This window comes from Gemmobacter lanyuensis (assembly GCF_014652355.1).
GTDB lineage: Bacteria > Pseudomonadota > Alphaproteobacteria > Rhodobacterales > Rhodobacteraceae > Gemmobacter > Gemmobacter lanyuensis.
In genome coordinates this window covers 75,264-120,663 of sequence record NZ_BMYQ01000012.1, presented here as the reverse complement: position 1 = coordinate 120,663, position 45,400 = coordinate 75,264, and the positions used below count along the sequence as shown (strand labels likewise).

The following is a 45,400-nucleotide window of genomic DNA, read 5'->3' as shown; positions in this document are numbered from 1 at the left end:
GAACAGAGGGCCGCCTAACATGAGCACCTGACCGGAACAGAACCGGTGCAGGTCCAGTGTCAAACAACAATCGGGGCATACAGCCCTAACCGGCGCCGACCTGCAATCATACGGCCCGTCTTGGAAGGAAGATCCGGCGGGCCGCGGGGGCCGTGGCTGCGGATTTTCGGGCGGGCGGGAAGATTTGCCTCGGGCCGGGTGCTGTTTTACAAAACTGTCACACGAATCTTACATATGGGTCACACGAGACGGATACCCCCTCGGCCAAGGACGCCGGATGCGTCTGGATACAGGACCAAGCAGGAGCAATTCCATGTCTGCCATGAAGATCACCGCCTCTGCGATCGCGATCGCAGCCGTCTCGGCCACCGCAGCGATGGCGCGCGACAACGTTCAGGTTGCCGGTTCGTCGACCGTGCTGCCCTACGCCATGATCGTGGCCGAAGCCTTCGGTGAAAACTTCGATTTCCCGACGCCGGTCGTTGAAGGCGGCGGTTCGGGTGCGGGCCGCAAGAAGCTCTGCGAAGGCGTGGGCGAAAACACCATCGACATCGCCAATTCCTCGTCGCGCATCAAGCAGTCGGACATCGACCTCTGCAAGACCAATGGCGTCGAAGAGATCATGGAAGTCCGCATCGGCTATGACGGGATCGTCTTCGCGAGCGATCTGAACGGCGCCGATTTCGCCCTGACCCCGGCTGATGTCTATGGCGCGCTGGCCGCCAATGTTGCCAAGGACGGCGCCATCGCCCCGAACAGCGCCAAGACCTGGGCCGATGTGAACGCAGCCCTTCCGGCGCAGGACATCCTGGCGTTCATCCCCGGCACCAAGCACGGCACGCGCGAAGTGTTCGACGTGAAGCTGCTGGAGGAAGGCTGCAAGGCCACCGGCGCCTATGACCTGTTCCTCGCCGCCTCGACCGGCGCGGATGACGACGCCAAGAAGGAAGAGGCCGTGGACAACTGCCTCAAGGTCCGCACCGATGGCGCTTCTGTCGATATCGACGGCGACTATACCGAAACCCTGTCGCGCATCGACGCGAACAAGAACGCGGTTGGCGTGTTCGGTCTGTCGTTCTACCAGAACAACACCGACAAGCTGAAAGTGGCGACGATCGACGGCGTGGTGCCTTCGGTGGAAACCATCTCGTCGGGCGACTATCCGGTGTCGCGTCCGCTCTACTTCTACGTCAAGAAAGCCCACCTGGGCGTGATCCCCGGCCTGAAGGAATACATCGAATTCTTCGTGTCGGATGACATGGCTGGCCCCGATGGCCCGCTGGCGGCTTACGGCCTCGTTTCGGATCCGGAACTGGCCAAGACGCAGGAAGCCGTGGCGGCCGAAACCCCGATGGGCCCGCTGGAATAAGACAAGAACACAGGGGGGCGCGATCATCGCGCCCCTTTTCCCTCTCAAGCGGACGCAGTCATGAGCGTTGGTCTCCTTACCCTGATCATTCTGGGCCTTGCTGCGGCGGGCTTCCTTCTCGGGCGCCAAAGGGCGCTCTCGGCTGTGAAGGGCGACGCACGCGCCTTGCATTCGCTGCCCTCTTTCTATGGTTGGTCCGTCTTTCTGTTCACGGCCGTGCCGGCACTGCTGGTGATGGTGGCCTGGCTGTTCCTGCAGCCGACCCTGCTGGAAACCCGGATCACGAACACCCTGCCCGCCGCCGAAACGGCCACGAGCAGCACCGATCTCGTGATGGCCGATGTGCGCCGTCTGGCGGATGGGCTGGATGTGCTGGTCGCGCGTGAGGGGCTGGATACCGCCGCCGTGGCCGCGCTGGCCGCCGACCTGCCTGCCCTCTCCGACCGCATGGCGGGTGTGGGCGTGGCCTTCGGCGCCGATCTTGACCCGGCTATTTTCAATGCAGCCATCGCCTACCGCGATCTGGGGGCGAGCTTGACGGGCATGATGACCATCGCCGCGCTGATCGTGGCGGCGGGTGGCTTCCTGTTCGCGCTGATGCGGGTTCATCCCGAACAGCGCGCGCGCAATCTGGTGGAACAGTTCATCGTCGTCCTGCTGATCGCAAGCTCGCTGATCGCGGTGGCCACGACCTTCGGCATCATCGCCTCGCTGGTGGTGGAAAGCTGGCATTTCTTCCGCATCTACCCGGCGTCCGAATTCTTTTTCTCGACCACCTGGAACCCGCAGTTCCGCGGCGGGTCGGACCTTGGCCTTTGGCCGCTGGTCTGGGGTACGATCTATGTGAGCTTCATTGCCCTTGTCGTCGCCGCCCCCATCGGTCTGATGGCCGCGATCTACCTGTCGGAATATGCCTCGCCCAAGGTGCGGGCGACCGCGAAGCCGCTGCTGGAAATCCTCGCGGGCATCCCCTCGATCGTCTACGGGCTTTTCGCGCTGGTCACCGTCGGCCCGATCCTGCGCGACTGGCTGGCGATGCCGCTGGGCCTTGGCAATTCCTCGTCCTCGGTGATGACGGCAGGCCTTGTCATGGGGATCATGCTGATCCCCTATGTCTCGTCGCTGTCAGATGACATCATCAACGCGGTGCCGCAGGCGATGCGGGACGGGTCTTTCGGGCTTGGCGCCACCCAGTCGGAAACCGTGAAGCGCGTGGTGCTGCCCGCCGCCTTGCCGGGCATCGTGGGGGCGGTCCTGCTGGCCGCCAGCCGCGCCATTGGCGAAACCATGATCGTGGTCATGGGCGCCGGGGCGGCCGCAAAGCTGAGCGTCAACCCCTTTGAGGCGATGACCACCGTCACCGTGAAAATCGTGAGCCAGCTGACCGGCGACACCGAATTCGCCAGCCCCGAAACGCTGGTGGCCTTCGCGCTTGGCCTCACCCTCTTCTGCTTTACCCTTGGCCTCAACGTCCTCGCGCTTGTGATCGTGCGGAAGTATCGGGAGCAATACGAATGACCGACGCGAGCCAACACGCCGCCGCGCCGAAATCCCTTCTGGTCGCAGACAGCCGCACGCGCAGCCGCAAGGCCGCCGAGATGCGCTTCCGCCTTTACGGCATGATGGCCGTGGGGGTTGGTCTTCTGGCGCTGGTCTTCCTGCTGACTTCGGTTCTGGGGAATGGCCTTGGCGCCTTCCGCCAAACCTTTGTGCAGATCCCGATCACGCTGGATGAAAAGGTGCTGGACAAATCCGGCACCCGCGACCCGGCAGTGATGAAGAAGGTCACCACCATTGGTTATGGCAAGCTGGTGCAGAAGGCGATCGAGGACGAGTTGGCCGCCAAGGGCATCGACACCCAGGGCCTGAAATCCAAAGAGATCATGGGCCTTCTGTCCAAGGAAGCGCCGGCCGACCTGCGCGACCGTGTGCTGGCAGACCCCGGCCTGATCGGCCAGACCATCGCATTCGACGCTTATGCCACCAGCCGGGTGGATGGCTATTTCAAGGGCCGCGTCACGCTGGAAACCGCCGAACGCGACAGCAACATCAGCCCCGAACAGCTGAAGGTGGCCCAGGCGATGGCCGATGCCGGCATGATCGAGACGCGGCTGAACCTCGCCTTCCTGACCGCATCGGATGCCTCGGAACTGCGTCCCGAGGCGGCGGGTCTGGGCGTGGCCATCCTCGGCTCGGCCTATATGATGCTGATCGTGCTGGTCCTGTCGCTGCCCATCGGGGTGGCCACCTCGATCTATCTTGAGGAACTGGCCCCCAAGAACAAATGGACCGACATGATCGAGGTGAATATCGCGAACCTCGCGGCGGTGCCGTCGATCGTTTATGGTATCCTTGCGCTGGCGCTGTTCATCAACTTCATGGGGCTGCCGCAATCGGCCCCGGTGGTGGGGGGGCTGGTGCTGACGCTGATGACGCTGCCCACGATCATCATCGCCACCCGCGCCGCGCTGAAGGCGGTTCCGCCCTCGATCCGCGATGCGGCGCTGGGGGTCGGGGCCTCCAAGATGCAGTCGATCTTCCACCATGTGCTGCCGCTGGCCATGCCGGGCATCCTGACGGGAACCATCCTGGGCCTTGCCCGTGCCCTGGGCGAGAGCGCGCCGCTTCTGCTGATCGGGATGGTTGCCTTCGTAAAGGACTTCCCAGCGGCGCCGCCGGAAGGGCTGATGCAGCCCGCCACCGCCCTGCCCGTGCAGGTCTATCAATGGACGCAGCGCGCCGACCCGGCCTTCGTGGAACGCGCCTCGGGGGCGATCATTGTCCTGCTGCTGTTCCTGCTCACCATGAATGCGGTCGCCATCGTGCTGCGCCGCCGTTTTGAACGCCGTTGGTAAGAGGCCCACGATGAACGACATGCGAATTGCGGAGAGAACCGTGTCCACCAACACCGCCAAGATCACCGCCCGCGGCGTGCAGGTCTATTACGGCGAAAACCACGCGCTGAAAGATGTCGATATCGACATCCTTTCGGGCACTGTCACCGCCTTCATCGGCCCGTCGGGCTGCGGCAAATCCACCTTCCTGCGTTGCCTGAACCGGATGAACGACACCGTCGCCTCGGCGCGGGTGCTGGGCGAGATCAAGCTGGATGGCGAAGACATCTACGACAAGCGCGTCGACCCGGTCACGCTGCGCGCCCGGGTGGGAATGGTGTTCCAGAAGCCCAACCCCTTCCCCAAGTCGATCTATGACAATGTGGCCTATGGCCCCAAGATCCACGGCCTGACCCGCAACAAGACCGAGCTGGATGAGGTGGTCGAAACCTCGCTGCGCAAGGCCGCGCTCTGGAATGAGGTGAAAGACCGTCTCACGGCGCCCGGCACCGGCCTTTCGGGCGGCCAGCAGCAGCGCCTGTGCATCGCCCGCGCCATCGCCACCTCGCCCGAGGTGCTTTTGATGGACGAGCCCTGCTCGGCGCTGGACCCGATTGCCACGGCCCAGGTCGAAGAGCTGATCGACGAGCTGCGCTCGCAGTTCTCGGTGGTGATTGTGACCCATTCGATGCAGCAGGCCGCCCGTGTCAGCCAGCGCACCGCGTTCTTCCACCTCGGCAATCTGGTCGAATACGGCGAGACCGGCCAGATCTTCACCAATCCGCGCGACCCGCGGACTGAATCCTACATCACCGGCCGGATCGGCTGAGGAGTCTGCGATGAATTCCGAAAAGCATATCGTTTCCGCCTTCGACCGTGATCTTGAAGCGGTGCAGGCCCTTGTGATGAAGATGGGCGGTCTGGTCGAGGCCGCGATGCTGGATGCGGCGCAGGCGCTCGATACCCGCGACGAAGAGCTGGCCGCCCGCGTCCGTCAGGATGACAAGGCCATCGACGCGCTGGAGGAACAGATCCAGCAGGAATGCGCCCGGCTGATCGCGCTGCGCGGCCCCACCGCATCGGACCTGCGGACGGTGCTGTCGGTCATGCGGATTGCGGCCAATCTGGAACGCTGCGGCGACTATGCCAAGAACCTCGCCAAGCGCAGCGTGGTGCTGTCGCAGATGTCGCCCATCGACGGCGCGGCCGGGTCGATCCGCCGCATGGCGCGGTCGGTGGTGATCCTGCTCAAGGATGCGCTGGATGCCTATATCGCGCGGGATGCGCGGATGGCGGCGGATGTGCGGCTGCGCGACCATGAGGTCGATCAGATGTACAATGCGCTGTTCCGCGAATTCCTGACCCATATGCTGGAAGACGCGCGCAATATCACCGCCTGCATGCATCTGCATTTCATCGCCAAGAACATCGAGCGCGTGGGCGACCACGCCACCGCCATCGCCGAACAGGTGATCTATCTGGTCGAAGGGCGGATGCCCGAGGATGAGCGGCCCAAGGAATCCGGGATTTCGGCGCTATCTGCGGCCTCGATCCGGCAGGAGTGAGCCATGTCGAGCCATAACCAGCCGACGGTTCTGCTGGTCGAGGATGAGCCCGCGCAGCGGGAAGTCCTGGCCTACAACCTTGAAGCCGAAGGCTTTGCCGTTGCCCAAGCGGGTGACGGCGAAGAGGCGATGATGCTGGTGGACGAGGCCGCGCCCGATATCATCATCCTGGACTGGATGATGCCCAATCTGTCGGGGATCGAGGTCTGCCGCCGCCTGAAAATGCGGCCCGAGACGCGCAATATTCCGATCATCCTGCTGTCGGCCCGCGCCGAAGAGGTGGACCGGGTGCGCGGGCTGGAAACCGGGGCCGATGATTATGTGATCAAGCCCTATTCGGTGCTGGAGCTGATGGCCCGCGCGCGGGCACAGCTGCGGCGGGTACGGCCCTCGACCGCGGGGGTGGTGCTGGAATTCGGGGATATCCGCCTCGACCCCGAGACCCACCGCGTCTACCGCGCCGACAAGGTGCTGAAGCTGGGTCCGACCGAGTTCCGCCTGCTGACCACCTTCATGGAGAAACCCGGCCGGGTCTGGAGCCGTGAGGCCTTGCTGGACCGGGTCTGGGGGCGCGACATCTATGTCGATACCCGGACGGTGGATGTGCATATCGGGCGGTTGCGCAAGGCGCTGTGCCAGCATGGCGGGGAAGATCCGCTGCGGACGGTCAGGGGCGCGGGATACGCGCTTGGCTGAGGGGCGGCGGGCGGCGCCGGGGGGCTGTCTGCCCCCCGCCCCCCCGAGGATATTTTCAGACAGAAAATGAGGACTGGGGTTTTGCGCCCCGGTCCTTTGCTTTGGGGCCGCGTTCATTGGTGACGCAGGGCCTCGATCGGGTCGAGGCGGGCGGCGCGGCGGGCGGGGAAGTAGCCGAAGATCACGCCCACGACGGCCGAGAAGGCGAAGGCCAGGGCGATGACGGGGAGGGAGGGCAGGAAGGGGATGCCCATGATCCCTGCGGCAAGGGCGGCAAGGCCAAGGCCCAGAAGGATGCCGAGGAGGCCACCGGCGAGAGAGAGGACCACCGCCTCGACCAGGAACTGCAGCAGGACCTGGGCGGCAGTGGCGCCGACCGAAAGGCGGATGCCGATTTCGCGGGTGCGTTCGGTGACCGAGACCAGCATGATATTCATGATGCCGATGCCGCCAACCAGCAGGCTGACCGCTGCCACCGCGCTGAGAAGGCCGGTAAGGACAGCGCTGACGCCGGAAAGGGCGGTGGCGATCTGTTTGAGGTCGAAGACGCTGAAGTCATCCTCTTGGCCCAGGGCGATGCGGCGGCGTTCGCTCATGAGGGCGGTGATGTCGCGGATGCCGCGGGTGGTGCTGACGCCGGACTTGAGCCCGATGGAGACGGAGGCGACCTCGGCCGAGCCGGCAAGGCGGCGTTGCACGGCGCGCACGGGCATCAGCACCGTATCATCCTGATCCTGCCCCATGGTCGAGGCGCCCTTGGGGGCCAAGGTGCCGATCACCGTGCAGGAGAGCGATTTGACGCGGATGGTATCGCCCGTGGGATCGGATTGGCCGAAGAGCGCGGCGCGCACCGTCTCTCCCAGGAGGCAGGCGGGCGTGCCGGCGCGGTCTTCGCTGTCGGTGAAGGCGCGGCCGTGCTGCAGGGTCCAGCCGCCGAGCGCGAGGTAATCGACCGAAGTGCCGGTGATGGTGGTCGTTACATTGGCATTGCCGAAGATCACTGTCTGGGTGCTGCTGACGATGGGCACGGCATAGGCCACCGAGGAGAGGCCTTGCAGCGCCGCCACATCGGCCAGGCGGAAGGCCGGCGCGCTGTCGCGGGCGCTTGGGGGGCCCATCGACTGTTTGCCGGGGCGCAGGATCACGAGGTTGGAGCCAAGGCTTTCGACCTCGGCCGTGACCTGAGCGGAGGACCCCTGCCCCACCGTGACCATGGCGATGACCGCGGCCACGCCGATCACCACGCCCAGCACCGTCAGCAGAGAGCGCATCAGATTGCGCCGGATCGCCTGCACGGCAAGGCGGAGGGTCTCTGTCAGCATGGGGTGGCCTCCTGGGCCTGATCGCGGGCCAGATGGCCATCGACGAAGACGATCAGGCGGCGGGCATGGCGGGCCATGTCTTCTTCATGGGTGACCATGACGATGGTGATGCCTTCGCGGTTCAGATCGGTCAGCAGGGCCATGATCTCGCGCGAGCGTTGGGTATCAAGGTTGCCGGTCGGTTCATCGGCGAGGATGACCTTGGGGTTCCCGGCCAGCGCGCGGGCAATGGCGACGCGCTGCTGCTGCCCGCCCGAGAGCTGTGATGGGTCATGCCCTTCGCGCCCGGCGAGCCCCACGCGGGCCAGCGCCTGCCGCGCGCGGGCGATGCGCTCGGGGCGGGGGATGCCCTTGTAGATCATCGGCAGTTCCACGTTTTCAAGCGCGGTGGTGCGGGGCAGCAGGTTGAAGCCCTGAAAGACGAAGCCCAGAAATTCGCGCCGGAGCAGCGCGCGCGCATCCTGCGACCAGCGGCCGACCTCGGTGCCCTGAAAGAGATAGTCGCCCGCGCTGGGGCGGTCGAGGCAGCCGATGATGTTCATCGCGGTGGATTTGCCCGACCCGGACGGCCCCATGATCGCCACGAATTCCCCCGCGCGGATCGTCAGATCCACCTGGTCGAGAGCGCGGACCTCGGCCTCGCCCTGCCCGTAGCGGCGCGAGACGCCGCGAAACTCCATCAGCGGGGCGGACATGCTATTCCCCCGTGCGCTGATCGATGATGACGGCATCGCCCGCGGCAAGCGTGCTGTCGCGGATTTCGGTGCGGGTGCCATCGCTGGCGCCGACCGTCACGGCCACCTCGACCGGGGCGCCATCGCGCAGCACCCAGACCGACCGGCCGGTGGCAAGGCCGCTGTCGCTGTTGGGGCGGTCGGGGATCAGAAGGCCGATCAGCCCGCCGCCCGAGGATTCGGTCGGGGTTGCAACCGGCGGCGGGGCGTAGCGCAGGGCGGCATTGGGCACGGTCAGCGCATCGGTCACGGTTTCCACGGTGATTTCTGCGGTGGCGGTCATGCCGGGGCGCAGTTTGCCGTTGCTGTTGTCAACCGAGAGGACCGCCTTGTAGGTGACGACGCCGTCGGTTTCCTCGGGGGCGTAGCGCAGCTGGATGATGCGGGCGGGGAAGCTCTGACCGCGCCAGGCCTCGACCGTGAACAGGGCGGGATCACCGACCGAAACCTGGCCGATGTCCGCCTCATCAATATCCACCTGCAATTCCATCCGGGACAGATCCTCGGCCAACGTAAAAAGGACCGGCGCATTCAGCGAAGAGGCCACGATCTGCCCCGGTTCCGCCGTGCGCTCCAGCACGATCCCCCGGATGGGCGACCGGATCTGCGCCTTGTCGAGATCGGCCTCTTCCAGCGCGAGGTTGGCCATGGCCAGCGTCAGATCGGCGCGGGCGCTTTCCAATGCGGCACGGGCGCGGTCATCCTCGGCCTCGGCGGTTTCCAGATTGCTCTGGCTGGTGATGCCGCGCCGGTCGAGCGCGCGGGCGCGGGTCAGTTCGGCGTCGGCCTGCCGCACCGTCGCCTCGGCCTGGGTGACCTGCGCGCGGGCGCGGGCCAGCGCGGCCTCGGCATTGGCGACCTGCGCCTCCATCTTGCGGCTGTCGAGCCGGGCGAGCATCTGGCCCACCTCGACCCGGTCGTTATAATCGACCGCCACCTCGGCCAGCGTCCCCGAAAGCTCGGAGGAAACCTCGACCTCGGTCGTGGGTTGCACCGTGCCGGTGGCGGTGACGATCACAGTCAGCGTGGCGCGGGACGCGGGGGCAGTCTCGTAGCTGATTTGCGGGCTGTCGCTGCCGCTGAACAACCAGAACGCCACAAGCACCCCTGCCCCGCAGGCCAACAGGCCCCAGATCCAGCGGCCCTTGCCGGGACGGGCGGCAAGCAGGATCTTCTGCATCTCGGGCTGGTCGGACATGGGGGTACCTCTGACGCTTTTCCTTTGACCGTCCAACGTTTGTCGCGCAGATTTCCGGCGCTGCAAAGCGGTGATGCCGTCGCAGTGCCAACGCAGGGACCATGATGCAAGATCCAGACACCGCCTATTCCAACGGGGCTTTCATCGCCGGGGCCGAGGGCTATCCCCCCCGCTGGCAGGCCGAGGCCGCGGCCTTCCGCAGCGCGATGGGCGCGCGGGCCGAGCTGGACCTGCCCTATGGCCCCACCCCGCGCGAGGCGCTGGACCTGTTCCTGCCCGCGGGCGCGCCCCGCGGGGTGCTGATGTTCATCCATGGCGGCTATTGGCTGGCCTTCGGGCGCGAGCTCTGGTCGCATCTGGCGGCCGGGGCGGTGGCGCGGGGGTGGGCCTGTGCCATGCCCTCTTACACCCTTGCGCCCGAGGCGCGCATCGGCAGGATGACGGCGCAGATCGCCCGCGCGGCACAAATGGTGGCGGCGCGGCTGCCGGACCTGCCGATGGTCATCACCGGCCATTCGGCGGGGGGGCATCTGTCGGCGCGCATGGGCTGTGCCGATCAGGCGGTGCCGGGGCTGCGGCGGGTGGTGCCGATTTCGCCGCTGGCCGATCTTGCGCCGCTGATGGTGACCGGAATGAACGCCAAGCTGCGGCTCGATGCCGCCGAATGTGCGGCCGAAAGCCCGGCCCGTTTGACGCTGCAGGACGGGGTGCAGGCGCATGTCTGGGTTGGGGGGCAGGAACGCCCGGCTTTTCTGTGGCAGGCGCGCACCCTGTCCGAGGCCTGGGATTGCCCTTGGACCGTGGACCCCGGCAAGCACCATTTCGACGTGATCGACGGTCTGGTCGACCCGGCCTCGGCCCTGGCGGCGGCCTGCATGGACGGGATCTGAGCGGTCAGATCACCTCGATCACCGCGCGAAGTTCCGAGAGCGAGGCCATCCCCGCCAGCGTGACCTGCCCGGCTGCGCCCAGATCAAGGCGCACCTCGGCCCCCAGATCGACGCCCCAGCGTTCGACGATGGTGGTGGGGCTCAGGCCACGCAGCTGCGGCAGGGCGGCAAGGGTCAGCAGCAGATGGTCGCCCTCGGCCCACGACAGATCGACGATGCGATCGGCGCCCGCGGAAAAGACAAAGCGGTCGGCCCCGGTCCCACCCGAGAGCCAGTCATTGCCCGCCCCGCCGTCCAGCCAGTCATCCCCGCTGCCGGCTGCGAGGCGGTCGGCCCCTCCCCCCCCCAACAGCCAGTCCGCCCCCGCCAGACCAAAAAGCTGATCCGCGCCGCCCCCACCCCAGACCATATTGGCCCCGGCATGGCCCGATAGCGTGTCCTGCCCCGCCGCACCCATCAGCCCCTCAACCCCGGCAAGCAGCACCGCGCCCCCCGGACGCGCCTGCCACCCTGTCACGGCCAGCGAAATGCGGTTTCCCCCCGGGCCGGTCAATTCGACCGTGTCAAAGCCGCTGCCACCCGTTGTCTGATCGCGGCCCGGTCCGGCCCGCAGATGATCATTCCCGTCCCCGCCCAACAACAGGTCATTGCCCCGCCCGGCAGAGAGCAGGTCGTTGCCATTGCCGCCTTGCAGCCGATCATTGCCATCAAACCCGAACAGGCTGTCTGCCCCGTCTTGCCCCAGAAGGCGGTTGTCGGCCGCATTTCCCGCCAAGGCGTCGGCCCCCGCCCCGCCCCATAGGTTTTCAACCGATGACAGCACATCCCGCCCCTGCCCGGTGGCCTGCGCCGTCGTCAGGCGCAGGTCGATCCGCAGGGCTGCGCCGCCGCGATAGACCGCCCAATCGTTTCCCGCCCCGCCAGACAGAATATCATTGCCCGCCCCACCGATCAGCGTATCGGCGCCCTCACGCCCCTGAAGCAGATCATCTCCTGCGTCGCCGGACAGGATATTGGCCGTGCGGCCGCCTGCCAGACGATCGCCCCCGGCACCACCGGACAGATGTTCGACCCCCGAGAGCCAGTCGCGCCCCTGCCCAGCCGTATCTTGCCACTGCCCGGCCAAGGCCAGATCGACCCGAACAGCCGCGGCCCCGGCATAGACCGCCCAGTCCGCGCCCGCGCCCCCCAGCAGCAGGTCGGCCCCGCTGCCCCCGGTCAGACTGTCATTTCCCTCCCCCCCGTTCAGCGTGTCGGCCCCCGCGCGTCCCTCCAGCCTGTCACTGCCGCCACCCCCGGACAGGGCGTTCGCCGTGGCATCCCCCGCCAGACGGTCGGCGTAGCGGCCGCCCAGCAGGTTCTCGATCCCGATCAGGCGGTCGCCCGCTGCGGCGCCGCCGCTTTGCACCGCCAGCGTCAGATCCACCTGAACGGAGATGGTTGCCCGGTGCCATCGCGCCCAATCGCGCCCGTCGCCACCATCCAGAAGATCGGCCCCGAGGCCACTGTTCAGGCTGTCGTCCCCGGCCCCGCCCATAAGCCGATCGCGGCCTGCCCCGCCGATCAGCCGATCATTGCCCTGTCGTCCCAGCAGAAGATTGTCGGCCGCGTTGCCCGTCAGGGTATCGTCATGGATACCACCGGCCAGATCCTCGACCGACTGGAACCTGTCCTGCCCGGCAAGCTGCGGAGCCAGCGGGCCGAGCCCAAGGTTTGCGCGGACCGGCCCGCTGGCCCGGCCGTAATCGGCCAAATCCGTGCCCGACCCGCCTGAAAGCAGATCGCCGCCACCATCCGCCAGCAGCGTGTCGGCCCCGCCCCCGCCCGTCAGGGTTTCCCGATCCGGCCCCGAGGCGATCTGTCGCCCCGGAATGACGGCGGGCGTGGTGACATGCCACAGACCGAAGACATCGGCCGAGGTAAAGATGCCGGGGTCCATATCCGCCCCATCGGCAGAATAGATGTAGAGCGCTTCCTCGCCCCAGCGGATGACGACGCAACCGCGGCGCCCCACCATCGGCAGCGCCTCGACCGAATAGATCCGTCCCCAGCCGGACAGGTCGATGCGATCCTCGCCCGGAACGAAGCCTCGGATCGTATCGGCCTGCCCATCGGCCGCCAGCACGAAAAGATCGGCGCCCGCCCCGCCATCCATCTCATCCATTCCGGCGCCATCTGACAGGATATCTGCCCCCGCCCCGCCTGAGAGACGGTCATTCCCCGCCCGCCCCAGGATCAGATCGCCCCGGTCGCCGCCAGAAAGGCTGTCATCACCCGCACCACCCGACAGCGGCACGGCAAGGGGGCCAGGGTCGAAACCCAAACGGATCAAGCCGGAGCCTTCGGCACCGACAACCAGTTCGATGCGGTCGCCCTGAACAACCGCTGCCAGCGCGGTGATGTCGTCCAGTGGCAGGGCGGTGGCGGGCAGAACCTGCCCGGCGGCAACAAGCCGCCCCCCCGGCATCAGCTCAAAGGCCTGAAGCCCGCCGTCACCACCGCCGGCAAAGACGAAGACCCGCCCGGAAATCTGCACGCTGGCCAGCGCCTGAACGCCCTGAAACCGCGTTTCCAGCGTATCGATAACGTGATCCGCAAGCCGCATCTGCCCCCCCGGTTCAAGCGCCACGACCGAAATCGACGACGACCCCGCCCCGGCAATCAACGCGTAGGACCGCCCGGCAAGCTCCACGACCTCCAGGGCCGAGGGGGTGGAAAGACCAAGACCCGCTCCAGCCCCCACCTGTGATACGGCGGTCAGCGTGCCATTCGGTCCAAGCGCCCAGACCCGCAGGCTTTCCTCTGCCGCGGACAGCGACAGCACATAATGCGCAGCTCCGATGCGCAGCGCGGCAAGCGCCGTGATGTCGACCGCCTGCTGCACGGGATTGCCCAGATCGGTGCCATCCACTGCCACCATCTGCCCCGTGGCGGTCATGCGACACACCAAGAGCCGGTTTTCCCCAAGCGGGGCAAGAATGGCAAAGGCAGCATCGCCCAGCGTGGTGAAGGTCTGTGCCGAGATCGGACCGGGTGGCAAAGCGCCTGTCTCTGCCGCGCCGATCCCCCCGGCGCGGCCCAGCAGATGACTGCCGAGGACGATGCCCCCCGTCCAGATGAGGCGATCCGGACCGGCCCCGGACAGCACAGTGATCTGCGCCGGGGCGGAAAGCACCGTGCCTGCCGCGACCCCAGCCTGATCGATCAACCGCAGGCCCACCCCCGTGGTCTGCAGCTCCAGCGACAGCAGGCCCCCGCCTGCCCGCGTGGTGGTAAAGACCTGCACCACGCCATCCACAACCCGCAGCGCAATATCGGTGACCCCCGCCACCATATGCGCCGCCGCGGCACGAAACGTGCCCCGACCGAAGAAGCTGCCCACGGCAGACCTCCACACCCAATTCTCACCCGGGGTCAGGATCGGCGGTCAGGATGTGCGGGGGCTTAACAGACCATGGCAGCCCGCGGCCAAGCTGGGGCGATTGCGGGGCGCATCGGAAAAAGGCGGTTCAAATGCCGCGGATCACGGTCAAAGGGCGGCCGCGACCTCATCGGCGCGGCGGCGCAGCCGCGCCTCGCGCCAGGTATTCGCGCTGATGGCGGTGATGATGATCGCGCCCCCCAAAAGGACGAAGCCATCAATCCCCTCGCCAAAGACCAGAAGGCCCAGCAGCGTGGCCCAGACAAGCTGCAGGAAGGTGACAGGTTGCGTCACCGCCATGGGCGCCACGGCGAAGGCACGGCTCATGCAGTAATGGCCCGTGGTTGCACAGAGCGCGACCACCGCCAGCGCCCCCAGCTGCACCAGCGTGACGGGCTGCCAGTTCAGCAGCGCGAAGGGCAGAAGGCCAAGGGTGACGCAAAGGCTCAGCATCGCGACGATCGCCCCGGCCGAGGCGAGGCCGCTTAACCGCTTTGCGAAAAGATAAGACGCGGCAAAGCCGCTGGCCGCGCAGACCTGTGACAGATGCGCCAGCGAAAGATCCCGCAGGCCGGGGCGCAGCACGATCACGGCGCCCAGAATGGCCACAGCGACAGCGAGCATCCGCCGCAGACCCAGCCTTTCACCAAACAGAAGCGCTGCACCCAGCGTGACAAGGATGGGGTTCAGATAGCCGATGGCCGTGACCTCGGCTACGGGCAGGCGCGCCATGGCATAGAACCAGAAAATCACCGCCGCCGTATGCGCGACACCCCGCCCCAGAAACAGCGGCAGCGCCCCGGGCGCGAACCCCGCGCGCAAGACGGGCAGAATGGTCGGGATCAGAAACACCACGCCGAAAGCAAAGCGCAGGAAGGCGCTTTGCGCGGCGGGCAGATCGGTGCCCAGCCAGCGCACCAGCGCATTGACGCCCACAAAGCTCAGGCCCGAGGCGAGCATCCACAGCACGCCCTGCACAGGGCGCATTTCCAGGTCGCGTTCCATCATGATGACGCAACCCAACCCCAGCCGCATGCGGACCGCAAGGCCCAGTTTGTGCCCCGCACAATCGCGTCAGCCAAGCGCAAGCCCGAGCGCAAGCGCCCACATGGTGCAGCCGATGATCACCTCCAGCACCACCCAGGCGCGAGGCTTGGCAAAGACCGGCGCAAGCAACCGCGCCCCGAACCCCAGCGCGCTGAAGAACGACACCGAGGCCATGGCCGCCGCGGTCCCGAAGGCCACCCCATGCGGGGCATATTGCGCCGACACCGATCCGATCAGCACCAGCGTATCCAGATAGACATGCGGGTTGGCCCAGGTGAACAGCAGGCACATCGCCACCACACGGCGCAGCGGCACCGACTCGTCCCCCTTCGGGATCAGAGCCTCGCCGCCCCTGCGGGCTGCAAGAAAGCGCATCGCGCCATAGGTGGCCAGAAAGGCCACGCCCAGCCAGCGCATCGCCTCACCAAACCACGGCACGGCCTGGGCCAGCGTGCCAAAGCCCGCAACCCCGGCGGTGATCAGCACTGCATCCGACAGCGCGCAGATCGCAACCACGATGCCCACATGTTCGCGCCGCAGCCCCTGCCGCAGCACAAAGGCGTTCTGTGCGCCGATGGCGGCAATCAGGCTTAGCGCCACCAGATATCCCGAAATCGCAGCTTCCCACATCTCATCTTCTCCGTCCTGATGCGCTTGACATAGGCGGGCGCACGGGGATCAATCCAATTAATAATTCTGGATGTGATTAAGTTTTCCTAATGCTCGACTATCCCAATCTGGCCGCGCTGGCGGCGGTGCATCGACGCGGCAGCTTTGATCTGGCGGCGGCGCAGCTGGGGCTGACGCCCTCCGCTGTGTCCCAGCGGATCAAGGCGCTGGAAGACCGGATCGGCGCGCTGCTGATTCTGCGCGGGCAGCCCTGCCGCGCCACCGAGATGGGCCTGCGCCTGATCCAGCACCATGATGAGGTGATGCTGCTGGAAGCCGCCCTGCCCTTGCCCGATCCGCGCCCCACCACGGTGCGAATTGCCGTGAATGCCGACAGCCTTGCCACCTGGGTGATCCCGGCACTGGCCGCGACCGAAGGGCTGCTGTTCGACATTGTCATCGACGACCAGGATGTCAGCCAGGAATGGCTGCGACGGGGCGAGGTCGCTGCGGCCATCACCTCGCATCCCGGGCCGCTGCAGGGCTGCGATACGCACCCCTTGGGGCATTTGCGTTATCTTGCGACCGCAAGCCCCGGATTCATCGCCCGCTGGCTCCCCGAGGGGCCAGACCGTATCAGCATGGCCCGCGCCCCCGCCTTGACCTTTTCCGACAATGACCGGCTTCAGACCGATTGGCTTGCCCAGAATATCGGGGGCGGGCTTGCCTTTCCCACACATCGCATCGCGTCATCCCAAGGATTTGTCGATGCGGCGCTGGCGGGGCTGGGCTGGGGCATGAACCCGCTGCCGCTTGTCGCAGACCTGATTGCCGAGGGGCGTCTGGTGGCGCTGCTGCCCGGCGCCCATCTGGATGTGCCGCTGCACTGGCAGCTGGCGCGACGAACTGCCCCGGCGCTGAGCGGTCTGACACGCACCCTGATCCGCACGGCGGCCAGGCAGCTGCTGCCACCTTAGACCTGTGCGCGCAGCTGCCGCTGCCGCATATGGCGGAACACCAGCATCATCCCCAACATGACCACCAGCACCCCCATCATGTCACCGAAGATCGACAGAGAATAGGCCGCAAGCATCTTGCTTGCCGTCATGTCGCCACAGCAGTTCAGCATGTAGCGCCAGAGATTGTTCAGCATCGACGACAAAAAGCCGATCAGCATCAGCAGCCGCCAGTTGAACATGAAGGCCCCGTCGCCGCGCGCATCTATCTTGCATAGACGAAACAGATCAAAGGCCGCCGGCATTGTCGCGGCTTTCACGGCCATCAGAAGCAGCATTGTGACCGTTACCGCCTCAATCCCGCGGCCGAGTGCCAAGGCAAAGACGGTGGCCGCGAACAGGGGCAAAAACGCCCGCCAGCCCAGCACCCATGTTGACAGAAGCGCAACACCATGCGGCAGGAAGAGGATGCCACCCAGCTGCAGGATCATGCCGGGGAACAGGCTTTTGCCCAGATCGTTCAACTGCACGACAAGAAAGGTAGACCCGAACATCACCCCAAGGCAAACGGACACTGCACCGATCTCACGTGTCCAGTTCAGTGTCATGCGCGCGGGCGCTCCCTTGATTATCACCGCGATAAATTAAACCTGAAGTTCAGCGTTGACAATATAGGATCGCGCCTTGGTTTCCGGCGCATGGGAGACCAGCCCACGTTTGAGCAGACTTTTGAGCGCGCGGTGGAACGACGCCGAAGGAATCTCTGAGACAAGAGGGTGAGAGCGGATCTGATCGGATTTTACCAAATTGGCATCAGACTTCGCGAGCTGATTGATCGCGTAAAGCACGTCCTTCTCGTTCTGGGAGAGTTCGGCCAAGCCCAGAGACTTTTCCATCTCGAACAGCAGGGCGCGAAGCTGCGCAACACTTTTCACATCCAATCGGAACCACCCCCGTTTACAGCGCGTTTACCTGATCATGCGGCACCAAAGCCCTTTTAGACAATAGCACCTGCGACGATTCTTGCAACTTTTTGCAAGAAATCATGCGATATAAATTATCATATTGACAGCCTTCTATGGGTAACAGAACATGTCCGCAACCAATGCGTGTATTCGTCCGCCGCGGCGGGAAAACGGCGCCCAGACCCGGTAGAACAAAAGGAGGGGAGTACCATGGTCGGAACGATTCAGACCCCTGATCTACCCCAGGTCCTGCGGAAGGGGTGGGCGACGCTCCGGCAATGGGTGCTGCCTGAACGCAGGGTCCAGATTCGCCCGGCAATTCCTCATGCGCCCCAATCCACCACGGCCGCCCTGTTCGACAGCTACGGGAAGCTGGTGAACAGCGCCAACTGGATCGGACGCTACGGCCTGATCTGCGGTCGCTTCGCACAAGAGGCCGACCAGCTGGAAGATTGGGCGCGCCAAGCGGGCGCCACCACCATCCGGCTGGGCCAGGGCCTGATCCCCTTCGAATGGCTGATCCAATATGGGGCGATGTTCGATTTCATGCTGCTGGATGCAGACCAGATCGGCGATGCCGATGACGTGACAGATTTTTGCCTGCGGCTGCGCGCCGCACATCCGAGTTTGCCGGTGGTGCTCGTTTCCGAAAATGTGAAGGCTCATGACTTTTCGGTAGAACGCAGCCCCATCTGCGACACGACCCTGAGAAAGCCAGTTTCGCGGGCCGCCTTCCTTCTGGGGGTGGACAGCGCGATCCGCAATCGCGCGCTTTCCGGGCCCCCTCGGTCTGACGAGGGTCGCTAACGCGACACTCCAGATCGGGGGGACATTTCCTTCCCGTGCTCCCTGCTCCGCCTCGCCCCCGGATCTGCCAGACACTTGGCCTCCGGGGGCACTTTTTTTTGCGGGTGCATGAAATGCAAAAGGCCCCCGGAACCGGGGGCCTTCGCCAGATCGTCAAGACCAATCAGCCCAGCTGGGCCGCCACATCATCGGGAATATCGAAGTTGTGCGTCACGGTCTGCACATCATCGTCTTCTTCGAGCATGTCGATCAGCCGCATGAGCTTTTGTGCCGTTTCCAGATCCACCTCGGTGCGGGTCTGCGGCTTGAAGATCAGCTTGGATTCGGTCGATTCCCCAAGGGTCTTTTCCAGTGCGTCCGACACTTCCGAAAGCGCCTCGACCGAGCAATAGATCCAGTGACCTTCGTCATCCGATTCCACGTCATCGGCCCCGGCATCCAGCGCCGCCATCATGACCGTGTCAGCATCGCCGACCGAGGCGGGATAGGTGATCTCGCCCACGCGGTCAAAGCTGTGCGCGACCGAGCCGCTTTGACCCAGGTTGCCACCGCATTTGGTGAAATAGCTGCGCACGTTTGATGCGGTACGGTTCAGGTTGTCGGTCATCGCCTCGACGATGATCGCGATCCCGTTGACGCCATAGCCTTCGTACCGGATCTCGGTATAGCTTTCGGCATCGCCGCCCTGCGACTTCTTGATGGCGCGTTCGATCACGTCCTTCGGCATGGAAACGGCCTTGGCCGCCTTCACCGCCAGACGCAGACGCGGGTTCTTGTCGGGATCGGGGTCGCCCATCTTGGCGGCCACGGTGATTTCCTTGGCCAGCTTCGAGAACATCTTCGAGCGCAGCTTATCCTGCTTGCCCTTCCGATGCTGGATGTTCGCCCATTTAGAATGGCCTGCCATGGCCTCTACTCCAGTCCCAGTATTGGTGATGGGCTCCTCTACACCAGACGGGGGGTTTGCGGCAACCCCCCGGCCCGGCAACGGCACCCTGCCCCTGTGAAATCAGGGATAAAGCGGCCAGAGCAGCGGGATCAGCGCCGAACAGACCAGCCAGGTGAGGATATTGAGCGGGATGCCGACCTTGGTGAAGTCGGTGAATTTGTAGCCCCCGGGGCCATAGACCATCATATTGGTCTGATACCCCACCGGCGTCGCAAAGGCGAGCGTGGCCGAAAACATGACTGCCACCACGAAGGGCCGCGGATCAACACCCAGCTGATGTGCCAGTTCGATCGCGATGGGGGTATAGATCACCGCCACAGCGTTGTTCGACAGGAACTCGGTCAGGATCAGGCCCAGCAGATAGATCGCAAGGATCATGAGGAAGGGGGGCAGACCCTCCATCCAGGGTTTCACCCCGGTCACGATCAGCTCGACCGCACCGGACCGGTCCAGCCCCTCGCCCACGGCAAGCATGGCGAAGATCATCGCCATGAGACGGCCATCGACAAAGCTCAGCGCCTCGTCGCTGTCGATGCAGCGCGACAGCAGGATTGCGGCGACGGCAAAGAAGCCCAGCGTGTAGATCGGCGCCACATCAAACGAGGACAGCACCACCACGAAAAGCAGCGCCCCGATGGCGATGGGGGCCTTGCCCCGGCGATAGGCGCGCTGTTTGGGGTGGCTGACATCCACCATTTCCATATCGTCGGCGAGGCGCTTGATGTCCTCCATCGCGCCCTCGAGCAGCAGCGTATCGCCGACCTGCACGACCAGCTCATCCAGCTGGCGGCCGATGTTCTGGCTTTTGCGATGGGCCGCCAGGACATAGACGCCATAGCGGCGGCGCAGGCGCATCTCGCCCAGGCTGCGGCCGATCATGCGGCAGCCGGGGGTGATCAGCACCTCGACGGTTTCGGTCTGCACCGAAGACAGCTTGTCCACGATCCGCATGTCGGTGCGGTTCTGCATGTCCAGAAGCTCGGTCATCTCGGTCCGCAGGACGACGCGGTCGCCCGCCTCAAGCACGGCCGCGTTCAGATCGCGGCGCAGCGACAGATCGCCCCGCAGCACATCGATCACCCGCACGCCCGAGCGTTTGAACTGCTGCACCTCAAGCACCGGCTTGCCGACCAGAACAGAGTCCTCGGGGATCGCGACCTCGGTGAAGTATTTCATCCGCTTGCGATCGCCCAGAAGCGAGGCCATCGACTGGCGTTCGGGCAAAAGGTAGTTACCAAAAAGCGCCAGATAAAGGCCGCCAACCACAGTCACAGCCAGGCCGAGCGGTGCAATTTCGAACAATCCGAAGTGCGGCAGCCCCGCGTCATGCGCAGAGCCGTCCACCAACAGGTTGGTCGAGGTGCCGATCAGCGAAATCATCCCCCCCAGCACCGTCATATGGCTGAGCGGGATCAAAAGCTTGGAAGGCGCTTTCCCGATGCGCGCCGCGATCTGGATGACCACGGGGATCATCACGGCCACCAGCGGCGTGTTGTTCATGACCGAAGAGGCCACGGCCACAAAGCCAAACAGCACGGCGATGGTGGTCTTGGGTCGGTTGCCGACATGGCTTTCGGCAAGGCCGATGATCATTTCAACGGCGCCGGTGCGGACGAGCCCCCCCATGACCATGAACATCAGGGCAATTGTCCAAGGCGCGTTGTTCGACAGAACCTTGAGGGCCTCTTTCTCGGGCAGGATACCCAAAAGGATCATCGCCGCCGCGCCCATGATTGCGGTCACTTCGACGGGAAACGTCTCTCGGACAAAGAAAACGAACATCACCGCCAGAATACCGAGCGACAACAAGGCCTGCGTCTGCTGCGCGAGTTCTAGACCAAGCATGGGACCCCCAAGTTAAACTCGACCGGATCAGTAGATAATAATCCCCCCAAAAGCAAAGGATTCGTGCAAAGCGTGCTCTTTACGCCCCGGAAAAGGAAAGAATACTCTCTCCGCGCGGCAGAACAGAACAATAATCGGGCAGGTCTTGCGCGTCAGGGACGCGCATCTTCCAGCCGCCCACCGATGCGGATCATCCGCACCTTCTCGGCCCGGCCGGTGCGATCATCGGTTTCGACATAGACGCCCGACAGGGTCGCCGGGCCATTCGCGGGCTGAAAACGCTCTTTCGGCATGCCGGTGATGAAGCGGCGCAGCGGCTCCAGCTTCTCCATCCCGATGACCGAGTTGTAATCGCCGCACATGCCCGCATCGGTCAGATACGCGGTGCCCCCCTGCAGGATCTGCGCGTCGCCCGTCGGCACATGGGTATGGGTGCCGACCACAAGGCTTGCGCGTCCGTCGCACCAATGGCCCATCGCCATCTTCTCGGACGTCGCCTCGCAATGCACATCCACGATGATTGCCTGGGCAAGACCGCCCAGCGGGTGCTGCTTCAGCACCGTATCCACGGCCGAGAACGGATCATCGAAGGGCCGCTTCATGAAGACCTGGCCCAGAACCTGCGTGACCAGCACCTTGCGCCCGCGCGCATCGGTGAAAAGCCGCGCCCCGCGCCCCGGTGCGATCTTGGAAAAGTTCAGCGGCCGGATGATGCGCTGTTCCTGTTCGATGAACGACAGCATGTCCTTCTGATCAAAGGCATGATCGCCCAGCGTCAGGCAATCGACCCCGGCCGCCAGCAGGAGCTTGGCGTGTTCGCCCGTCAGCCCCGCCCCGGATGAGGCGTTTTCGCCGTTCACCACAATGAAATCGAGGCCCCATTCGGCCCTGAGGCCCGGCAGCCGCTCCACGATGGCGGCACGGCCGGCGCGCCCCATCACATCGCCCAGAAACAAGATTTTCATGCCCCAGCACTAGGGCGCCACGGCGCGGCGTGCAAGACCGTTGTCCCGGCAGCGGGGTTTCCCCGACGCGCCAGCGCACTATGATTGCGCCATGACCCATCTGCCCCCCGCCCTGTCCGACTGGTTCGCCGCCCGTGGCTGGCAGCTGCACCCGCATCAACGCGCGATGCTCGAGGCCGCCGCCGACCCCGCCACGCTGTTGATTGCGCCCACAGGCGGGGGCAAGACGCTGGCGGGGTTTCTGCCGTCGCTGGCCGAAATCACGGCAGCGCCGAAGGCGGGGCTCCATACGCTCTATATCTCGCCGCTGAAGGCGCTGGCGGCGGATATCCGGCGCAACCTCCGCCGCCCGATCGAAGAGGCGGGCCTGCCCATCCGGGTTGAGGACCGCACCGGCGATACCGGCGCCACCCAGCGCAAGCGTCAGCGCGCCGATCCACCGCATATCCTTCTGACCACACCAGAAAGCCTGGCGCTGCTGCTCAGCTACGAAGACGCGCCGCGCATCTTCGCCGGGGTGCAGCGGGTGATCCTGGACGAGATCCACGCCCTGGCCGAAAGCAAGCGAGGCGATCAGCTGATGCTGGGCCTTGCGCGGCTGCAAAGCCTGTCGCCGGGGCTGCGGCGGGTGGGCCTGTCGGCGACGGTGGAAGACCCGCCCGCCCTTGCGCGGTTTCTGGGCGGGGGCGCGCAGATCCTGCATGCCGATCCCGGCCCCGACCCAGATATCGCCATGTTGGAGACCGAGGCCCCGCCCCCTTGGGCCGGTGGGGGCGGGCGCTATGCGATCCCGGATATTCTGGAGCAGGTCCGCCGCCACCGCACCACGCTGATCTTTCACAATACCCGCGCGCAGGCCGAGATTTTCTTCCACCACCTCTGGCTCGCGAATGAGGATGCGCTGCCCATCGGCATCCATCACGGCAGCCTGTCGCGCGAAGCGCGCGAGAAGGTCGAGGCCGCGATGGCCGCCGGGGCGTTGCGCGGGGTGGTCTGCACCGGATCGCTCGATCTCGGGATCGACTGGGGCGATGTCGATCTGGTCATCCAGGTCGGTGCGCCGCGCAATGTGAAGCGGCTGGTGCAGCGCATCGGGCGGGCGAACCACCGCTACAATGCGCCCTCGCGCGCTTTGCTGGTGCCCGCCAACCGCTGGGAGGTGATCGAATGTCAGGCCGCGCTTGAGGCCGTGCGCGATCACCGTCTGGATGGCGAACCCCGCGGCCCCGGCCCGCTGGATGTGCTGTGCCAGCATATCCTTGCCACCGCCTGCGCCGGGCCGTTTCTGGCCGATGATCTTTACACCGAGGTCATCACCGCAGGCCCCTATGCCACGCTGAGCCGCGCAGATTTCGACGATTGCCTGAACTTTTGCGCGACGGGCGGCTATGCCCTGCGCGCCTATGACCGATGGCAACGCCTGATGCAGCGCGATGGCAAATGGCAGCTGCGCGACCCGCGCGCCGCCGCCGTCCTGCGGCAGAACCTCGGCACCATCATCGACATTGAAACGCTGAAGGTGCGGCTCAAGGGACGGATGGGCGGCATTCCCCTGGGCGAGATCGAGGAAAGCTTTGCCGCGACCCTGACCCCCGGCGATACCTTTCTGATCGGCGGCGAGGTCGTGCGCTACGAAAACCTCAATGAACTGACGGTCGAGGTCAGCCGCCAACCGGGGCGCGACCCCAAGGTTGCGGTTTTCAACGGCACGAAATTCGCCACCTCGACCCTGCTTGCCAACCGGATTCTGGATCAGCTGCAACGCCCCAGCTGGCCCGACCTGCCCGCCCATACCGCCAAATGGCTGAATCTGCAGCGGCAGGTGTCGCGGATGCCGGAACCCGACCGGCTGCTCTGCGAAAGCTTTCCGCATGAGGGGCGGGAACATCTGTGCCTTTACGGTTTCGCCGGGCGCAACGCACAGCAGACGCTGGGGATTCTGGTGACCAAGCGGATGGAGGAGTTGCGCCTGGCCCCGCTGGGCTTTGTCTGCACCGATTACGCCACGCTGATCTGGGGGTTGGAACCCGTGACCGAGGTCGGCATGCTGTTCGATCTGGCGCAGCTGCGCGAAGGGCTGGAAACCTGGCTCGCTGAAAACGCGGTGATGAAACGCACCTTCCGCGCCAGCGCGATCATCGCGGGGCTGATCGAACGCAGCCATCAGGGGCGGCGCAAGACCGGGCGGCAGGCCACGTTTTCATCGGACATCCTCTATGACACGCTGCGCCGCTTTGACCCCGATCACCTGATGCTGCGCATCACCCGGCAAGAGGCGATGCGCGGCATGGTCGATTTCGGGCGCATCGAAGACCGGCTGACCCAAGTTGCGGGCCGGATCGACCTTGTCCGGCTGGATCGGGTCACGCCGCTGGCGGCGCCCCTCTTTCTGGAACCCGGTCGCATCCCCGTGCAGGGCGAAGGACGCGAACGTCTCGCCGAGGCGGCGGCGGCCCGCCTCATGGCCGCGGCCGGGCTGGCCTGAGGGCGTTGCACCGCCCGTCGGGATCGGGCAGATCAGGGGCCATGACCGCCTTTGCCTTCACCTTTGCCGGGCAGCCGCTGCTGGCCCTGCCCACCGGGGCGCTGTTCTGGCCCGATCGGCGCCTGCTGGTCGTGTCCGACCTGCATTTCGGCAAATCGGCGCGGCTGGCGCGGCGGGGGGGCGTGCTGCTGCCCCCCTATGAGACGCGCGCCACGCTGGACCGTCTGGCCGCCGACATCGCCAACACACAGCCCGAACAGGTCATCTGCCTGGGCGACAGTTTCGATGATCTGGCCGCCGCCGAGGACATCACCGCCGAGGATCACGCCCGGCTGACTGGCCTGATGGCTGGGCGCGACTGGTTCTGGGTCGAAGGGAACCACGACCCCGGCCCCCTTACTCTGACGGGCAGACAGCTGCCGCAGATGCAGCTGGGACCGCTGATCTTTCGCCATATCGCAGCCGAGGGCGGGGAGGCCGAGATCTCGGGCCATTATCACCCCAAGGCGCGGCTTGCCGGGCGGGCGGCGCCCTGTTTTCTGCTGTCAAATCCGCAGCGCATGATCCTGCCCGCCTATGGCGCCTATACCGGGGGCATGGATTGTGCGGACCCGGCGCTGGCGGCGCTGATGGGGCCGGGGGCGCTGGCCATCCTGACCGGGCGGGTCGCGCGGGCGATCCCCTATCCCTATGCGGGCTCGCGCTCCAGCAGGCCGCGCTCTTCCAGCTTGCCGAGATGAGTTTTGCTGACCGGAAGGCGCTGCGCGGGGCACAGGCGCACGTAATGCTTGCCGCCCTCACGCTCGACCCCGGTCACGGCCCACCATGCCACCCAGTGTGAGCGGTGGATCTGATCGCCGTCTTCGGGCGCAGCTTCGCGGATCGCATCGCCCAGACGGATCAGCACCGCCCCCTGCCCCGCCGTCGTATAGACATCGACATAATGGTCACGCACCGTCAACGCGACCAGCCGCCCCTGCAACGCCGAATCAAGGCGCTGAACGATCAGGGGCAATTCAGGCTCGGCCGGAACGGCAATCGCCACTTCGGCAAAGTGCGGCACTGCATCCGCAACGGAATGCCGGAATGCGCCCAGCGACAGTGACACCGCGAAGATGAAGGTGGCCATATCAGCCATCGAAGGGGTCGATGCGCGCGCATGGTCAAACACGGCATCTGCCAGAAAATAAAGCGGCGGCGTCAGCACGACCGTGGCCAGCAGGGCGACCAGAAAAGCCCCGCGCTGGAAATCGCGCAGGCCCCACAGGCCGTGAACAACGGCGCGGATCACCATCCCCACCAAAATGCCCACACCCACGAAGATGAACCAGTAAAGCAGCCGTGGCCCCGGCTGAAGCGCCACGTAGCTGCCGAAGGGGCCAGATATGCCGATGATCAGGCTCAGAACAACCCATGCGATCAAGGGAACGGGACTTTTGAGGTCCGCGCGTAGAACCGTCAGGAATCCGGCCATCTGTCCAATCAGCAATCGCTAACAACCACGCCCAAGGCATACGCGCAGAAGTTTTATTTCGCAATCATAATTCGCGGAAAAATATGGCAGTGCAAATGCTTAACCCCGCGTCAGGGCGCGGGGTCATGCAGGTTCAACAGGGGCCTAAAATCAGGCTGTCAGACCCTTGGGTTCGGGCAGGCCATTGGCGCGGCAGCAGGCCGTCAGCGTATTGGCCAGCAGGCAGGCAATGGTCATCGGCCCCACGCCACCCGGCACCGGGGTGATGGCACCGGCCACCTCTTTGGCGCTGTCGAAATGGACATCGCCCACCAGCTTACCCTTGCCGTCCCGCTCGATCCGGTTGATGCCCACGTCGATCACGGTGGCGCCCGGCTTCACCATGTCGCCGGTGATCATCTCGGGGCGGCCCACGGCGGCCACGAGGATATCGGCCCCGCGGCAGACCGCGGCCAGATCCTTGGTGCGGCTATGCGCGATGGTCACGGTGCAGCTGTCGCCCAGCAGCAGCTGCGCCATCGGCTTGCCCACGATGTTCGACCGGCCCACGACCACGGCATTCAGCCCGGCCAGCGACCCGTGATGGTCACGCAGCATCATCAGGCAGCCCAGCGGCGTGCAGGGAACCATCGACTTCTGCCCCGTGCCCAGAAGACCGACGTTCGAGATGTGGAACCCGTCCACATCCTTGGCCGGATCGATCGAGTTGATCACGAGTTCCGAGTTCAGATGCCCCGGCAGCGGCAGTTGCACCAGAATGCCGTGGATCGAGCTGTCAGCATTCAGACGCGCGATCAGCGCCAGCAGATCAGCCTCGGAGGTGTCGGCAGGCAGCTTGTGCTCGACCGATTTCATGCCCACCTCAACGGTCGATTTGCCCTTGGAGGACACATAGACCTGGCTTGCCGGGTCTTCGCCCACCAGAACCACGGCCAGACCGGGCTGGATGCCGTGTTCTTCCTTCAGGCGCGCGACATGTGCCGCCACTTCGCCCCGCACCTTGGCCGCAAAGGCCTTGCCGTCGATGATTGCTGCCGTCATGGCCTTGTCTCCTCAGCGTTCCACCGCGAAGGCGGCAGAGTAATGATCCATTTGCATCCGCGTCGCCAGCACCGCGTTCTTGAGCAGCGTGGCCACCGTGACCGGCCCCACCCCGCCCGGAACCGGGGTGATCCAGCCCGCAACCTTTGAACAGCTGTCGAAATCAGCGTCGCCGACGGTCCGGCCCTTGCCGTCCGCATCGGTGATGCGGTTGATCCCGATATCGATCAGCGCGGCGCCGGGTTTCAGCATCTCGCCCGTGACCAGACCGGGCTTGCCCACCGCCACGAACACGGCATCGGCCGCGCGGCTGTGGACGGCAACCTGCCGCGTCATATGGTGGCAGACGGTGACCGTTGCGCCCAGACCCATCATCAGGAAGGCGATGGGCTTGCCCACGATCTCGCTATGGCCGATCACGCAGACATCCAGCCCCTGGATGTTCAAGGGCAGGGTTTTCAGAATCTCGACCGCCGCCACCGCCGTGCAGGGGCCAAGGGCGAGGTCGTTGTAAACGATATTCCCGATCGAGGCAGGGTGCATGCCCTCGACATCCTTCAGCGGATGGATGGCCTTCTGCAGCGTCTTGACCGGGATATGCGCCGGAAGCGGGCGCTGGATGATGATGCCGTTCACGCGCGGATCCGCGTTCAGGCCCATCAGCACGCCGGTCAGCTGCTCCAGGCTGATCTCGGCGGGGTAATTGCGTGCCTCGAACTGCAGGCCTGCGGCTTCTGCGCTTTTCTGCTGGTTGCGGACGTAAAGCTCGGCCGCGGCGACATCGCCCACGGAAATCGACACGAGGCGCGGCGCCCAGCCCCGCTCGGCCAGCGCGGCCGCATCGGCGCGGACCTCTTCGACCATGCGGGCCGCAATGGCCTTGCCGTCAATCAGGGTAGCGGTCATCGCTGTCGTCCTCTGACGGGGTGGCGCACCAACCCCTTGAAACATCACGATCCCCTGCCAGCGCATCGGGCGTCGGCGCGCGGATTACCGTCCCAGCACCTGCTCTTCGCGGGCAATCGACCATTCGATCATCATCCGCCAGATCTGTTCGACAAGCGCGGGGTCCAGCCCCTCTGCATTGGCGCGGGCGCAGACCTTGGCCACCACATCCTCGACACGTTCATCAATGCGGGCGGGTAGACCCTCGGCGGGTTTGAGTTCGGCGGCCCGGTCGATGTAACCGGCCCGCCGCGCAATCAGCGCCACGATCTGACTGTCCAGCGCATCGATGGCGGCGCGCAGTTCGGTCATGTTGTGGCAATCAGTCGGGGCCTTCATCATATCCTCCGATGAGGTTTCCCGCGAGGTAAACCCTCGCGGGTATGATGGCAAGGCGCGGCCGCTGATCAGAACAGGCCTTCGACGTGGCCTTCGTCGTTCAGGCGGATCACTTCAGCCGAAGGCACTTTCGGCAGGCCCGGCATGGTCATGATCTCGCCGCAGATGGCGACGATGAAGCCGGCACCGGCCGACAGACGCACTTCACGCACCGGCACCGAATGGCCCGTCGGCGCGCCGCGCAGGTTCGGGTCGGTCGAGAACGAGTACTGCGTCTTGGCCATGCAGATCGGAAGATGACCGTAGCCAGCGGCTTCCCAAGCTTTCAGCTGATCGCGGATCGACTTGTCGGCCAGCACTTCATCAGCGTGGTAGATGCGCTTGGCGATGGTTTCGATCTTCTGGAACAGCGGCATTTCGTCCGGGTAGAGCGGGGCAAAGTTCGAAGCGCCCGATTCCGCCAGTTTGACGACGGCATTGGCCAGATCTTCGATCCCGGCCGAGCCTTGCGCCCAGTGCTTGCAGAGGATGGCCTCGGCGCCCTGGGCAGCCACATATTCCTTCACCGCCGCCACTTCGGCATCGGTGTCGCTGTAGAAGTGGTTGATCGCCACGACGACCGGCACGCCGAAGGATTTCACGTTGGCGATGTGACGGCCCAGGTTCGGGCAGCCCTTCTTGACGGCCTCGACATTCTCGGCCCCCAGATCGGCCTTGGCGACGCCGCCGTTCATCTTCATGGCGCGGACGGTGGCCACGATCACGGCAGCTGCCGGTTTCAGACCCGCCTTGCGGCACTTGATGTCAAAGAACTTCTCTGCGCCGAGGTCGGCCCCGAAGCCCGCTTCGGTGACAACATATTCGCCCAGCTTCAGCGCGGTCTTGGTCGCGATGACCGAGTTGCAGCCGTGCGCGATATTGGCGAACGGGCCGCCATGCACGAAGGCCGGGTTGTTTTCCAGCGTCTGCACCAGGTTCGGCTGCATCGCATCTTTCAGCAGCACGGTCATGGCGCCGTCGGCCTTGATGTCGCGGCAGTAGATCGGCGTCTTGTCGCGGGTATAGGCCACAACGATGTCGCCCAGACGCTTCTGCAGGTCTTCCAGGTCGTTCGACAGGCAGAGGATTGCCATGACTTCGGAGGCCACGGTGATGTCAAAGCCGGTCTGACGCGGGAAGCCGTTCGACACGCCACCGAGCGAGACAACGATGTCGCGCAGGGCGCGGTCGTTCATGTCCATGACGCGGCGCCACACGACGCGACGCTCGTCGATCCCCAGGGTGTTGCCCCAGTAGATGTGGTTGTCGATCATCGCCGACAGCAGGTTGTGGGCGCTGGTGATGGCGTGGAAGTCGCCGGTGAAGTGGAGGTTCATCTCCTCCATCGGGACGACCTGGGCCATGCCGCCGCCGGCTGCGCCACCCTTCATCCCGAAGTTCGGGCCGAGCGAGGCTTCACGGATACAGATCACGGCTTTCTTGCCGATGCGGTTCAGGCCATCGCCCAGACCCACGGTGGTGGTGGTCTTGCCTTCGCCCGCCGGGGTCGGGTTGATCGCCGTCACGAGGATCAGCTTGCCATCCTGCTTGCCGTCGAGCGAGCGGATGAACTCCTGGCTCACCTTGGCCTTGTCGTGGCCGTAGGGCAGCAGATGCTCGGTCGGGATGCCAAGCTTGGTGCCGATCTCTTGAATCGGCTTTTTCTTCGCTTCGCGCGCGATCTCAATATCTGTCTTGAACGACATCTCTTACTCCCTTGGGTGTGGCGCCCGGATTGCTTTGGCGGCACGATAGCGACAGGAAGCCCGGCTGAAAGGCGCGATTGCGACACAGTTACCCGCAAAATCGCCAGCTGCGGTTTCCGATCGGAAATATGGAACATTCATGCGGAAATTTGTCTGCCGTGGAATATTAATTCCATCACGATGGGCAGTCCGCCAAGGAGGCTTCCCTTACGTGATTCGTGCTGGCGCGCCGCCTGATTCCCTGCAACCCTGACGCTAATCGCGTTCGTCCTGGTGGAGGATTGGGAGATGGCCAACAACTTCTATTACATCGAAGACCTCGTCAGCAATGGCAGCAGCACCGTGACCCTGGTTGATGATGGTGTCGGAATCGACTGGATGATCCTGAGAGAGGCCCATACCAGCCAGTCGATTGATCTGGGCTAGTCCATTTTCAACGGCGTCACGCTTCAGTCTTCGGGCATCTATTACGTGGGCAATACCGGCAACCGCCTCGTGGTGGTCGGGCAAATCGAGAACGCCCGCGGGTCTTCCGGCGCGGACTGGATCGATGGGAGCGAGCTGAACAACCGCATCCTCGGCGAAGGCGGGAACGATACCCTGAATGGCGATGCCGGAAATGACGTGATCTACGGTGGCACCGGCGCAGATTCGATGAGCGGCAGCTATGGCGCCGACCGTCTCTTCGGCGAGGGCGGGAATGACACGATCAGCGGCGGCGACGACAGCGATACCATTTCGGGCGGCGCCGGGGCCGATTCCCTTTCCGGCGGAGCTAACCTGACCGACTGGGTCAGCTATGCCGGGTCCGATGCCGCGGTGAATGTGACCTTCACCTTCGGCACCACGACCACCGGCCGTGGAGGCCATGCGGCGGGCGACCAGCTGAACGGCTTCAACAATATCCTCGGCAGCGATTTCGGCGATCAGCTGCGCGACAGCGTCGAGGGCGCCGTGGGCGGCAACTATAACGCCAATATCTTTGACGGCGCCGGCGGCAATGACGACTTGTTCATGGGGGGCGCCAACGACACTGCCTACGGCGGGATGGGGTTCGATTATATTGCCGGGCAGAACGGCAATGACCGGCTTTTCGGCGGGGGGAATGGCGACAGGATCTATGGCGGTGCCGGTGCGGATTTCATGGTCGGGGGCGAGGGCAATGACATGCTCTTTGCCAATGAGGACAACGACCGACTTTTTGGCGGCGTGGGCGATGACGTGCTGCACGGCGCCGCGGGGCGCGACCGCCTGCAGGGCGACGCCGGGGCAGACCGCTTCATCTTCCTGAAGGCGGATGAAAGCACCGTCCTATCGACCGGGCGCGATGTCATCGTCGATTTCAACCGCGCTGAAGGCGACCGCATCGGCCTTGCACAGATCGACGCCAATGGCGCTGCCGACGGGTTTGGCAGCTTTACCTTCGTGACCGTCTTTACCGGGCAGGCGGGTCAGCTGCGCGTGGCAGATACGGCAGACGGGCAGCGCGTTCTGGCCGATCTGAACGGGGATCGCATCTCTGACTTTGCCATCGACGTGCTGGGCAACGGACGGCCGATGCTGATCGAATCCGACTTCAACCTGTGACGCGCAGCACCATGAACAGCCTGCGGAAGGGCATCAGTGCCCCTCCGTCCGGCTGAATCGGATAGGGCACGGCAAGCGCCGCGTCATAGGCGCCCGTGAAGGCTTGTGCCGCCTCTGGGTCGAGCTGCGCCAGAAACGGCCGCATCGCCGTGCTTTCGGTAAAGGCACGGACCGGATGCCCGGCGGTGGACGCGGACAATGGCTGAAGGTAGGTCGTTTCCCAGATCGTGGCCACGCCCAGCGGCGCCAGAATGTCCCAATACTCCGCCGCCGTCAGAACCGGCGGGTGGTAATCCGCAAAATCGAACCGATCCGGGAACATCGTCTCTGCCAGATCCCGCAAGATCCGATGCGACGGCGCCAGAAACTGATCCGGCATCTGGACCGCCAGCACCCCGCCCGGCATCAGATTTGCCGCCAGACGCGGCAAGAGCCGCGCATGATCCCCCAACCAATGCAAGGCCGCATTGGAAAAGATCAGCGCGACGGTCCCCTTCATCTGCCAATCGGCAATGTCACAGACCTCGGTCCGGTCATAGCCGCGCGCCTGTGCCAGCATGGCCGGGGAACTGTCGATCCCGATCAGATCATGCCCCGGAAATGCCTGCCGCAGCGGCGGCGCCACCGCCCCATCGCCGCAGCCCAGATCGACCACCACCCCGTCGGGGATGCCGCCCACCTGGGCCAGCAGGTCCATCGCGGGGCGCAAACGCAAACCCCGGAACCTTGCATAGGCCCCGGGGTTCCAATCTGTCATCTGCGCGGCCACGCCTCAGGCCATCGGCTCGGGCTCAAGCCCAGCATCGGGCTTGCCGCTCTTGGGTTTGGTCTTGGGGATCGCGATGATCGAGGCCCCGCCGTCGCCAGGACCACCCGCATCCTCACCACCCAGTTTTTCACCTGCCACGACCTTGCGGATCTCATCGCCGGTCAGGGTTTCGTATTCAAGCAGGCCCTGGGCCAGACGCTCGAATTCGATTTCCTTCTCAAGCAGGATGCGACGGGCTTCCTGATAGCCGTCTTCGATCAGGCGCTTTACCTCGGCCTCGATCAGCTGCTTGGTTTCCGCCGAAACCGAGAAGCCGCCGGTATTGCCCTGATAGCCCTCATGCGCCTCGGCATAGTCCACATTGCCGACCACATCCGACATGCCCCAGCGCATCACCATGGCGCGCGCCAGCGACGAAGCCTGCTGGATATCGCCCGCCGGACCCGAGGACACGCCCTCCTCGCCGTATTTGATGATCTCGGCCGCCTTGCCCGCCATGGTCATGGCGATCTTCTGCTTGGCCTCATCCTTGTGCATGTTCAGGCGGTCCATTTCGGGCAGGCTGACGACCATGCCAAGCGCGCCGCCGCGCGGGATGATCGTGGCCTTGTAGACCGGATCGCATTTCGGCAGCGCCAGACCGACGATGGCATGGCCCGCTTCGTGATAGGCGGTCTTTTCCTTCTGGTCCTGCGTCAGCACCATGCTGCGGCGCTGCGCCCCCATCATCACCTTGTCCTTGGCATTTTCGAAATCGTCCATGGTGACGAAGCGGCGCCCGACACGAGCCGCCATCAGTGCGGCCTCGTTCACGAGGTTCATCAGATCGGCCCCCGAAAAGCCCGGCGTGCCGCGCGCGATGGTGCGAAGATCGACATCCGGCCCCAGCGGCACCTTGCGGGCATGCACGGTCAGGATCTTTTCGCGGCCCTTGATATCGGGGTTGGGAACATGGATCTGGCGGTCAAAGCGGCCGGGACGCAGCAGCGCCGGGTCCAGCACATCCTTGCGGTTGGTCGCCGCCACGATGATCACGCCTTCGTTGGCCTCGAACCCGTCCATCTCGACCAGCAGCTGGTTCAGCGTCTGTTCGCGTTCATCGTTGCCGCCACCGATGCCCACGCCACGCGCACGGCCCACGGCGTCAATCTCGTCGATGAAAACGATGCAGGGTGCGTTCTTCTTGGCCTGTTCGAACATGTCGCGGACGCGGCTTGCACCCACCCCCACGAACATTTCGACAAAGTCGGAACCCGAGATGGTGAAGAACGGCACGCCCGCCTCACCCGCGATGGCACGGGCAAGCAGCGTTTTACCCGTGCCGGGCGGACCAACCAGCAGCGCGCCCTTGGGGATCTTGCCGCCAAGGCGCGAGAATTTCTGCGGATTACGCAGGAATTCCACAATCTCTTCCAGCTCTTCCTTGGCTTCGTCGATGCCGGCCACGTCGTCAAAGGTGACGCGGCCGTGCTTTTCGGTCAGCAGCTTGGCCCGCGATTTGCCAAACCCCATGGCACCGCCGCGCCCGCCGCCCTGCATGCGGTTCATGAAGAAGATCCAGATGCCGATCAGCACGATGAAGGGCAGCCAGACGCCCAGCAGCGACATGAAGCCCGATTGTTCCTGCGGCTCGACGCGGATTTCCACACCCTTGGCGAGCAGACGCTGGGATACATCCTCCTCGCTCGGCTTGATGGTGCCGTAGGTATTGCCATCCTTGCCACGCACCAGCACGCGTTCGCCATCCAGCGTCACGCTGGCGACCTGACCTTCCTCCACCCTCTGGATGAATTCGGAATAGGAGAGGTTGCGTGAGGCAGCGGTGGTCGTCGATCCGTTGAACATATTGAACAACGTCAGGATCAACAGGAACAACACCACCCAGAAAGCGATATTACGTGCGTTACCCACGAGGGAACTCCTTGGCATCGGGCGCGCGCAGGGGGACCGCGCGCGTCTTTGGATCTAAAATAGACATCTGGGGCGGGGGTTCAATGTGATAAGATGAACATTCCGAAGGAAGGATCGGGTTCCGCCACCCATCCGCCACTTTTTCCGGCCAAGGGGGCCGCAACAAGGCGCGCCCCCTCCCAGATGGCAGGGGAAACGATCAGCGCTTCGCGCGGGTTGCCCGTCGTGCGCCAGTCGGGGCAAAGTGCCAAGCCTTGGGCGCCAAGCGCCCGGATTTCCTCACCCTTGGCCGCAGGTCCGGTCAGACGCCAGCGCCCGTCCCAGCGCCCGCCCGCACCATGGCAGGGCACCGACAGGCCCGCCACGGCGCGCGGTTCCCGCATGACAGAGATGTGATTGCCTTTGGCCCGAAAACGCACGCCCCCCAGCGTGCCCCCCTGCCCCGCCAAAAGCGCGTCGATCAGCCGCGCAAGCTGCGCCTCACGCGGGGGATGTTCGGCGCCGGTCATCCAGCGCAGAATGGCGGGGATCAGCCGCCGCCGCAGATCGGGCAGCAGCGCCGCCCAGGCAACCCGGTCGAAGGTCAAGGCGCCTGCCCGCTCGGTCACATGCGCGGCCACCCAAGCGCCAAGCGCGCGGGTCAGATCGGCCCGCAGAGCGGCCAGATGGGCGATGCTGCGACCAATCGCCTGCAGATCGGCCACCGGGCGCAGAGCCGCCACAGCCCGGCGCGCACGGACACGGGCAAAGCGGTCATCCTCATTCGTGGGGTCGTCGATCCAGCTGATCCCTTGCCCACGCAGGTAAGCGCGCAGATCGGCACGGGCGATGGCCAACAGCGGCCTGCACCAGCGGACCCCCGCGGCCTGCCAATCGGCGCGCATGCCCGACAGGCCATCAAGGCCCGCCGCGCGGCCCAGGTTCATCAGAAAGCTTTCGGCCTGATCGTCCAGAGTATGGCCAAGCGCCACACAGCCCAGCCCCTGTTCTTGCGCCCAGGACGCAATCAGCGCGAACCGCGCTTGCCGGGCCTGCGCCATCAGATTGCCGCTGTCGGCAGGGCCGGACCAGCACAGCACCCGGTGCGGCACACCCAAGTCGGCGCAATACTCGGCCATCTGCCGGGCCTCATCGGCAGATGCGGCGCGCAGCCCGTGGTCGACCGTTACAGCCGCAACCCGCCCCGGTGCCGCGCAATGCGCCAGATGCAGCAGGGCCACAGAATCGCCACCGCCCGAGACGGCAATGCCGACCCGGGCGGGAGAAACGCTGTCCATCCATCGGGCCACCGCAGCCAGCGGCGCGGCCTCGGTCGCCGTCACGGGCAGGCCATCCCCGCCAGCTTGCCCTGCGCTTCGGTCGCGGCGGGGCTGGCCGGGAAGCGCACGCCCACCTCCGACAGGGTGACGCAGGCCTCGGCCGTCTGGCCCAGATCGGCCAGCGATACGCCCAGTTTCAGCAGCGCCGTCGCCGCCTGTCCACCGTCCGGCTTGCCCGAAAAGGCATCAAGATAGGCACGGGCGGCATTCGCGGTGTCCCCCATCTGCTTCAGCGCATCCCCTTTCAGGATCTGCGCTTCCTGCATCAGCGGGCTGCCAGGATAGGATTGGGCAAAGGTATCAAACTCTTGCGCGGCGGCACGAAAGTCACCTTGACCGAGCACCCCCTTGGCCCGGTCGAAACTTTCCTGTTCGCCGATGGCAAGCTCGGCCCCCCCGGAAGTCGGGGTCTGTTCGGGAACCGCGGGCGCTACGGCAGGCGCAGCTGCGGCAGTGTCACCACCCAGAGGCGGCGTTTCGGGGATGGCGCCGATGTCGCCGCCTTCCAGTTCCGTCACCCGGAATTCCAAGTCACCCAGACGGTTGGTACCGTCCGAGACGACGCGGTTCAGCTTCAGCTCGACCTCTTCGGTCTTGGCTGTCAGCCGCACCAGCGCCTGTTCGATGGAATCCATGCGCTGCAAGGCCGATCCCCCTGCGGCACCGCTGGTCACGGCGCCCGAGGTCATCAGTTCCGATTTCAGGGCATTGAACTCGCCGTTCAGGGCGGCGAGTTCGGCCTTGATATCGGCCAGAGTCTGCGCCCGATCCTGACCATGGGCCAGACCGGGCAACAGCATCACAGCCAGCGCGAGAACGCGCAGCTTCATGGGATCAGGCCCCCGCGCCCATCGACAGAACCGTCACGGCGCGGCGGTTCTTGGCAAAGCAGGCTTCCGCGGCACAAACCTCGACCGGGCGCTCTTTGCCATAAGACACGGTGCGCATGCGGTTCGGCGACACGCCTTGCGAAATCAGGAAGTCCTGCACGGCCGAAGCACGACGGGCGCCAAGCGCAAGGTTGTATTCGCGGGTGCCCTGTTCGTCGGCATGGCCTTCGATGATGATGGCATAGTCGGCATTCTGTTGCAGCCACTGGGCCTGACGGGTCAGGATGCCGCGGGCCTCATCGCTCAGGCTCGACTGGTCAACAAGGAAGAACACGCGGTCCCCCAGCGTCTGCTGGAAATAGGCGATCGAGGTCGGATCGCTCGGCCCGCCAAGGCCCTGTCCATTCACGCCGCCCGCGCCATAGCCGCCGGCCCCGCCCATGCCACCGGCGCCGCCCGCGCCGTAACGATCAGGGTTCTTGCAGGCTGCAAGGCCGAGCGCGGCCACGATCAGCAGAGCCTTGGTAACATACGCCATGGTGTTTTCCTTCTTCCTTGTGGCCGATCGGGCCCGGATGTTCGTCTATGTCTAGCAGCTTTGCGCCGCCGGGGGAATCGGCGGCGCATGAATTCACGCTCAGGGCAGCAGCGGTGACCAGGCCGGATCCGAGGCGGCGGTTTCCGTCTGGACCGGGCGGAGAACGCGGCCCGTGGTATCCACCGTCCAGAGCTGCGGGCTGCCTTCGCCCGGGGGTTGGCGAGTGAACATGATCACCCTGCCGTTCGGCGCCCAGGTCGGGCCTTCATCCAGATAAGAGGAGGTCAGCAGTTTTTCTTCGCTGCCGTCGGTCAGCATGACGCCGATGTGGAAGCGGCCCTGATTTTGCTTGGTGAAGGCGATATAGTCACCGCGCGGCGACCAGACCGGCGTGCCATAGCGCCCTGCCCCGCCCGAAACACGGCGCGGCTCGCCGCCCGATGCGGACATGATGTAGATCTGCTGACCGCCCGAGCGGTCGCTTTCAAACACGATCTGGCTGCCATCAGGGCTAAACGAGGGCGCGGTTTCGATCGAAGGCGCATTGGTCAGCTGCGACAGGCTGCCCGAGTTGATGTCGAGCAGGTAGATGTCGGTATTGCCGCCACGTTCCAGGCTGAAGACCACGCGGCTGCCATCGGGCGAAAAGCGGGGCGCGAAGGTCATGGTGCCGGGCTGTTCGCCAAGCGACCGGATCTGCAGGCTGGCCACATCCATCAGATAGATCTGCGGGAAGCCCGAGGAGTAAGAGGTGAAGAGGATGCGATCCCCCGCAGGCGAAAAGCGCGGTGCCAGCACGATCGAGGAGCTGTCGGTCAGGTAGCTGACATTGGCGCCATCGTAATCCATCACCGCGAGGCGCTTCTGGCGCTGGTTCTTCGGACCGCTTTCCGCGACAAAGACGACGCGGCTGTCGAAATAGCCGGTCTCGCCGGTGATGCGGCTATAGACGGCATCGGCCACTTTATGCGCCACGCGGCGCCAGCTGCCCGCATCGCCCGCGAATTGCAGGCATTCGCCCAGCGTGTTGTTGGCGAAGACGTCATGCAGACAGAATTTGACGGCAACCTGACCGCCGCCTGCCTGTACCGCGCCGGTGATCAGCGCCTGGGCATTGATGGCCTGCCAGTCGGGATAAGACACCGGCGCATCAAACGACGTGACCTGCTGGATATAGGCGTTCGGCGGGATCTGCTCAAACAGGCCCGTTCCGATCAGGTCAGCCGCGACCACGGCGCTGATATCGCCCGCCATCCCGCCTGCACCGCCTTCATCCACGAAGGAGGGCAGCGCGAAGGGCATGGGCTCGATCACCGGGGTGCCCAGCGTGATGGTAAGTTCAGCCCGCGCCGCGGTGGACAAACCCACCCCCGACACGAAGGCAACCGCAACGGCAGCGGCGCTGAGAAGATGGCGAAGGCGGCTCATCTGACCCTCTTTCCTGTTCCTGGGGCCGAACGTCTGTCCGGCCCGTCCCGTTCCTGCATCAAGGGGCGACGGATGGCCGCAACCCCGGTTTGGCGCCGGTTTAGCCCGGCTTGCAATTCTGTGACAGGCCCCTGTCGCATTTCTGCGACAGGGCTGCCAAGGCCGGGCTTACAGGCCCACCCCCCGTGAATCAAACACCAGCTTCAGGTCTTTCCACGTGTCGAACTTTTCATCCGGCAGCGGAAAGCCCTTGGCCCCACAGCGCAGGATCGCACGGCGCGCCGCTTCAAAGGCCTGCCGGGTTGCTGCGGGTGATCCGTTGGATTCCGCAAGCTCGATGGTCGTGGCGACCGGCTTCTTGTCCGCCCCCAGCTTGACCCGCACCGAAACGGTGGTGCGCTGCGCCTCGGTCGAAAGCGCGGCCACGTTCCAGCAGCGTTCGACCGCCACCCGCAGCGCATCCTTCTCACCTGCCGACATCGGCGGACCGTTGGCCGCAAGCGACCCGGAGGGGGCCGAGGAAGAGGAGGCCGGGCTATCCGAAGCGGCGCTTTCAGACGCGGCGTCCGAGGTGCTGCTTTCGGCAGCAGCGGCGGCCAGGGCCTCGGCCACGGCGTCTTCAGTCGCCTGCTGGTCGACGGCGGGGCTCAGGTCTTCCGCGGGGGTCGTCGTTTCGGCGGCGCTGGCGGTTTCGGTTTCGGGCGGGGTCTCCACCGGCGTTTGCGGCGCCCGCGGACGCGATTTCGGCCGCATCGAGGCGGTTGGCGCCAATGCAGGGGCCTCTTCCGTCTCGGTCGCCTCGGTCACGATCTCGGTCGAGGCTTCCTCGGGGGCGGCTGCCTCTTGTGTCTCTTCCACGACCGGGGCTTCAGGCGGAGCGTCCTCGCTCACCGCCTGCTGGACTTCCTCGGCCTCGGGCACATCCTCGGGCGGGGCGTCCTGCGGGGTGGGCGCCACGCGGGTAGAGGGCCGCGGCCGCGGCTGGATCGAGGTCGGCGGCACCGCCACCGGCTGTTCCTGTTCGGCCGGCGGGGCCACGGGTTCGGGCACGTCAAAGGGCTGGGCGATATCCGCCTCGGGGATGTCCTCGGCCACGGGTTCGGCGGGCGCGTCGGGCGCTGGCGGCGGCTCGGCGGCGGCAACCTCTTCGGTCACCGGCTCGGCCGGGCGTTCGGGGCGCGGCGGCGGCGGGGTGTCCGGCAGCGCCTCGGCCGCGGGGTCCTCGGTCGCCTGCGTCTCTGACGGGGCGGCGGCCCCGCTCATCATGGCGTCAAATTCGGCGGAAGAGATCATGGAAACCGAAGTCACCGTCATCTCTTCGGGTTCCGGCGGGCTGAACAGGAAATCGCCAAACAGTACCCAGAGGATCAGAACCAGATGTCCCGCCCCCGAGAGTACAAAGCTCCTGTCCATGTCACGCAGCATCGCCGCCGCCTCAGCCTTCGTTCGGCGCGGCAGCCGCACCACCGACCGCACCGCCCATCAGCGGGCCGTTGCTGTCAGTCACCAGACCGATATTGCGGAAGCCCCCGGCATTGAGCGCGCCCATCACCTGCGCCACCCGCTCATAAGGAACCGTGCCATCGGCACGCAGGAACACCTTGTCGGTGGCGCGTTCCGCAGCGATTGCGGCCAGTTTCGGGATCAGCTCGCCCTCGGCCACTTCGCTGTTCATGATGAACAGCTTGCCATCGGCGGCGATAGTCACGGCCAGAGGCTCTTCCTGTTCGGTGGGCAGGCTGGCGGCAGCGGTTTCCGGCAGCTGGATCGGCACGCCGACCGTCAGCATCGGTGCCGCGACCATGAAGATGATCAGCAGCACCAGCATCACGTCCACGAAGGGCGTGATGTTGATGTCACCCATTGCGGCAGAGGTGCCACGACGGCGCCCGCGGCGCCCGCCCCCGCCCGATTTCTTGACGACCCCGGCCCCCATCGGTCAGGCGTCCAGCTGGCGAGAAAGGATGGTGGCGAATTCGTCGGCGAAGGCCTCATAGCCGCCGAGGATGCGTTCGCTGTCGGCGTTGAGCTTGTTGTAGAAGACCACGGCCGGGATGGCGGCAACCAGACCGATGCCGGTGGCCATCAGCGCCTCGGCAATACCGGGGGCGACGGTGGCCAGGTCGGTGTTCTTGGTCGCGGCGATTTCGGTGAAGGCGTGCATGATCCCGTAGACCGTGCCGAACAGCCCGATGAAGGGCGAGGTCGACCCCACGGTCGCAAGGAACGACAGACCACTGTTCAGCGTCTCGCTTTCGCGGGCGATGGCCACGTCCATGGCGCGGTCAATCCGCGATTGCGCGCCTGCGATCAGGCCACCATCAGCGCGGTGGCTGCGGCGCCATTCGATCATGCCGGCGGCAAAGATCTTTTCGCTTTGGCCCTCCGGGGTGGGACCGATCTTTTCAAACAGCTCATCCAGCGGCTCACCCGACCAGAAGGCGCGATCAAAGATCTCGGCCTCGGCGCGGGCGGCGCGGAACATCAGGTGTTTGCGAATGATGATCGACCACGACCAGAAGGACATGACCAGCAAGCTGATCATGACGAACTTCACCGTCAGGGTTGCGCGTGCAAAAAGGGCGAGCATGGAGAAATCGATCTCCTGCGCCACCGCAAGGGTTTCCGTGTTCATTACGCCTGCTCGTTCTGTTCCAGAGGCTCTATCCGGCCCCGTTATTACAGGTGATTCTAGCGGGTTTTGAGGGGGATTGCCAACACAACCTCGTCAGAATGCGGATTGCCGCCCATGCGCCTGACGCATAGCCGTCATGCGTTTTTCGGCAAATCGCCCTCAAGACGCGATCTGACGCCCGCGGGCAGCCGCGCGGCGCGACCCTCCGGGCCAAGGCAGACCAACGTCACCTCGGCGGTGAACAGCAGATCATCCCCCCGCAGCACCCGCTGGAAAAGGTCGATCCGCGCGCCGCCAAGCGCCCGCAGTTCGGTGGTCACGGTCAGCTGATCGTCAAAGCGCGCGGGGCTGAGGTAATCGGCGACCACCCGGCGCACCGCAAAGACGATGCCCAGATCGACCTTGATCTGCACCTGATCCACCCCGCGGGCGCGCACCCATTCGCTGCGCCCGCGTTCGATGAATTTCAGGTAATTCGCGTAATAGACGATCCCGGCAAGGTCGGTATCCTCGTAATAGACGCGGACAGGGTGGCGATGCATCTCAGTGCCCTGCGCGGGCCACGCGGGCGGCAAGGCGCAAGGCGTGGCTTGCATCGCGCGCCACAGGCGGCAGGATCGGGTCATAGGCGGCGCGGATCAGCGCGCCGATGTCGGGGCGCAGGATCACCGTTTCCCCCACCTTGGCCAGCGGCGACTGGTCGGTAAAGGCACGGTCCGACCACAGGAGGATGGTCTGCACCGCCTGCACCAGCGCCAGCGTTTCCGCAGGCACATCCGAGAGCGCCTGATCCATGCGGATGAAGACAAAGGCGGCCTTGACGGCCCCGTCCGGGTCAAAGCGGAAGATGCGGTATTGGTTGGCATCGGCCACCGCCAGCCGGTCGCAGAGCGGCACCAGATCCGGCACCAGCCGGTCGAGGTTCGGCACCTGCGGCAGCTCGGCCCAGTCGCGGAAGAAGAAGATCATCAGATTGGCGCCCAGCTCGGGGTCGGTTTCGGCCATGCGATGCCCGGCCAGCATCACCACCGCCTCGACCGCGCCCTTGACCACCGACAGCGTGGCATCATCGACACCAAAGACCACCGGCACGATCGGCCGCCCCCAGCGGGCAAAGAGGTAATCCCCCCCCGAACGCGTGAACAGCGCTTCCACCGCCGCCGTGTCCATGCTTTTCTCCTCTGGAATTTGCGCCGGGCATACCGGGTTTTGCCCCCGCGCTCAACCCGGCCCCGGCTGGCAGGAGAGATGGAATGCTGAAAGGAATCGACCCGCGCGTCACGCCCGATCTGATGGATGTGCTGATGCGGATGGGCCATGGCGATGAGCTGGCGGTGGTAGACAGCAACTACCCGGCCCATGCCTTGCCCACCCGCAGCGGCCGCGTGGTCGAGCTGCCGGGCCTGAATGTGGTCGAGGCGCTGCGCCTGATCACCGGGCTGATGCCGCTGGACGGATTTACCGATTACGGCGCGCTCTGGATGCAGCGGGACGGCGCGGGCGACACGCCCGACCCGGTGCATCTTGAGGCTTTGGAGGTGATCGGCGCGGCCCTGCCCGAAGGCGCGAAGGCCCGGTCGATCGAGCGGCAGGATTTCTACGCCCATGCGCCGCAATCATACGCGGTCGTCCGCACGACGGAAAACCGCGCGTTCGGCTGTTTCATCCTGCGGATGGGCGTGGTGTTCTGAACCCGAAGGGGGCGTTGCCCCCTGCCCTCAGGCGGCTTTGCGCTCTGGAATGATCTGCTGGGCAATGCCCGCGAAGGTCAGGTAAAGCGAGGTCGCCACCAGCCCCCAATGCGCCCAGCTGCCGGGATGGAAATCAAGCCATGCCGCCCAGCCGGCAAAGACCGTCCAGGCGATGGAGATCGGCAGGGTCACGGCATGCCAGCGCTGCGTCCGAGTGGGGTGGACGAATTTCAGGTTGGTGAACATCGCCACGGTCAGCGCGATCACAATGGCCAGAATCACCCATTGTTCAGGCCGCAGCGCGAACATGACCAGCACCACCATGTTCCAGCAGGCCGGGAAGCCCGCAAAGGACCAGTCCTTGGTCTTCATCCGCGTATCGACGAAATAGACCACCGACCCGTAGGTGATGACGATAATCGCAATCCAGCCCGTCCAGCCCGGCAGCAGCCCCGATTTGAACAAGGCGAAGGCGGGGATGAACACATAGGTCAGATAGTCGATGATGAGGTCGAGCAGCTGGCCATCATAGGTGGGCCAGTTGTGCTTGACGTCATATTTGCGGGCCAGCGGGCCATCGACCCCGTCCACAAACAGGGCCACCACCAGCCAGAGGAACATCATATCCCACTTGCCATCCACGGCTTCGAGCATGGCAAGCATGGCCAGCACCGCGCCGGTGGCAGTGAAAAGGTGAACGAGAAGAGCCTTGATACGCATCGACATGCGGCCTTGATCCTTCATCCGGCCCGGAAAAGCAACCATTCAGGCGCGCGGATGTGCGCGTTCATAGACTTCCATCAATCGCGCGGCATCGACACCCGTATAGGCTTGGGTGGTGGAAAGCGAAGCATGGCCCAAAAGTTCCTGAATCGCGCGCAGATCGCCGCCCGCCCCCAGAAGGTGCGTGGCAAAGCTGTGGCGCAGAGCGTGGGGCGTGGCGCTGGCGGGCAGGCCCAGACGGTTGCGCGTCCGCTCCATCGCCGCGGCGATGAGGCGCGGGTTCAAGGGGCCGCCCCGCGTGCCACGGAACAAGGCGCCCTCGGGCGTCAGGTCATACGGGCATTGCGCGACATAGGCCGCAACCGAGGCGCGGGCGGCGGGCAACACCGGCACCAGCCGTTCCTTGCCGCCCTTGCCGCGAATCCGCAGCACCTCGGGCAGGGGATGGTCGGCGCCGGTCAGACCCAGCGCCTCGGAGATCCGCAAACCGCAGCCGTAAAGCAGCGTCACTACAGCGGTATCGCGCGCGGCGATCCAGGGTTCGCGCGCGTCATCGCCCACGCTCTCCAACACTTCGGCCGCACCTTCGATGGTCAGCGGACGCGGCAGCTTTTTCTGAAAGCGCGGGGCGCGGGCCGACAGGATGGCCGTGGCGTCGCCCCCCTGGCGGTCGGCCAGCCAAGCGGTAAAGCCCTTGACCGCCGACAGCGCCCGCGCCACCGACCGCGCCGAAACACCCCGCCCGCGTTCATGCGCCATCCAGGCGCGCAGATCGGTGATCGGCACGGTGATCAGACCGGAAAGCCCCTCGGTCCCGCCGCGGTGATGCGCCAGAAAGGACAGCCAGCCCCGCACGTCGGCACCATAGGCGGTGATGGTTTTTTCGGCCCGGCCGTCCAGCGCGCGCAGATGGGTCAGCCATTCGTCCAGCGCGGCCCGCGCCGCGGGGGAAATGGCCAGCGTCACGACAGCCAGCGGCGCATCGTCCGCTCAAATGTGCCGCCGAAAAAGGCTAGCAGATCGGTGCCATGGGTGGGTTTGAAATGGTGGGGGTCTTCCGACCCCATCGCCAGAAGGCCCGGCAGCCGCCCCTTGCCAAAATCCAGCCGCAGCAGCGCCTCAGACCGGATCCAGCCCGCCGTTTCGCCATAGATCATGTTCGAGGTCGGGATCGTCTGGCGCAGCGTCACCGGCCGCAGGCTGACATTGCGCCCGCCGCTGACATAATCGGCGATGAAGCCGGGTTCGGCCACGAACAGCACATCCCCCAGTCGGCGCAGCGCGGGGTCATCGGCCTCTTGCACCGATTCCAGCACCAGCCGGATGCAATCCACCCGCAGCGTCTGCGCGACATCGGTGGCAAGGCTTTTCAGGAACTCCTCGAAGGACAGCGGGTCGAGCATCTGCAGGATCGCCCGATGCACCTGATTGGTTCCGGCAAGGTTTTCATAGGCCGCGGCAATGACGGTGCGATGGGTGTCTTCCAGACGCTCCAGCCGGTTTTCCAGCCGCTCCATCGCGATGCCACGCAGGTCGATCACATTGCTGCCAAGCGCCCGGTCATTAGCGGCGATCAGGGCGCGCATCAGATCGCGGTCCTCAAGGATGACTTCCGGTTTCTCCAGAATCCGGTCGCGGAGGTCTGCTTCGATCATCGTTCCATGGCCTGTTGTTCTTTTCCGGCAAGAATAGCAGCAATCGGGCAGGGTTGTCGCGCCGAAATCACAGAATTGGGCAAGTCAAAAAACGCAAACGGCCCGGGTTTTCA

44 protein-coding genes are annotated in these 45,400 nt (G+C 65.2%); 14 read left to right on the top strand and 30 right to left on the bottom strand.

Features of this window, described 5'->3' with window-relative positions; translation table 11 throughout:
• The first annotated feature begins 313 nt into the window (after positions 1–313).
• From IE101_RS16085 to phoB, 6 genes are read left to right on the top strand one after another with little or no spacing between them, the layout of a single operon-like run.
• A complete protein-coding gene (locus IE101_RS16085) occupies positions 314–1,369 on the top strand; it encodes a substrate-binding domain-containing protein (RefSeq protein WP_189634863.1) in 1,056 nt (351 codons plus the stop codon).
• Between the two features lie 60 nt (positions 1,370–1,429).
• Positions 1,430–2,887 (top strand): phosphate ABC transporter permease subunit PstC, encoded by a 1,458-nt coding sequence (pstC, locus tag IE101_RS16080; protein WP_189634862.1) that lies wholly within the window; start codon positions 1,430–1,432, stop codon positions 2,885–2,887.
• Positions 2,884–4,224 carry a phosphate ABC transporter permease PstA gene (pstA, locus tag IE101_RS16075; RefSeq protein ID WP_189634861.1) on the top strand — a complete coding sequence of 447 codons (1,341 nt, stop codon included), beginning with the start codon at positions 2,884–2,886 and terminating at the stop codon, positions 4,222–4,224. Before pstC ends, pstA begins: the two co-directional genes overlap by 4 nt.
• Before the next feature lie 10 nt (positions 4,225–4,234).
• Positions 4,235–5,032 (top strand): phosphate ABC transporter ATP-binding protein PstB, encoded by a 798-nt coding sequence (pstB, locus tag IE101_RS16070; protein WP_189634860.1) that lies wholly within the window; start codon positions 4,235–4,237, stop codon positions 5,030–5,032.
• Positions 5,033–5,042: 10 nt separating this feature from the next.
• Positions 5,043–5,768 (top strand): phosphate signaling complex protein PhoU, encoded by a 726-nt coding sequence (gene phoU, locus IE101_RS16065; protein WP_189634859.1) that lies wholly within the window; start codon positions 5,043–5,045, stop codon positions 5,766–5,768.
• 3 nt (positions 5,769–5,771) lie between these two features.
• Positions 5,772–6,464 (top strand): phosphate regulon transcriptional regulator PhoB, encoded by a 693-nt coding sequence (gene phoB / locus IE101_RS16060; protein WP_189634858.1) that lies wholly within the window; start codon positions 5,772–5,774, stop codon positions 6,462–6,464.
• A gap of 113 nt (positions 6,465–6,577) precedes the next feature.
• On the opposite strand, the gene IE101_RS16055 is transcribed toward phoB, so the two are convergent.
• From IE101_RS16055 to IE101_RS16045, 3 genes are read right to left on the bottom strand one after another with little or no spacing between them, the layout of a single operon-like run.
• Entirely contained in the window at positions 6,578–7,786 is a 1,209-nt protein-coding gene (locus IE101_RS16055; RefSeq protein ID WP_189634857.1) for an ABC transporter permease, read from the bottom strand.
• On the bottom strand, positions 7,780–8,481 hold the full coding sequence (locus tag IE101_RS16050; protein WP_229804243.1) for an ABC transporter ATP-binding protein: 702 nt from the start codon (positions 8,479–8,481) through the stop codon (positions 7,780–7,782). The genes IE101_RS16055 and IE101_RS16050 overlap by 7 nt, the downstream gene beginning before the upstream one ends.
• Before the next feature lies 1 nt (position 8,482).
• A complete protein-coding gene (locus tag IE101_RS16045) occupies positions 8,483–9,718 on the bottom strand; it encodes an efflux RND transporter periplasmic adaptor subunit (protein WP_189634855.1) in 1,236 nt (411 codons plus the stop codon).
• A gap of 104 nt (positions 9,719–9,822) precedes the next feature.
• Between IE101_RS16045 and IE101_RS16040 the strand changes: the two genes are divergently transcribed.
• Positions 9,823–10,608, top strand: coding sequence for a hormone-sensitive lipase (locus IE101_RS16040; protein WP_373296129.1), 786 nt, complete (start codon positions 9,823–9,825; stop codon positions 10,606–10,608).
• 4 nt (positions 10,609–10,612) lie between these two features.
• Here the strand turns inward: IE101_RS16040 and IE101_RS20045 are convergent, their stop codons facing one another.
• The 3 genes from IE101_RS20045 to IE101_RS16025 form a co-directional block, all read right to left on the bottom strand.
• Positions 10,613–13,990, bottom strand: a complete 3,378-nt coding sequence (locus IE101_RS20045) for a calcium-binding protein (RefSeq protein ID WP_189634853.1) — start codon at positions 13,988–13,990, stop codon at positions 10,613–10,615.
• Between the two features lie 147 nt (positions 13,991–14,137).
• A complete protein-coding gene (locus tag IE101_RS16030) occupies positions 14,138–15,037 on the bottom strand; it encodes a DMT family transporter (protein WP_229804241.1) in 900 nt (299 codons plus the stop codon).
• 66 nt (positions 15,038–15,103) lie between these two features.
• The gene (locus tag IE101_RS16025; RefSeq protein WP_189634852.1) at positions 15,104–15,706 is read right to left on the bottom strand and encodes a LysE/ArgO family amino acid transporter; all 603 of its coding nucleotides are present in this window, start codon (positions 15,704–15,706) and stop codon (positions 15,104–15,106) included.
• 89 nt (positions 15,707–15,795) lie between these two features.
• On the opposite strand from IE101_RS16025, the gene IE101_RS16020 reads away from it, so the two are divergent.
• Positions 15,796–16,662, top strand: coding sequence for a LysR family transcriptional regulator ArgP (locus IE101_RS16020; RefSeq protein ID WP_189634851.1), 867 nt, complete (start codon positions 15,796–15,798; stop codon positions 16,660–16,662).
• Here IE101_RS16020 and IE101_RS16015 read toward each other — a convergent pair.
• Positions 16,659–17,249 carry a hypothetical protein gene (locus IE101_RS16015; protein ID WP_189634850.1) on the bottom strand — a complete coding sequence of 197 codons (591 nt, stop codon included), beginning with the start codon at positions 17,247–17,249 and terminating at the stop codon, positions 16,659–16,661. The two genes, IE101_RS16020 and IE101_RS16015, sit on opposite strands and share 4 nt — an antisense overlap.
• Positions 17,250–17,285: 36 nt before the next feature.
• The gene (locus IE101_RS16010; protein ID WP_229804246.1) at positions 17,286–17,576 is read right to left on the bottom strand and encodes a hypothetical protein; all 291 of its coding nucleotides are present in this window, start codon (positions 17,574–17,576) and stop codon (positions 17,286–17,288) included.
• Positions 17,577–17,816: 240 nt separating this feature from the next.
• Between IE101_RS16010 and IE101_RS16005 the strand changes: the two genes are divergently transcribed.
• Positions 17,817–18,413: a hypothetical protein gene (locus IE101_RS16005; RefSeq protein ID WP_189634848.1), complete on the top strand. Its 597-nt coding sequence runs from the start codon at positions 17,817–17,819 to the stop codon at positions 18,411–18,413.
• 163 nt (positions 18,414–18,576) lie between these two features.
• Here the strand turns inward: IE101_RS16005 and IE101_RS16000 are convergent, their stop codons facing one another.
• From IE101_RS16000 to IE101_RS15990, 3 genes are all read right to left on the bottom strand, one after another.
• Positions 18,577–19,320, bottom strand: a complete 744-nt coding sequence (locus tag IE101_RS16000; RefSeq protein ID WP_189634847.1) for a YebC/PmpR family DNA-binding transcriptional regulator — start codon at positions 19,318–19,320, stop codon at positions 18,577–18,579.
• Between the two features lie 102 nt (positions 19,321–19,422).
• Entirely contained in the window at positions 19,423–21,207 is a 1,785-nt protein-coding gene (locus IE101_RS15995) for an SLC13 family permease (protein ID WP_189634846.1), read from the bottom strand.
• A gap of 152 nt (positions 21,208–21,359) precedes the next feature.
• Positions 21,360–22,172 carry a TIGR00282 family metallophosphoesterase gene (locus IE101_RS15990; protein WP_189634845.1) on the bottom strand — a complete coding sequence of 271 codons (813 nt, stop codon included), beginning with the start codon at positions 22,170–22,172 and terminating at the stop codon, positions 21,360–21,362.
• Between the two features lie 91 nt (positions 22,173–22,263).
• Here IE101_RS15990 and IE101_RS15985 point away from each other — a divergent pair, with 91 nt between their 5' ends.
• Entirely contained in the window at positions 22,264–24,657 is a 2,394-nt protein-coding gene (locus IE101_RS15985) for a ligase-associated DNA damage response DEXH box helicase (protein ID WP_189634844.1), read from the top strand.
• Between the two features lie 41 nt (positions 24,658–24,698).
• Positions 24,699–25,397, top strand: a complete 699-nt coding sequence (gene pdeM / locus IE101_RS15980) for a ligase-associated DNA damage response endonuclease PdeM (protein WP_189634843.1) — start codon at positions 24,699–24,701, stop codon at positions 25,395–25,397.
• Here pdeM and IE101_RS15975 read toward each other — a convergent pair.
• From IE101_RS15975 to IE101_RS15955, 5 genes are all read right to left on the bottom strand, one after another.
• Complete coding sequence (locus tag IE101_RS15975; protein ID WP_189634842.1) at positions 25,346–26,080, bottom strand: LytTR family DNA-binding domain-containing protein; 735 nt, start codon at positions 26,078–26,080, stop codon at positions 25,346–25,348. The two genes, pdeM and IE101_RS15975, sit on opposite strands and share 52 nt — an antisense overlap.
• 201 nt (positions 26,081–26,281) lie before the next feature.
• A complete protein-coding gene (gene folD / locus IE101_RS15970; RefSeq protein WP_189634841.1) occupies positions 26,282–27,172 on the bottom strand; it encodes a bifunctional methylenetetrahydrofolate dehydrogenase/methenyltetrahydrofolate cyclohydrolase FolD in 891 nt (296 codons plus the stop codon).
• 12 nt (positions 27,173–27,184) lie between these two features.
• The gene (locus IE101_RS15965) at positions 27,185–28,078 is read right to left on the bottom strand and encodes a bifunctional 5,10-methylenetetrahydrofolate dehydrogenase/5,10-methenyltetrahydrofolate cyclohydrolase (protein WP_189634840.1); all 894 of its coding nucleotides are present in this window, start codon (positions 28,076–28,078) and stop codon (positions 27,185–27,187) included.
• A gap of 84 nt (positions 28,079–28,162) precedes the next feature.
• Entirely contained in the window at positions 28,163–28,456 is a 294-nt protein-coding gene (locus IE101_RS15960; RefSeq protein ID WP_189634839.1) for a chorismate mutase, read from the bottom strand.
• A gap of 68 nt (positions 28,457–28,524) precedes the next feature.
• Positions 28,525–30,201, bottom strand: coding sequence for a formate--tetrahydrofolate ligase (locus tag IE101_RS15955; RefSeq protein WP_189634838.1), 1,677 nt, complete (start codon positions 30,199–30,201; stop codon positions 28,525–28,527).
• Between the two features lie 288 nt (positions 30,202–30,489).
• Between IE101_RS15955 and IE101_RS15950 the strand changes: the two genes are divergently transcribed.
• Together IE101_RS15950 and IE101_RS15945 are read left to right on the top strand one after the other, a co-directional pair.
• On the top strand, positions 30,490–30,627 hold the full coding sequence (locus tag IE101_RS15950; RefSeq protein WP_189634837.1) for a hypothetical protein: 138 nt from the start codon (positions 30,490–30,492) through the stop codon (positions 30,625–30,627).
• A 45-nt stretch (positions 30,628–30,672) separates the two neighbouring features.
• On the top strand, positions 30,673–31,788 hold the full coding sequence (locus IE101_RS15945) for a calcium-binding protein (protein WP_189634836.1): 1,116 nt from the start codon (positions 30,673–30,675) through the stop codon (positions 31,786–31,788).
• Here the strand turns inward: IE101_RS15945 and IE101_RS15940 are convergent.
• The 11 genes from IE101_RS15940 to IE101_RS15890 all read right to left on the bottom strand — a co-directional run bounded on the left by IE101_RS15940 (position 31,778) and on the right by IE101_RS15890 (position 42,388).
• Positions 31,778–32,503, bottom strand: coding sequence for a methyltransferase domain-containing protein (locus IE101_RS15940; protein ID WP_308429878.1), 726 nt, complete (start codon positions 32,501–32,503; stop codon positions 31,778–31,780). The genes IE101_RS15945 and IE101_RS15940 overlap by 11 nt on opposite strands.
• A 57-nt stretch (positions 32,504–32,560) precedes the next feature.
• On the bottom strand, positions 32,561–34,468 hold the full coding sequence (ftsH, locus tag IE101_RS15935; RefSeq protein WP_308429877.1) for an ATP-dependent zinc metalloprotease FtsH: 1,908 nt from the start codon (positions 34,466–34,468) through the stop codon (positions 32,561–32,563).
• A gap of 80 nt (positions 34,469–34,548) precedes the next feature.
• Entirely contained in the window at positions 34,549–35,790 is a 1,242-nt protein-coding gene (gene tilS, locus IE101_RS15930) for a tRNA lysidine(34) synthetase TilS (RefSeq protein WP_229804240.1), read from the bottom strand.
• Positions 35,787–36,617: a tol-pal system protein YbgF gene (ybgF, locus tag IE101_RS15925; RefSeq protein WP_189634833.1), complete on the bottom strand. Its 831-nt coding sequence runs from the start codon at positions 36,615–36,617 to the stop codon at positions 35,787–35,789. Before ybgF ends, tilS begins: the two co-directional genes overlap by 4 nt.
• 4 nt (positions 36,618–36,621) lie before the next feature.
• A complete protein-coding gene (pal, locus tag IE101_RS15920) occupies positions 36,622–37,155 on the bottom strand; it encodes a peptidoglycan-associated lipoprotein Pal (RefSeq protein ID WP_189634832.1) in 534 nt (177 codons plus the stop codon).
• A gap of 99 nt (positions 37,156–37,254) precedes the next feature.
• A complete protein-coding gene (gene tolB / locus IE101_RS15915) occupies positions 37,255–38,583 on the bottom strand; it encodes a Tol-Pal system beta propeller repeat protein TolB (RefSeq protein ID WP_189634831.1) in 1,329 nt (442 codons plus the stop codon).
• A 168-nt stretch (positions 38,584–38,751) separates the two neighbouring features.
• Positions 38,752–40,008: a cell envelope integrity protein TolA gene (tolA, locus tag IE101_RS15910; protein ID WP_229804236.1), complete on the bottom strand. Its 1,257-nt coding sequence runs from the start codon at positions 40,006–40,008 to the stop codon at positions 38,752–38,754.
• Positions 40,009–40,018: 10 nt separating this feature from the next.
• Positions 40,019–40,519: a protein TolR gene (gene tolR, locus IE101_RS15905; RefSeq protein WP_189634830.1), complete on the bottom strand. Its 501-nt coding sequence runs from the start codon at positions 40,517–40,519 to the stop codon at positions 40,019–40,021.
• 3 nt (positions 40,520–40,522) lie between these two features.
• Positions 40,523–41,218: a protein TolQ gene (tolQ, locus tag IE101_RS15900; protein ID WP_189634829.1), complete on the bottom strand. Its 696-nt coding sequence runs from the start codon at positions 41,216–41,218 to the stop codon at positions 40,523–40,525.
• A 134-nt stretch (positions 41,219–41,352) separates the two neighbouring features.
• Positions 41,353–41,760, bottom strand: a complete 408-nt coding sequence (ybgC, locus tag IE101_RS15895; RefSeq protein WP_189634828.1) for a tol-pal system-associated acyl-CoA thioesterase — start codon at positions 41,758–41,760, stop codon at positions 41,353–41,355.
• A 1-nt stretch (position 41,761) separates the two neighbouring features.
• Positions 41,762–42,388 carry a hypothetical protein gene (locus IE101_RS15890; protein WP_189634827.1) on the bottom strand — a complete coding sequence of 209 codons (627 nt, stop codon included), beginning with the start codon at positions 42,386–42,388 and terminating at the stop codon, positions 41,762–41,764.
• Between the two features lie 83 nt (positions 42,389–42,471).
• Between IE101_RS15890 and IE101_RS15885 the strand changes: the two genes are divergently transcribed.
• The gene (locus IE101_RS15885) at positions 42,472–42,909 is read left to right on the top strand and encodes an RbsD/FucU family protein (protein WP_189634826.1); all 438 of its coding nucleotides are present in this window, start codon (positions 42,472–42,474) and stop codon (positions 42,907–42,909) included.
• Positions 42,910–42,936: 27 nt separating this feature from the next.
• On the opposite strand, the gene IE101_RS15880 is transcribed toward IE101_RS15885, so the two are convergent.
• Genes IE101_RS15880 through IE101_RS15870 form a run of 3 tightly spaced genes read right to left on the bottom strand, consistent with a single transcriptional unit; the run spans position 42,937 to position 45,287 of the window.
• Positions 42,937–43,653 carry a CDP-alcohol phosphatidyltransferase family protein gene (locus tag IE101_RS15880; RefSeq protein WP_189634866.1) on the bottom strand — a complete coding sequence of 239 codons (717 nt, stop codon included), beginning with the start codon at positions 43,651–43,653 and terminating at the stop codon, positions 42,937–42,939.
• Between the two features lie 21 nt (positions 43,654–43,674).
• The gene (locus tag IE101_RS15875; RefSeq protein ID WP_189634825.1) at positions 43,675–44,598 is read right to left on the bottom strand and encodes a tyrosine recombinase XerC; all 924 of its coding nucleotides are present in this window, start codon (positions 44,596–44,598) and stop codon (positions 43,675–43,677) included.
• On the bottom strand, positions 44,595–45,287 hold the full coding sequence (locus IE101_RS15870) for a DUF484 family protein (RefSeq protein WP_189634824.1): 693 nt from the start codon (positions 45,285–45,287) through the stop codon (positions 44,595–44,597). Before IE101_RS15870 ends, IE101_RS15875 begins: the two co-directional genes overlap by 4 nt.
• Between the last annotated feature and the right edge of the window lie 113 nt (positions 45,288–45,400).

Coding starts and splice junctions, on each gene's coding strand:
- IE101_RS16085 (WP_189634863.1), top strand. CDS start 314: ATGTCTGCCATGAAGATCACCGCCTCTGCGATCGCGATCGCAGCCGTC.
- pstC (WP_189634862.1), top strand. CDS start 1,430: ATGAGCGTTGGTCTCCTTACCCTGATCATTCTGGGCCTTGCTGCGGCG.
- pstA (WP_189634861.1), top strand. CDS start 2,884: ATGACCGACGCGAGCCAACACGCCGCCGCGCCGAAATCCCTTCTGGTC.
- pstB (WP_189634860.1), top strand. CDS start 4,235: ATGAACGACATGCGAATTGCGGAGAGAACCGTGTCCACCAACACCGCC.
- phoU (WP_189634859.1), top strand. CDS start 5,043: ATGAATTCCGAAAAGCATATCGTTTCCGCCTTCGACCGTGATCTTGAA.
- phoB (WP_189634858.1), top strand. CDS start 5,772: ATGTCGAGCCATAACCAGCCGACGGTTCTGCTGGTCGAGGATGAGCCC.
- IE101_RS16055 (WP_189634857.1), bottom strand. CDS start 7,786: ATGCTGACAGAGACCCTCCGCCTTGCCGTGCAGGCGATCCGGCGCAAT.
- IE101_RS16050 (WP_229804243.1), bottom strand. CDS start 8,481: ATGTCCGCCCCGCTGATGGAGTTTCGCGGCGTCTCGCGCCGCTACGGG.
- IE101_RS16045 (WP_189634855.1), bottom strand. CDS start 9,718: ATGTCCGACCAGCCCGAGATGCAGAAGATCCTGCTTGCCGCCCGTCCC.
- IE101_RS16040 (WP_373296129.1), top strand. CDS start 9,823: ATGCAAGATCCAGACACCGCCTATTCCAACGGGGCTTTCATCGCCGGG.
- IE101_RS16030 (WP_229804241.1), bottom strand. CDS start 15,037: ATGATGGAACGCGACCTGGAAATGCGCCCTGTGCAGGGCGTGCTGTGG.
- IE101_RS16025 (WP_189634852.1), bottom strand. CDS start 15,706: ATGTGGGAAGCTGCGATTTCGGGATATCTGGTGGCGCTAAGCCTGATT.
- IE101_RS16020 (WP_189634851.1), top strand. CDS start 15,796: ATGCTCGACTATCCCAATCTGGCCGCGCTGGCGGCGGTGCATCGACGC.
- IE101_RS16015 (WP_189634850.1), bottom strand. CDS start 17,249: ATGACACTGAACTGGACACGTGAGATCGGTGCAGTGTCCGTTTGCCTT.
- IE101_RS16005 (WP_189634848.1), top strand. CDS start 17,817: ATGGTCGGAACGATTCAGACCCCTGATCTACCCCAGGTCCTGCGGAAG.
- IE101_RS16000 (WP_189634847.1), bottom strand. CDS start 19,320: ATGGCAGGCCATTCTAAATGGGCGAACATCCAGCATCGGAAGGGCAAG.
- IE101_RS15995 (WP_189634846.1), bottom strand. CDS start 21,207: ATGCTTGGTCTAGAACTCGCGCAGCAGACGCAGGCCTTGTTGTCGCTC.
- IE101_RS15990 (WP_189634845.1), bottom strand. CDS start 22,172: ATGAAAATCTTGTTTCTGGGCGATGTGATGGGGCGCGCCGGCCGTGCC.
- IE101_RS15985 (WP_189634844.1), top strand. CDS start 22,264: ATGACCCATCTGCCCCCCGCCCTGTCCGACTGGTTCGCCGCCCGTGGC.
- pdeM (WP_189634843.1), top strand. CDS start 24,699: ATGACCGCCTTTGCCTTCACCTTTGCCGGGCAGCCGCTGCTGGCCCTG.
- folD (WP_189634841.1), bottom strand. CDS start 27,172: ATGACGGCAGCAATCATCGACGGCAAGGCCTTTGCGGCCAAGGTGCGG.
- IE101_RS15965 (WP_189634840.1), bottom strand. CDS start 28,078: ATGACCGCTACCCTGATTGACGGCAAGGCCATTGCGGCCCGCATGGTC.
- IE101_RS15960 (WP_189634839.1), bottom strand. CDS start 28,456: ATGAAGGCCCCGACTGATTGCCACAACATGACCGAACTGCGCGCCGCC.
- IE101_RS15955 (WP_189634838.1), bottom strand. CDS start 30,201: ATGTCGTTCAAGACAGATATTGAGATCGCGCGCGAAGCGAAGAAAAAG.
- IE101_RS15950 (WP_189634837.1), top strand. CDS start 30,490: ATGGCCAACAACTTCTATTACATCGAAGACCTCGTCAGCAATGGCAGC.
- ybgF (WP_189634833.1), bottom strand. CDS start 36,617: ATGAAGCTGCGCGTTCTCGCGCTGGCTGTGATGCTGTTGCCCGGTCTG.
- pal (WP_189634832.1), bottom strand. CDS start 37,155: ATGGCGTATGTTACCAAGGCTCTGCTGATCGTGGCCGCGCTCGGCCTT.
- tolB (WP_189634831.1), bottom strand. CDS start 38,583: ATGAGCCGCCTTCGCCATCTTCTCAGCGCCGCTGCCGTTGCGGTTGCC.
- tolA (WP_229804236.1), bottom strand. CDS start 40,008: ATGCTGCGTGACATGGACAGGAGCTTTGTACTCTCGGGGGCGGGACAT.
- tolR (WP_189634830.1), bottom strand. CDS start 40,519: ATGGGGGCCGGGGTCGTCAAGAAATCGGGCGGGGGCGGGCGCCGCGGG.
- tolQ (WP_189634829.1), bottom strand. CDS start 41,218: ATGAACACGGAAACCCTTGCGGTGGCGCAGGAGATCGATTTCTCCATG.
- ybgC (WP_189634828.1), bottom strand. CDS start 41,760: ATGCATCGCCACCCTGTCCGCGTCTATTACGAGGATACCGACCTTGCC.
- IE101_RS15890 (WP_189634827.1), bottom strand. CDS start 42,388: ATGGACACGGCGGCGGTGGAAGCGCTGTTCACGCGTTCGGGGGGGGAT.
- IE101_RS15885 (WP_189634826.1), top strand. CDS start 42,472: ATGCTGAAAGGAATCGACCCGCGCGTCACGCCCGATCTGATGGATGTG.
- IE101_RS15880 (WP_189634866.1), bottom strand. CDS start 43,653: ATGAAGGATCAAGGCCGCATGTCGATGCGTATCAAGGCTCTTCTCGTT.
- IE101_RS15870 (WP_189634824.1), bottom strand. CDS start 45,287: ATGATCGAAGCAGACCTCCGCGACCGGATTCTGGAGAAACCGGAAGTC.